Origin of the sequence: Providencia sp., assembly GCF_052096715.1 — a bacterium.
In the GTDB taxonomy this organism is placed as follows: domain Bacteria; phylum Pseudomonadota; class Gammaproteobacteria; order Enterobacterales; family Enterobacteriaceae; genus Providencia.
In genome coordinates this window covers 1-54,953 of sequence record NZ_JBQDNB010000024.1, presented here as the reverse complement: position 1 = coordinate 54,953, position 54,953 = coordinate 1, and the positions used below count along the sequence as shown (strand labels likewise).

Here is a 54,953-nt window from a genome sequence, read left to right as displayed (position 1 = left end):
AATGCCCTCAGGTGCGCCACCAGTACCATACATCATATCAATTGGATGCTCTGGTAAGATAGTTAGCAATGATGTCAGCACATCGCCGTCAGGAATAGTGATAACGTTCGCACCAAAATTTCGAATGGTTTTGATGATATGTTGATGGCGTGGTTTATCTAACACTGCAATCGATAAGCTTGAAATAGGTTTATTTAAAGCAGTAGAAAGAAATTCAAGATTTTTTTCTAACGGATTTGCCAGATGTACAGCACCTTTAGCTGCTGCACCGACTACTATTTTTTCCATATACATGTCGGGAGCTTGTAATAGTGTACCTGCAGGCGCAGCGGCCAGTACAGCAATCGCATTTTGCTCATTACAGGCAACCATACGGGTTCCATCAATGGGGTCTACGGCTATATCTAAATGCTGATTTCCGGATTGTTTTCCGACTTGTTCGCCAATATAGAGCATAGGTGCGTCATCAATCTCTCCTTCACCAATAACAATTTTTCCATGAAAATCAATTTCATTAAGGCGATTACGCATTGCCTCTACAGCTGCTTTATCAGCTGCATTTTTGTCTTGTTTTCCTATCCAATCAAAAGCTGCAATGGCAGCAACTTCGGTAACTGATGCGATAGCAGAAGCTAATTCATCGCTAATTTTCATTTTTAATTTATTTCCCAGATGTATAAAAAGTAAGAATTTGACACCATGATACTTTTTTTGTGATCTGTCTTGCAAATATTAGGTGGATTAATCAGCGTAAATAAGGGGAATAAAATAGAGCTGGAGGGGAAATAAAAAGAATAGGGCAGATTATCGTTAATCTGCCCTTAAAAAATTAAAGCATTTCGACGATCGTAATACCGCCAATAATAGAAATTAATGCGGCTAAGGTACTGAGTAATACAGTTCCTGCCGAGGTTTCTGTATAGGCTTTATTACTAATCGCCAATGCAGGAACTGCTGTTGCTGTGGGTAATACACCGATAATAAATGCCGCTTTTAATAAGTCATCTTGGAGTCCAAGGGCAAGACCTGTGCCAAGTATTAATGCGGCTTGCACAAAGTTTTTAATGAAGACGTTAAAAATAATTTCCGCATTAATTTTTAATTTAATACCTGATAGAAGTAACCCAAGGAAAAACAGTGCCACACCACCTGCGGTTTTACCTAATTCATTAACTGAATTTTGTAATATTTCAGGTAATTTAATGCCACAAATTGCGAGAATTGCGCCAAGAACAGGTAAAAAGACTAAGGGTTGAGCAATCGCTTTTCCGATAGATTTTATAATGCTATTTCCCTGTTGCGTACCACTTATCATCAACAAGGTGAATGGAATAATGATAACGGTATAAATAAGGTTACCTAACACCATGGCAATCAAACCAGATGATCCTACTGTTGCTAATAGCACGGGTGGCCCACAGTAAGCCATGTCGGGAAATGAAACGGATAACGCTTGCATGGCTGCATCTTTTTTATCGTGATGGAAAAAAACTTTCCCTACAATAAAACCAATCACATAAGAAACAATTAAACCTACAGCTAAAGCCAACAAGTAATCGATATTAAGTAATACATCCGGTGGCGCTTGAGCTGCCGCTAAAAATAAAGCAAAAGGTAATGCAATTTTGACAACAAAATCTGCGAATGCTTGAGAGTACTCTCTTTTAATAAAACCATACTTACCTGAAAGCCATCCTACAGCTAAACCCAGAACAATAGGGCCAAGTGCAGCTAGTATTATGTGTAGTAGCATAAGTCCTCTTTACGGCATAGTCTTTTTACGAGCTAGATTATATATTTGTATTTTTACGGCTGTTTTTTTCGCTTAAATACACTTTTGGTTCCATTAGAACTGAATATATAAATATCATAATCATGATAAAAAACACTAACTATCTCTCTATTTTTAAACAAAATTAATTATTATCTAAATGCGAGCATCGAAAAAATAGTATTAATAATATTTTATAAAAGGATATATAAATTTTAGCGGTGTTAAATAGCTATTAAGCTTTTTCTGAATTTTTTAATTTTTAAGGTAAGCGATGATACAAAGATATAAACTCATCTTTATTTGATACTCCTGTGGGGAGTTGAATTGGTGGGGCAATAATTATTTTGTAACAGTTTATTACATTGAGTTGGCAAGGGCATCAATGCTATCTACACTAGCGTTTACCACTGAGAGTGAGTGTTAGCCGTATTCTTAGTTACGAATTTCATTATGAGGAAGCCTATTTGTGGATATTTGGATACTAGTAGGATTCATATTAGTTATTTTGCTTGGTATAGCCCCCATTTTGGCTATCATGGCAATTAATCGAACAAGTCGGTTAAATCATCAGATTTCTGAGTTAAATCAACGTGTTTTTTCTCTTGAGACAGTAGTTTCACAATATAATCAAAAGCATGATATAGACATTGATACTCAAGAAAGCACCCAAACTGAAGGTCGTCCATCACAAATCAAAGTCAACAATAGCTGTGAGGAGCTGCCTGTTTTAGTGTCGGAATTTACCGACAAAACGTTATATTCGCAATCTAGTCAATCTGAAACGGTTAACTATACAGCAGTCATCCCACAAGAAACGCCTAGAGTAGCTAACTTAACCGCTGAAATACCTGTTGAAGGGATAAACCTAAATCGATTTGATAGTGTGAAAACTAGCACTTCAACAATGAGAAATAATGATAATAACCCATCAATTTTTGGTCATTTCTTTAACTGGTTGGTTAAAGGAAATCCTCTCGCTAAGGTCGGAATATTATTATTGTTTTTAGGCGTTGCCTATCTACTTAATTACACCGTGCAAAATGATATTATTTCGCCGCAAATTCGATTACTACTCAGCACCGTGGGCTGCTTAGCGTTACTCGGTACGGGGTGGTGGCTGCGTAATAAAAAAGAGTTATTTGGTTTAATATTACAAGGCGGCGCAATTGGCTGCTTGTACATTACCGTATTTGCAGCATTTAAGTTATATACGATGTTACCTTATGCAATGACATTTGTTTTCATGTTGCTCATTTGTGCGGCGAGTATCATGTTAGCATTACTTCAACGTACAATTAGCTTAGCTATTTTAGCATCGATTGGTGGTTATTTAGCACCTATATTATTATCAACGGGTGGTGGAAATCACATCATTCTGTTTTCTTATTATCTGATGCTATCAGGTGCTATTTTGATTATTAGTTTGTGGCAAGCATGGCGACCACTTAACTTAGTTGGCATGTTTATGACCTATGGTGTTGCCATTCTATGGGGATTAACTAATTATCAGGCGGAATACTACCTGTCTTGCCAACTGTTTATTATTGCTAATCTGATCATCTTTAATGCATTAACTCAATTATTTGCAATACGTTTTGACCATAGTCAGCAGTTAGTGGTGGATAATACGTTATTATTCGTTCCGCCATTTATCAGTATTGCATTACAGTATTTTATTTCAGAAGGTATTGGGTTATTACCTGCTTTTGTTACTTTATTATTGGGGTGCCTCTATCTCATTGCTGGCTTGCATATTCATAAGCGTTATAAAAATGCAGGTAAAAATATGGCATTGGGTAATATCATTATTGGTAGTGGCTTTATCACCCTCGCAATACCGCTTGCCTTAACTTTTGAGTGGACGTCGATTATTTGGTCGATGGAAGGTCTACTTATTCTTTGGTTCGGTTTGCAGCAAAATCAAAAGAAAATGACTCTTATTGGCTCATTACTTATTGTTGTCAGTGCGATTACACTGCTGAGTGATTATCCTTATCTTTATTGGACACGTAGTAGTACTTATATGGTGCCCGTATTATTGGTAGCTTGCTTTTGTGCTGGAGGGTTATTTCACTCGAGGCGTAAACAAGAAAGCCATTTTGATGTTTTAAGTTATGGTTTCTTAATTTTAGGATTAATTGTTTGGGCCTGTTGGGTGCCAATGATTACCGATATTCTGTCTTGGAGTGGTGAGTCAGAAGGTTTCATTATTATGGCACTTGTCGTTATTTCGGTTTGGATATGGCGTTCATATGCAATTAAGATAGATTGGGTTCCTTTACTGTTATGTCAGTCTTTTCTTTGGCTTGTTGGATATTATTATCTGGCACTCAATTTTATCTATGATGAAAATCCAATGGGGCTTGGTGAAGGCTCGTTAATATGGCCAGTTATTTTGGGAAGCTCCATATTATTTGTTATTCATGCATATAAAGTCCGTAATATCTGGATGCAACGCGTTTTACATGGTGCAAATTTTTGGTTGATACTCGCATTTATTGCAACACAGGTAAATTGGTTTGTGGAGATTTTACCTTGGGGTATGCATGAACTAGGGTATTTCTTCTATGTTATGGCAATCACCTTGACCACTTTAGTGCTTTATTGGTTACAGCAAAATAGATTATCTCCAATGAGACGTCATGGGCTTATTTATTGGTATAGCTTCTTACCTGTAATGGTCGTGCTTATTATCTTATCTTATTGTGCGAACTTGGAAGATGGCAAATTAATGTTCTGGAATTATATTCCATTAATTAATCCATTAGATGAAGCAGGCCTTTTTAGTATTGCTGCAATTTTGTTGATGCATCGAGGTTTTGCGCAAAAACTTAAAAAAGTTACCGAGTATGATATTTGGATTATGCGAGGACTTGTGGTGGCGACAGCTGCTCTTTCTGTATTATGGTTTAATGGCATTCTTATTCGTGCAACCGCAGACTTTGCAGATTTAAATTGGAATTTTTATGTGCTATATCATTCTCGCTTAGTTCAAACCGTGCTTTCAATTAGCTGGGCACTTGCTGCATTAGTATGCATGGTCATTGCTGCGGTGAAGAGAAATCGAATTTGGTGGTTCAGTGGCGCCAGCATTTTTGCGTGTGTTATTGTTAAATTGTTCCTTATTGATATATATGGGCAAGATGGCATATCACGAGCGATTTCATTTATTGTTGTTGCGCTATTGATATTAATTGTTGGTTATTTCTCACCACTACCACCTAAAGTTGATCATGACATTGCACAAGAGAAGGAGACGCAATCGTGAGCCTAATAAAAAAAAGAGGATTTAAAGGGCTACTTTCAGTCTTTTCCTTGGCATTATTATTTTCAAGCCATCTTTATGGTGAAGAGATTAAAGAGGCGACACCTTATAGTTATTATCAAGGCATAGAATTAGATATCCAAGATAGTAATAGTCCTTTTTTCTGGTTGGAGTTACCTCCAGAAGCTTATATTAACTCTGCGTATCCAAAAACATTGCAGGATGTACGCGTTTTTAACGGTACAGGTGATGAAGTACCTTCAGCTCTTTTCTATGATGCAGAAAAATCGATTTCGACTTCTAATATTTCTTTTGTGCCTCAACGCTTAATTGCACAAGTTGATAATGTAAAGTCACAGAATGAATATTTAGATGACCAACAATATTTATTAGTTGAAGCAATCCCTGGAAAAGTGACTCGAATTGAATTACCGAATATGCAAAGGAAGCAACAGACAAATTACCAGGCTTATTTATTGACGCGAGATCAAACTAAAAATAAGGAAATGTTAGCTCAAAGCTTGAATTTAGATTGGGCAAAAAGTGAAAAGGAATGGCAAGCGAAGGTTTTCATTTATGCAAGTAATGATAAAAAAGATTGGGTTAATATTTCTGCCAATCAGCCTATCATGAATTTGAAATTAGATTCAGGTACTATTGCAAGTAATACCATTGAGCTTTTGCGTGGAAATTCTGCGGTATTGAATGCGCCTTATTTGATGGCGATTGTTGTTAGCGCACCAGAAGTCCTCGTTCCTGATTTACAAAAAGTAAATGCGACCGCCAATATTTTAAATTCAACGCGTCGTCAGCAGGTATTTCATTTTGAAATGACCAATGATGGCGTATCGAGAGAACACATTATTTATCAACTCGCGTCTTCACAGCCTCTTTCTGAACTACAGGTCAAGTTACAGCAATCAAATAGGGTTATTCCTTTAAAAATCGAGTATTCATCTGAAAATATTGATGACTGGAAATTATTAAGAAATATAGTTGCCTACAACCAAGTGACTGATGGGGAAAGTGTTAGTAATCCGACTATTGCACTCAATGGTGAAATGATCAGAAAATTAAGGATCACTGCATTAAAGGGAAGTTGGGAAGAGAGTCCTCCTCGTATTGACGGACAAAGGGATGGCATTAATATTATTTTTAATATGCAAGGTGCCGCGCCTTATTTGTTAGTGTGGGGTAATAAGCAGGCTAATCTTGATAAAATGACGTATAGCGATCTCATTGGTAAACCATATGGTGTTGATGAGGTGATGTCGCATTATCCTGAACTTTATGCAACAGATAAAGTTATTGAACTTGGTGGCGTAGAACGACTGAGCTCAATTGAGTTAGTTGATGATGATGTGAATTGGATGACAATCGCATTGTGGGTATTGTTATTTATTGGAATAATTGTTTTGCTGTATTTTTGTTGGTATTTATTTAAAGAGATCAACGCGTCAGATAAAGATACTTCAAATGATTTATAGCTTATATTTTTAGGTGATTAAGGGAGCTAAGTGCTCCCTTTTTTTATATTGATGGTGACAAAGATGATTAATAACTTTGGTTAACTAAACACAACTCGACGTAATTTTATTCATTTACTTATCTACGTAAACAATTACCCAATCTTGGTGTTATTTGACGTAGATATGGGATAAAACTGAGACATAGAAATAGGAGATGTTTATGAAGCGAATGTTATTGGCTAATTTATTCATGGTGGTTGCGTTATTGACGAGTACATCCGTATTTGCACAGGTTACTGATAGTGCAATTTCCTACGACCTAGCACCCTATAGTACAACACAGTTAAAATATATATCAGAACAGGCAAGTGTCCATGAACATGAGGTTGGTGATCTTGAGTCTGAACGTGAGGTCATTGAGGTAAGTCGCCTTCGTTTAAGTGAAAATATTAATGATAAGCGATTTACAGGGCGTCAATTTAGGATCTATGATTAAAATAGGAATAAGGTTATCAAGTGAAAACGTGAGTATATAGATGATTTTTTATTAAGGAAAATATTATGCATCAAGGTCAATGTCTTTGCGGTTCAGTGAAAATTTTAACAAACAAGCCTGTTGATAAAGTGAGTGCTTGTCACTGTGGTATGTGTCAAAAATGGAATGGTGGTCCTGGAATTAGTATTGATTGCGGTAGTGATATTAAAATTGAAGGAGATAAGTCTATCACTCGTTTTATGTCTTCTTCATGGGCGGAGAGGGCATTTTGCAATAACTGTGGTACACATTTATTTTATCATTTGCATTCACCTTCCACTTATTATGTCTCAGCGGCCTTGTTTGATGAAAGCAAAGACGCCGAACTGAGTCTGCAAGTTTATATCGATAGCAAGCCAAAATATTATAATTTTGCTGAAAAAACACCAACGTTAACAGAACAAGACATCATGAATATGATGAGTTAATAATTATTTATAAAGCTGGTTTTCTTGCCAGCTTTTACTCTTTACAGTTTATCTAAAGTAAATTTAGCCCCTCTGTTGTAATGCTTGCGTCTTAAAATTGAATTACAATCAGGAAAACTTTATTGTAATGGCATTGATTGAACTTTAATTTAAGTAAGTAAAAGTACGCGCTTGGGTTAATATAAAAAGATAGCCAATGCGTGATTCTAGAGGAATGATGAATGAATAATATGAAGGGAATGCGTCACGCTAGCAATATAGCATGGGTTTTACAGTGGATATTGAATATTGGATTAATTGCGTTAGCAGCGGTACTTGTTTTCTTTTTAGTTAAAGAAACAGTAACTATGGCAGCACTGATGTTTGGTGATGTTAAGGGAGTGACGGCGTATGAACTTTTAGAAGGTATTGTTATTTACTTTCTTTACTTTGAGTTTATTGCATTGATAATTAAATATTTTATGTCTGGATATCACTTCCCGCTAAGATATTTTATTTATATCGGAATTACTGCAATAATTCGTTTGATTATTGTCGACCATAGTGACCCTATGACGACCTTATTACATGCAGGTGCTATTTTAGTGCTTGTTGTAGCTCTCTATATTGCGAATACTGAGAAACTTAGACGAGAATAATACTCATAAAGTTAACTTATATTTTGAATTGACAAGGAGAATAAAAAATTTTTTTTATTCTCTTTTTGTATTAAATACAACCGATTTAAGTGATATAACTAAAGCGATGTTTATAGTATCAAAAAATTTAGTAAATTAGCTTAATGAAAATAACTAATCCATTAAATTAATTTAATGTTAAGGTGAGTGGCTGATTTATCTTGTTAAAACAAATTACAAAAGTGTTTTACTTTTTCAAACGGGTTAACTACTGTAATAAAGTTTCTATTCTAATAACATAAGTAGCTTGTAAATATGACAACTAATACACTTCCAAAGAAAAAAGGTTTTTTAAATCGCGTTGAACGGATCGGTAATGTTATGCCTGATGTCACAATGCTATTTGTTTATGCCTTAATAATATGTTGGTTTTTATCTTATCTCCTTTCATTTGTAGATTTTAGTTATTATCATCCTATTTCAAAAGAGAAAATTGCTGTTGTAAATATGTTTCAGTACCAAGAAATAATACTATTTATTACAACAGCAGTGAAAAATTTCATTAATTTCCCACCGCTTGGAATTACAATTGTTGCAACTTTAGGGATTGGTATTGCTGAAAGTAGTGGTTTTATTAATACTGCTTTGAAAAAAATGCTTTCTTTTATTTCACCTAAAATGCTAACTCCTACTGTTGTATTTGTTGGTATCGTTTCTCATATTGCTTCTGATTCTGCATATGTCATTTTAATGCCAGTTGCCGCCATGATGTTTTATGCAAGTGGAAGGCATCCTTTAGCGGGTATTGCTGCTGCATTTGCAGGACTTGCAGGCGGATTTACTGCAAGTTATACACCATCAATTATTGATCCTATAATGCAGAGTTTCACGCAAGACGCAGCGCAAATGTTAGCGCCTGGTTATACCGTAAATGTCTTATGTAATTATTTTTTTAGTTTAGGCGGTACATTTGGTGTTATTTTTACTTGCTGGTTTATTACAGAAAAAATTGTTGAACCGTGGTTAAATAAAAATTGCCCTATTACAATAGCTGAAGTAGATACGGACTCAGAGCAAAAATTGGGTGAAATTAAGCCAATAGAGCACCGGGCTTTTCGTATTGCAGGTTTAGTTCTTATTGCACTAGGGGTAGGTTTATTTGCACTATTATGGCCTGAAAATTCGCCATTACGAGGTCCCGATGGTAGTTTAACTAGCCCGAAAGCACCAATTATGCAAATTGTGGTACCTCTTTTATTTATTTTCTTTGCTCTTCCTGGTGTTGTTTATGGCTATATGACTAAATCTTTTACCTCAACCAAAGATGTGGTTAAGGCGATGGAAAATATTACAAAGTCATTAATTCCTTTTATTGTTTTTGCATTCTTTGCTGCACAATTTTTGTATTCATTTCAACATTCAAACTTAGGTACATTACTTGCATTATCTGGTGCTGAATTATTGCGTACATTAGATATGCCATCCGGTATGACCGTATTTGGCGTTATTTTATTGACAGCTGTTTTGAATATTATGATCACTTCTGCCACTTCTAAGTGGGCTATTATGGCTCCGGTCTTGGTTCCAATGTTAATGGCGGTTGGTATTTCACCAGAATTAACGCAAGCAGCGTTCCGTGTGAGTGATTCGGCAATGAACGTCAGTACGCCAATGTTCCCGTTTTATCCATTAATCTTAATGTATTGCCAAAAATATTATAAGAATGCAGGGATTGGTACACTTTGTTCAATGATGATCCCATTCACAATAGGATTATTGATTACCTTAACTGCGACACTATATCTATTTTGGGCCTTTGATATTCCTATTGGTTTTGATAGTGGTTATACGTGGCAGCCAGCATAATAAACAAAAAAATTGAGTAGAAGGAATATGTAATGAATGAGTTAGGTAAACAGCTTGAACAACGTTTCTACCGCTATTTAACAATAGAAAGTCAAAGTGATGCTTCAGCAACAGTTGTGCCAAGTACTGAAGGGCAGCGTGAGTTAGCTAAATTATTGGCACAAGAGTTAGAAAGTTATGGTTTAAAAGATATTTATATTGATGATCATGCGATTTTATATGCGGTACGCCCGGGTAGTAATCCGTTAGCACCAAAAATTGGGTTTGTCACCCATTTGGATACGGTAGATGTTGGGTTATCTCCTGTAATTAAGCCTCAAACATTAAAGTATGAAGGCGAAGATTTATGTTTGAATACACAAGAAAATATATGGTTTAGATCTGTAGAACATCCTGAAGCATCGCCTTACATTGGTGAAGAGATTATTTTTAGCGATGGAACTAGTGTACTAGGTGCGGATAATAAAGCCGCAGTGACAGTAGTAATGGAGTTAATGAATAAACTACAACATGCAGATTTTGATTGTGGTGATATATATGTGGCTTTTGTTCCTGATGAAGAAATTGGACTTCGTGGGTCAAAAATAATGGATTTATCTCGTTTCAAGGTCGATTTTGCCTATACTATTGATTGCTGTGCATTAGGAGAGGTGGTATTCGAAACATTTAACGCTGCTTCTATTGAAGTTTCGATTAAAGGTATTACAGCTCATCCCATGTCTGCTAAGAATGTATTGTTAAATCCTATTCGTGTGGCTCATGATTTTATTGGATGTTTTGACCGTTTTGATACCCCAGAGCATACGGAGCATCGGGAAGGATATTTTTATTTTACCGATTTGATTGCAAATCCGGATAATGCAAAAATTAAAATGGCGATACGAGATTTTGATCGAAATAGTTTCGAAGCACGTAAACGCTTTATAAATGAAAGTGTTGAATTAATTAGATCTCGTCATCCTCGAGCAACAATTGAATTTAAAATTGATGATGTGTATAGCAATATCAGTGACTCAATTGGCGATGATAGAACGGCAATCAACTTAATATTTGAAGCTCTAGACGTTCAAGGTGTTGAAGCAAACGTTATTCCTATGCGTGGGGGTACTGATGGTTCAGCATTGTCTGCTCGTGGAGTTTTGACGCCTAACTATTTTACAGGGGCACTTAACTTTCATTCTCGTTTTGAGTTTTTACCTATTAGCTCATTTGAGAAAAGCTATTTAGTTTCAGAAACTATTTGTCGATTAGTAGGGCAAAAATAATTATTTATTTAAATATAAAAATAGCCGTTATTATGACGGCTATTTATTATAAGAAATAGGTCAATAATTATATAATTAGAATGATTATTAAGTTTAGAGTTATTATAAATTGTGATTGATTTTTTTTGTGAAATGAAAGCTAAAAAATTACATATAATTTTATTGAGCTTTCATTTATTATCCTGTCTATTAGTTTATATAAAGGATAGGAAGGGTAATTGATTAATATTATAATTATTGACGATAATAATATTACTATTCGTGGGTTTGAAACTATATTTAGTCGAATATCACGTTGTAAAATTGTCGCATCATTTCCGTTGCTAGAACACGCTATTGCTTGGAATCGACAACAAAGAGCGAATATTATTTTAATTAGTAGTGATAATTGCCAATTTGAGTCGCTAAGAACAATCCAAATACTTCGACGAACTCAACCTGAAGTTGGTATTATTATATATAATATCCGTAGTAATTATTCATTTGTGCTTAAAGCACTTGATATTGGTATTTTTGGTATTCTAAGTATTAATATTAATGAAGACGATTTAATTGAAGCTATTCAAGTGGTTAACGCACGTCGCCGAATTATTTCACCCGATATAGCTCAAGATATTGCCCTACAGAGGCTGCTTCATAGTCATGAACATGACTTATATGAGTTGTTATCTGCTAGAGAACTTGAAATTATGTTGATGATAACACAGGGAATTTCAATTAAAAAGGTTGCGCAGTCGCTTACGTTGAGCCCAAAAACAGTAAATACCTATCGATATAGAATGTTTGGTAAACTTAATATCTGTAGTGATGTAGAATTAACACACATAGCAATCAGTTATGGTTTAATTACGGCAAAACAGGGTTTATCAGGGTGGCAGAACAGTTCGAACCAAAAGCTTTCTTAAAAACAGTGACTAACCAGCCTGGCGTCTATCGAATGTATGACGCTGGCGGAACTGTTATTTATGTTGGAAAAGCAAAAGATCTTAAAAAACGATTATCGAGTTATTTTCGAGAAAATGTTGGTAGTCGTAAGACAGAACAACTCGTCAAGCATATCGCTTCAATAGATGTCACGGTGACTCACACCGAAACTGAAGCCTTATTGCTTGAACACAATTACATCAAATTGTATCAACCACGCTATAACGTATTGTTGCGAGACGATAAATCTTATCCTTATATCTTTTTAAGCAAAGAAACTCATCCTCGTTTGTCGATACATCGCGGCGCTAAACATGCAAAGGGTGAATATTTTGGGCCATTCCCAAATTCTTATGCTGTGAGAGAAACACTGGCTTTGATGCAAAAATTGTTTCCTATCCGTCAGTGTGAAGATAGCGTTTATAAGAATCGTTCTAGACCTTGTTTACAATACCAAATAGGGCGCTGTTTGGGGCCTTGTGTTAAAGGTTTAGTGACTGATGAAGAATATGACCAGCAAGTCAACTATGTTCGTCTATTTTTGACTGGGAAAGATAAGCAAGTTCTGACCGGTTTAATTGAACGCATGGAAAAGGCGAGCCAAGATCTCCGTTTCGAAGATGCGGCACGATTTCGTGATCAGATACAAGCGGTACGAGCGGTAACTGAAGAGCAATATGTTTCAGGCGGAAGCGACGATCTGGATGTTATCGGCGTGGCATTTGAATCAGGACTAGCTTGTGTCCATGTCTTATTTATTCGTCAAGGGAAAGTATTAGGAAGTCGTAGCTATTATCCTAAGATACCGTCGGGAACTTTATTAGATGAAGTTGTTCAAACTTTTTTAGGGCAGTTCTATCTGCAAGGTAGTGAGAATAGAACGTTACCTGGTGAGATACTGATTGATTTTGCTTTAGCTGAAAAAGAGTTACTTGCAAGCTCACTTTCTGAACTTGCTGGGCGAAAAATTAATATTCAAAGTCAACCTCGCGGTGTAAGAGCACGTTACTTAAAATTAGCACGTACTAATGCATTGATTGCGTTATCAACAAAAATTGCGCAACAGTCAACGATAATTCAACGAATAAAGTCATTGGCAGAAGTTGTTAAACTCGATTCGATTTCTCGCATGGAATGTTTTGATATATCCCATACCATGGGGGAGCAAACTGTTGCTTCTTGCGTTGTGTTTGATAAAACCGGTCCGGTTAAATCTGAATATAGGCGCTATAATATTACAGGGATCACCCCAGGCGATGACTATGCTGCCATGCATCAAGTGCTAACTCGTCGTTATGGTAAGCATATCGATGAAAATAAAATTCCTGACATTATTTTCATCGATGGGGGAAAAGGGCAACTTGGTCAAGCTAGAGACGTTTTTGACTCTTTAGAAGTGGACTGGAATAAAGACCATCCTTTATTAATTGGTGTGGCAAAAGGAAGTGATCGCCGTGCAGGGCTTGAAACGCTATTTTTAAAACCAGAAGGTGAAGGTTTCTCATTACCACCAGATTCGCCTGCGTTGCATGTTATTCAGCATATTCGAGATGAGTCTCACAATCATGCTATTACAGGACATAGACAACGCCGAGCAAAAGTTAAAAATACCAGTGCATTAGAATCAATAGAAGGAATTGGGCCTAAGCGCCGCCAAATGCTCTTGAAATACATGGGGGGATTACAGCCTTTACGCAATGCGAGTATAGAAGAGATCGCAAAAGTGCCCTCGATCTCATACGCACTGGCAGAAAAGATTTATAATGCATTGAAACAGTAAGTGTCTTAGGGCAACATACTTATAATATCCAACTTGGTCAAAAAGTTAGTGAGCGCGATGAAATTAAATATACCTACGTGGTTGACCTTATTTCGAGTCATCCTGATACCGTTTTTTGTATTGGCTTTCTACCTGCAAGTGAGCTGGGGGCCTTTTGCCTGTGCATTAATCTTTGTTATTGCGGCGGTGACTGATTGGTTTGATGGGTTTTTAGCCCGTCTTTGGAAGCAAACCACAAAGTTTGGGGCGTTTTTAGATCCAGTCGCAGATAAAGTGATGGTGGCGACTGCTTTGGTTCTTGTCACTGAGAGTTATGATGTTTGGTATATCACATTGCCTGCTGCAACGATGATTGCTCGTGAGATTATCATTTCCTCTCTAAGAGAGTGGATGGCAGAGATAGGTAAGCGTAGTAGTGTGGCGGTCTCTTGGATCGGGAAATTTAAAACAACAGCGCAAATGATGTCACTTGTTGGTTTGTTATGGCGTCCAAATCCATTGATTGAGAATCTTTCTATCGCATTAATGTATGTTGCTGCAATCTTAACTTTCTGGTCAATGTTCCAATATTTGATGGCTGCATGGAGTGATTTGAGCGAAGCTTGATCGAAATGATTGAAAAAACAGCGAACGATTCAATTATTTCAATAATTGTGTTGACTCGAAATGTGAAATCAGTAGAATGCATCGCATCGGACGGCAACTAGGTTTACGAAAAAAAATAAGTAAATCAGCCAGTTTGAAAAGCTAAATTAGAAGTGAAAACTTCATGCGGGAATAGCTCAGTTGGTAGAGCACGACCTTGCCAAGGTCGGGGTCGCGAGTTCGAGTCTCGTTTCCCGCTCCAATCTCTCTAAGAGATTAGTGGAAAAGGCGCGTTAGCAAAGCGGTTATGCACCGGATTGCAAATCCGTGTAGCTCGGTTCGACTCCGGGACGCGCCTCCAAAAATTTAGCCCAGGTGGTGAAATCGGTAGACACAAGGGATTTAAAATCCCTCGGCCTTTAGGCTGTGCGGGTTCAAGTCCCGCCCTGGGCACCAAATAAAACTTGATTGAGTAATCAACAAGTTAGAGTAACGAAGAAGCCACCTTTTAGGTGGCTTTTTTTGTGTCCTAAATCACACTTCATAATACTTTCAGAATATCCTTTCAGAATATCCTTTCAGAATATCCTTTCAGAATATAAAATTCACACTTGGAATTATTATTCATTATTTCTGATTACCTACCACTGGCACTATTTCAACCTTTCTATCATATCGAGCCGTTTGACCAATATTTTTATGCCCTGATATTTTTTGTTTCTCTTGCAGCGTTCCATCGAGATCAGAGATCCCTTTTGCTTTTAAATCATGAAAAGTGAAATCAAAAGAGAGTTCAGGGTGATTAATGACAGCTTGCTCTTTAGCTTTTCTCCATCGACTATTAAATCCATCACGCGTATATGCACGTCCGTTTTGCTGATGAACAATAAACAAACTTGATATGCTCTCATCAAGAGGCAGCTCACTCGCCATGGATATGATTTTATGAAGCCTATCAGACCAACCTTTAATTTGGCTTTTGCCCGTTTTGCCTTGCTTGATATAAATACCAACATCCATGATTTGGTCTTTCTTTAATGACAAAACGTCTTGTTGGCGAGCGCAGCACAAATAAGCGAGTTCCATTGCAACCTGAACGATGAGTGGAGCGGATTGAAACAGAGCTTCATATTCTCTATCTGTAATATAGCGTTCTCTTGCCTTTTCTTTGAATTGCTTCACACCTTGGCAAGGATTAAGTTTTACCATGCCGCGCTCATAACCCCATCTGAACACACGAGACATAAAAGTTTTTTCGCGGTTAGCTTGTGTTCGACTATTTAAACCTCGTTTATCCATATATTTACGGACGTGCTCTGGTTTAATGTTATTAGGATGCATCTTTCCAAATACGGGTAAAACTTTATTAGCGTATTTGTTATAATCCTTTTGGGTTTCACGGGATAATTCAATAAAGTCAGCAGACTTTAGAAACTGCTCAACGAGTGATTTATAATTTTCTGTATTTTTTTCATCAGTAATATACTTTTCGTAATGAATCCAAATTTCAGCAATACTACATTTTAGTGAGCACAGTCTAACGGTACCGCCATTGACTGGTTTAAATTCAAATGCGGATCTTCCTCGATATACTCGCACCGGCAAATGATTATCTTCAGGGTTTCTTCTAGTCCTCGCCATATCACATAGCTCCGAAATTAGGCTCTTCTTGAGCTGGAGTTTGGTGACGTTGAGATAATGGGTTTTGAAAATGGCCCCAAGTGGTTCTTGGACGTCCATCAGGTCGTCTGATGAAAAATATCCCTGCACGCTCTAACGCTTTACATTGCTTAGACGGAAGTTGATAGCCGGTCAGTTCTATCATTTCATCCTGAGTAATAATGTCATGATCGCTTCTCATTTTGGTCTTGCCTCATCATCAATAAAATAATTAGGTCGGCGGTATCGCAAGCGCGTTTTATTTCAGCATTAGTGCAAGGTTTATTTTTTACACTGGCTGCTAACCGGCCTAACTTAATATCAAAATCAGTTAATAGTTGTTCCCCTGGTACCCAAGGTTGTAATTGCATGGTGTTAACTCATTTGGTCGTTGAGAGAACACCATGCTAGTTAAATATGAAAAATAAAACTGATTACGCTTAATCAATTATTGGCTCGGATGATTTCTTCAACAGGATAGCACTCAGATAAAATACCTTGTTGAGTTAGCATTTCTTTATCCATCAAGCAATTTTGCTCATCGGGATACACATAGCCATAAGGTTTATATAAGCAGTCAGCACCACTGCAAATGATCAGAAATAAACCATAAATCATTGTCTACTCCTTTGTTGCTGTACAGCTGTAGGTTGAATTTCAATTTTGATATATGCAGGAAAGTCATAAGAAACATTGCAGCGCCTATCCGTTGAAATAAAACCGTACGATCCATCGGGTAGGGTAATTTTAACTTCTTGGTCTTTTTGGTGTTGGTGTCTTAGCATTGGTCTTGCCTCTGTTTTATACGATCGGTAATTGCGATTTTGATTCTGGCCAGTTGCAAAACAGTAGGTTTATGTTCAGCAGGAGCCCCTGAAAAGAATCGATTGATAACACCATGTTCTGACTTGGTAATCACCATTAGGTTATTGATATTGCAATTTAGTAGGTTGTCATCAATAAACTTAACGACATGATCTTTAGGTACAGGGCCGTTGTGTTGTTCCCAAACTAATATGTGCTTAAATTTCCATATTGTCGGGTGTGCTATTTTGACTTTTATATAACCCATCGTGGTAATAACCTCAGTGCCAATAGGTTGATAATTATGTGGTCTATGGTTTATTTTGAATGAGTTTGAGTTTGCACGGGTTAAGCCCTTTTTACCTTTATTGGCAGGTGTGTGACCTTTGCGAAAGGTACCCGATCTGCCTGTTTTTAGCTTTAGGCTTTTACGTAAACTGTTAATGGCTTCCTTTGAGCGTGCAATACCGAATTGCTTGTTAAATGCGAGAGTTAACTGGTCTAGTTGCATTAAGTAATTCTTACGCATCCACTCGCACATTTCGGTTGTATGAACAAAGCGTTTCATTCTTTAACCTCAAGATATTTAGGCGTGTCTCGAATACGACCTTCACTCGCCATGCGTTTTACTGTAATGGCCAACTTACCATTTTCAACAATTGATGAGGCCACTTCGGTAACAGCTTTGGCTCTACTGATTTCATGTTTTAGCTCATCACCTTTCAGATCTTCATCAGAGAGTCTTTCGAGTTGTGCAAATCTTCTAAGTTATTTTTCATAGTCAATATTCCGTGACATGTCACGCTAGTGAATAACAGGTGTTGACGTTGGGTAGCCTAATTGCAGTAAAACTGCCTTTTTCACCATAGACAACGTTTTTTCTTCTTGAGTAGTAGTGCGTTCCGTTGTGTCAACAGACCACTCAACGCTACATTTATTGTTGGTTTCATCATGTGTAATGATGACTTCTAATTTCATGGCCATAATTTTTATCTCCTGATAATGCGCCCATGGCTGGGCGCTATAGGTATTAACGAACCATCAAAGAACGATCGCCGATTTCAAGATGAGCACCAGGAATGTCGATGCCATTTTCAATAGCTTCCTTTATTCGTTTTTTATCCGGAGCAGTAATAGTTTGAACATCAACCAATTCATCAGGGAGAGCCGCTTCGTTATCAATAATGACTCGGACAATACCAACACGAGCAGTGAATGTATTTTTAGTTGTTTTCAGCTTATCCATGCCTGATGTAAGCAAACAATCTAGCGCGTATTTTTTTAGGTTTTTAACTTGGTTCTCAAAGGATTTTTTACGGTCAGCTAAGCGCTTAGACTCTTCATCTAGTGTTTTTGCCTGACCTTCTAAATTACGGGCATAAAGCATAATCGCATCAAGCTTATCACCTAACTCACATTCAATACCTTCAAGGGTGTCCGCGATATCTTCGGCAGTGAATTCACCCGTTTCGACGAGTTGTTGTAATTTGCTGTAGTCAGCAGCCATTGCGATAGCGGTAGTTTTGGTCATGATATTGCCTCTTCTTTTTGGTTAAGCTGGTCTAAACATTCGGTTTCAATTTCATTCAACCGGCGTAAACGGCCGTTTAAATATTTTTCGTATTCACTATCGCCACGTTCTTTTGCTAGCTTGGCATGAGTCGATATTTCACGGGTTAGGGTGGAGCAAATCCCACGTAATTCATTAGCGGTAACCGCACTGCGCATAGTCTCGGTATGGCGAGTAAATTTCTCGTCCAGCTCTTTACGAACACGGGTGATATCTTCTGCTTTTTCGCTGGCCGCTTTGATTTCAAATTCTAATTTATTGCTGACAATGTATTCAGGGTTATCGTGCATACCCATAAAGACATCAGAGCTAAAACCAAGCATGGATAAGGCTTTTTTGATTGCATCAGTGAGAGATTTTTTAATGGCTTCACCATCAACTTTCATGCCGTATTGAGTTTGGTACCGATAAGGAGTGGCGCCATAACTTTCAAATTCACCACGAGTTTCGCATTCAATGATGTACCAAAAGCGGATCTTGATTGAGTGGTTTTGTTCGCAGAATAAAGAGCCATCACCATCACGTAAAAAACGCGTTGCAACCTGCTTGTTACGCTCATCAAGAACGGGTTCTATAAGCGGTTTCCCATCGATAAGCTTTTCTTCAATGACTTCATATCCCCAACCTTCGCCAATGGGCCCGAATATTTCGGTGGCACGCATGAACATGTAATTGCTGTTTATGCTAGTACCAACGAATCCCATCCCCTCTAAAGGCTTAGTAAAACGTGCATCGGTACGCTGTACGCGCTTCCAAATGCCGAGGTTGTCATTATCACCTTTAAGAACTTCATCAAGGACTTCGGCGCGTTGCTCAAAATTATCTTGTTGTACGATGACTTCAACTGGCGCGATAGTGACTATCTCGGGCTCTTTGACCACTTCAACAGCGATTTCTTTACTTGGGACTTCTTCAGCCTTAGCCGGTGTTTCTTTTTTCTTGGTATTTCGTTTCGGTTTTTCGGGAGAAACTACGGGTTCCTCTTTTGCTGTTAGCTTAGTTGCGGTTATTTCATCATTAGCCGGTTTAGTCTCTAAGTTATCAATAGAGAAACGTCCATTACCTAACGACGTTACCTTAGGCTCCGTGTTACCTAATTTCCCGTTAATAAAGGCGATACGTGCATTAGCATCATCAAATAATTCAGGGTGGCTTTGTACCTCAGTCACAAGTGCGAATATGGTTTCGCGAGGAATATTGAGAACGCTTGGATAAGTGCGTAAATCCATAGATAAGCGTTTCCATACTTTATCATCAGCGCTAATGAGTTCTTTTGCTTTGCGAACATCCGAACCTTTAACGTTACTAATATCGACATTACCAGATAAGGCTAAAGCAATTTCCGTATCCAACATGGCGTAATCACGCTTTAGTACAGGCTCATCTTCAACAATCTCAATTTTAGGTTCATCTACTAACCAGCTTTCACCGAGGGCTTTGGCATCTTCGGTCGTGATATCAGCATCAGCATGCTCATAAATAGCCTGAGCGATTTCCATGGTTTCTTCTGCATTCATCAAAGAAACTTTGGTGATTTCAGCAAGGCCTATGGCTATATGACGAATTTTTGTTTCGGCTTCTTCACTATCACTGAGGTACTTCAACGTAGAAGTGTATTCTTTATCAGTAATTTGAGTTTTACCAAATAGCAGTAAAGCCGCTACACGAGGCTTAGTGGCAAGCTTTTTAAACTCTTTATATTTAATCGGCTGCCATTTTTCACCATCAAATTCGTTTTCAATTGCGAATTTTTCATCGAATTGATCGAGTGGGGGACGAGGTGAGCCTACGGCATCTTCACAGATAATAGGTTCATCAATATCAAAGTTGTCCATCGACTCGGGGTAGGCTTCGGAAAGCTTAATCATTGCCGTGGCAGCAGCAATTTTTATATTAGGTGCATTGAATGCAATTGTTAAAGGTACAGCTCCATTCGTCCGAGCCTCGGTTGTTGGCTCAAATACACAGATAAAAGTTGTCATTGGTCTTGCCTCTTAGTAAGGGATTTGTTCGTCTGATTTAGAAATAGGTTTACCTTCCAAGCAAAGTAGCATTTGGATCTGGTCTTCTAGTTGGCTTGATTTCACATGCGCATCAGCCAGTATTTTATTTTGCTCGGCTTTTAGTGAGTTAATCTCTAATTGAACTAGCTCTAAATTCGATGGTTCAGTAAAGGGGACCTCAGTGATATGTTCAGCAATAACGAAACCTAAACATGAATTAGCTTCTGCTTTAAATGGGTGGGCATTGTACCGATATGAGCCGTCAAATTGCTTCTGTGCGTGGATATATAGCGTAATGCTTAGGGTTTTAGGTTGTGCTTTCATAGCAGCTCCATTAAAATAGTGGTGATCAGTGATTTATCATTGGTCTTGCCTCTTCTAGCGTTTGGTCGCGCTAGTAGAACTCTCGGTTAGCTTTGGTCGGCGACCCGAGGTAAAGAAACCCACTTAGGTGGGTTTTTTTACGTCCTCATCAAATTCAAGCGTTGCTGATTTACTGTCACCACAACAGCTAAATACTGTTTCTGGAAAAAGATTGAAAAGGTTTAAAACATCATCCAACTTAATGTTTTTCATTTTGTTTTTGCCTATATACATAATTGTCTCCTGTCATTTATGGTATTTCCCAATTAATTTTGGTGATTGGTGGTAGGTACTGAACTCCTACAAGGTCTTACTGATTTTCTCGGTTCTGTCTTGCACGGCATGATAAAAAACATCTTCCGTGTGAGCATATGCCTTACTGATATGCCTACTTCACCTCGCCCCTACTGGTCGATTACCAACGCTCAATGCTGGCATCATTCTCCATCTACTCACAAGATTGCAACGCATCAGCCTGCGTATTCACCAATCCCAAAATTAACTGGTTGCCCGTCTTTCCGAGCTGTCAGGTCTTTCTTTGGTACTATCGCTAAGTTTTCGATAGCTTCTTGCCTCAAACAACTTTGGTCGGCTATTAATTAAATTCCCTGGTACTGCTAAAAATCTGCCGTTATGCCGTGGTAATCATGGTAGGTCGTAATGAGAGCTACGGTTCTCCTACGACATAACAGCAAAACTAAATTTGGTTTGAACACCTTTCAAAACACTTGCTGTGTTTGTTTCGATGAACATAATTTAAGATAACTTAAATTATAAGTCAACATTAATTTAAAAAAACTTAAAGTAATATTTGTTCTGTGCTTCAGGTGTCTGTTTTGTGTTATTTTTTGTAAAAGTAACACTGATATATTAAGACCTGAATTCAATTGGAGAGGTTATGAAAATAGTTACTGAAAAAGAGGAAAGAGAACATTACGAAAAGGTAATGGGATGGATAGGCAAGGTTGTGTGGTATATGTTACAGAGTGGGGATGTATTCCTTCGAGATGATTTGATTAATGAATTAAGACAACACAAAAGAGAAGCACCAACAAAAGAAATTAAAAACCTATTAGATGATGCGATTAAAAAAGTTCAAAGATAAGCTATTTTGTTGCCGAGCCACCTCATATGTGGGGTGGCTTTTTTTATGGTAGTTTTTTGATTTTTGCATCAACAACAACTCCAACAATTCGGCAGTTTCCATTGATTGGTATCATTCTGTATTGTGGATTTAATGGTTTTAAATAATGATTACCAGCATCGACAACGTATTGTTTGAATGTCGCTTCGTTTTCATTCACTAGTTTAGCAACAACTAATTTCCCATTTATAGGCTCTATAGAGGGATCTACTAAAATAATCATACCTTCAGGAATGCTTAGACCTGAGGATGATGTCATTGAATCACCTACAACATCTAACCAGAACGATCCTCCGGAACAAGCGACTGTTGTCTCGTATAATTCATCAATGTTACGTCTATCATAAGGCTCCAATGCTTCACTCCAAGCTCCGGCCATAACCCAACTAATAAGAGGGTATTCTCCTCTGGGGTTATTTATATTAGGTGATCCAATATTACCTGAATTTTCTTCTTTTCCTTTGAGTATAAATTCAGGTGTACAACCTAATGCGTCTGCTAGAGCAAACAAATTATTACCCGTAGGTTCGGTTTCTTCCTTTTCCCATTGAGAAATTGCAACATGAGAAACTCCCACCTTCGCCGAAAGTGCTTTTTGAGTTAGCCCTAATTCTTTTCTTCGCAACCTAATGCGCTCACCGATCGATGTTTTTATCATAATTAAGTTATCTTAAATCTTCTTGACTTAAGTTTCCTTTAAATTGATACTTAAATAAACTTAAAAAAGGAGACTTAAATGATCAAAGATGAAGTTATTAAATACTTTGGTTCACAACGAGCTGTAGCTGAAAAATTAAATGTTTCCGATGCAGCTGTTCACTATTGGAAAAATGTGATCCCAGAGAGAGCTGCGCTAAAGCTTTCTAGAATCACAGATGGAAAGCTTAAATATCAACCAGAGCTTTATAGCAAGGTTGAATGAGCTATTTTGCTTAAGATGAATATACCCAATAACAATTTAAAAAACTGATTCTTAATAATCAATTTTGCGACAGGAGACGCGAGTAGATGAATTTTGATATCGATATTGTCCGATCCGAAGTCGAGGACTGGGCTGCGGAACAAGGGCAGGAACATGTCGCGATTGAGATCAGCCGTGCCTATACCGGTTTAATCAAGAATGGGCGTCTGAATGTTATTGAAGACGACAAGGGTAGAGCTGATTGGAAGGCGATTAATAATAATCGGCAACAGATTTTCCGCTGGTTGCGTGGAGATTCACCTGCATCAATGCGAAAAATAGTTGAATTAATGCCGGCGATAGAAATTGCATTACCTGCATCGAGGTTAGCTCGAGTGCGTGGTGATACAAAAAATTATTTAGCTTCAATTGCAATACAGCGTTTTGCGGATGCGATTAGCGAAATCTTATTAGAGGGGCGTGACATGTCACACCATATTAATAACGTAGTGATTGCGTTAAATGCGATACCACGCCAGACCAGCGTACATTAAGAGGCAAGACCAATGCTAAGAACAACTGAAATGATCACATACTGCAATGGTTTTTTGTTGAATGGCCAACCTGCAGACAGGCAAAAAATTGAAGATATTTTCGAAGGTAGGCGAGTTGCCGCGCTCAGTGTGTGGGAGCAATACGAGCAGCAAAAACAAAAACTGATGTTAAAAAAACTCACGCCTGAGCAGTACAAAAATGCTTGCCGCGATATTGCACGCGCATTGGGGGTGTAGCGTGAGGCCATCAGACCTACTTCTAGATTTTGGGCGACCAGTGGCCTATTACCCTGGTTTAGTTAAACGCTTTGGTAGTGTGAATGCGGTGATATTTTTTAGTCAGATATTTTATTGGCAAGATAAAACTGAATCTGAGCTTGGGGTTTATAAGTCCGCCGAAGACATTACATCTGAAACCGGATTAAGTTACCGCGAACAACTCACAGCCAGAAAGCATTTGGTTAAACGGGGCGTGTTGATTGAGACGGATAAACGATTAGAACACAAAATATACTATCGTATAGATTGCGACCAACTTGACCAAATAATGTCACAACCTATTGATAATCTCCCAAATGCGCAAAGCGCAACTGGGGAAAGTCACAATGGGGATTTCGCGGAACAACAAAACGAACAGCCGCCACAAGACAAATTCGACAGTGGCGGTGAAACAAATCCGCAATCCGATCCTACAGAGATTACTACAGAGAATACTACAGATAGTAAAAACCCTTCTTGTCCAGTTGCTTCACAACCAGACGAAAGCTCAAATGATAATTCATTTGTGACTCGCCACCCAAACGCTGTTGTATTCAGTGCCAAGAAACGGCAATGGGGGACTGCTGATGATTTGCTATGTGCGCAGTGGATATCCAAGCGAGTAAAAGAGCTTTACGAAAATGCTTCCGAATCAGACGAAGATGTCGAGCCCCCGAAAGAACCTTGCTGGGCTTTATGGGCTAATGATGTTCGGTTGATGCGCACAATTGATGGCAGAACGCATAGGCAAATCTGTCGATTATTTGATAGGGCAAATAAACACCCATTTTGGTGTAAGAACATTCTCAGTCCCAGCTCGCTTAGGAAACAGTGGGATCAGCTTGTGCTAAAACTTGCAGATATCTCACATAGTGAAGATTGCTTGCCTAATCAAGCTCACTGGAATAGTGCTGAGGGATGGGAGAACACACTATGAAAAGCTTAATTTCAGCTATTGAAAACAGAGATAGCAACAAATTAGCCAGTTTGATCCCACTCACTAGTAAACCTACAGGTATTAACGATCACGCTGAAAAGTTGGTTGATATGTTATTTGATAATTTGGTGCAAATTTTCCCAGCCGCAAAGCATACCGTATTTTCAAATAAAGATGATATTTCGGCTACTAAGCGGCAATGGGTGCTTGCATTCATCGAAAATGGAATTACCTCTGTTGAGCAGCTGAAAGCAGGAATGAGTATCGCTAGACAACAAGAATCTGATTTCTGGCCATCTTGTGGGAAATTTATTGGATGGTGTCGAGAGGGCATGATGCAGGTGATGGGAATTCCTTCGGTTTGCGAGGTTATGGCTGAAATGAAACGCTATAGCAATATGGAATGGCGGTACCCTTCGGTTGAAGCATTCCCGTGGAAATCTCCCATTATGTATTGGATTGTGCCGGAAGCTAGACGCCGTATGAATCAATATAATTCATCAGATAAAGAAGTTCAGGAATCTATAAAGAAACAACTCGTAAATTACTACAACCGACTACAGGACGGGAAACCAATACCGCCAATAAAACAGTTAATTGGGCAAGTTAAAAGAGGTGTTTCTCCATCAGAATTAATCGATAAAGATGGCAAGTATCGCTTGATTGGGGAAGAAGTGTTAAAGGAAATTAGGGCTAAAAACACACCAAAAGATAAAGGTTAAAGAGTTTAAGTAGTTAACAAGGCTCGACCAAGCCATCGACCAATAAATTAGAGGCAGACCAAAATGATAATTAAAGACCCACTTACACACGAGTCACTCGTGCGTGATAACCCACCTATATTACCTGATGATGGATTGGACCATTCGCCATGTCATATCGATCGCTTGCATATAGCTGCGAGAGCTAGAACAAAAGCGCCACATCAGCCAGAACTGAAACCACAAAAGCCGAGGTAGCTATGTCAGGTAATTATTTACCAGATGGACTGCCTCATAATCGTGCTTTATGGCCAGAAGAATATCGCGAACTGGAGCAACTTGATTTATTAGCTAGCCGTCTCATTCGGAAACTGAAAAATCGAAAAATATACAGAGAGCGAGTGCTGGTGGAAATTGGAAAAGCACCTGCAGTACATCAGGAATTTTTTAGAGATAGATTGAATCACTGGCGTGGGGTGATGAAGGTATGAGTACAGTAACGGTAAATTCATATTTCTCAGGTGCAGGCTTAATGGATATTGGGTTGATTCAATCAGGCATTCATATTGGGCAAGCTTTTGAACTGGATAAATCAGCATGTAAAACATATCGCCACAATTTAGGTGATCATGTTAAAGAATGCGATATAGCTCAAGAGTTGGTTTTGGAACAAGATTCATGTGATGGAATGATATTCACTTATCCGTGCACTAAATACAGCACTATCGCTGATATCCACGGAATTCGTACTGGTGATGAGTTATTTCTACATGCACTACGTCATTTAGCGATTGCTAGACCTGAATTTTATGTGGTTGAGAACGTTCCGGGGATGCGTGCATTCCCTGTTGTGATGGAAGCTATGCAGAAAATGCCTGATTATTACGTTAATGTATTCTGCCCTATTAAGTCAGAAACTTGGCTACCCCAAAAACGTAGTAGATTAATAATCATTGGCACAAAAAGAAGCTTTATACCTCGCTCACCTGAAAACCATAAACCAATTAAGTTAGTGGATATTCTAGAAATTGAACCTGATATAAACATTCCGCGCTCAGTGTATTCAAGGATGAATGGTGAATATAGAGATTTACCCATAGTCAGCAATCCCGTTAGTGGTGATCTTGCTCCAACTTGCGTTGCTCACTATGCAAAAGATAAAAGCACACGCCTGATCGCTGATAAAACATTTCCTATGGGAGTTCGTCCATACACAGTGCGTGAATACGCGAGATTGCAAGGCGTTCCTGATTGGTTTGAATTCCCAGTTAGTCAAACTGATGCTTATCGTCAGATTGGTAATGGCGTTTCTGTTCCAGTTGGTGCATGGATTGGAGCTGAAATAAAACGGTATATGAGTAGCTCATTTTAGAGAGGCAAGACCAATGATAAAACCTTACTTAGTATTTATTGTGATCTGGTGTGTAGTTGTTACTGCAATAGGAGTTTTATTCAATGGCTAAATCATCGGCAGAACGTAAAGCAGAACAACGTAAACGACAAAAGCAATCAGGGCTCACTAAAATAGAGTTGTTTCTTGATGAGCAGGAATTAGAAATGCTCCAAAGAAATTGCGCATTACGTAGACCAGGGAGAGAGCCGTATGAGATAGCTGAATACCTCTCAATGTTGATTAGAATTGATGACCGTTCAGTTATATCATTAATTACAGAACTAAATAAAAAACGCTGTAAAAAATGTAATGAACAACTACCGGTAGCTGAATGTTGTCTCAATGGTAGTTTTGAATGTTGGAATACATTAGGCTGGCATGAATTGAAGTTAACTATTTAACATACTAATATAATAAGCAGGTAATGAATTGCATTCTGCTTATTATATATTTTATTTTCCGAGATGTATTTTGGGAATATTTATATTATTAGAGAATATCATTACTTCTCCCCCAGTCTTTTTCTCATGAGCTGTATATTGTAAATTGTATTCTTTAACTCTGAATTTATTATAAATGTTTTTTATTTCATCATGATTGTCATAAGATACAATCCAGTATGGGAAATTGGTATCATCTAATGCGTTCATTACTGCTACATGGTCGTCATGATCATAAAAATTACGGTATAACCCTTGGCCTTTAACATAGTATGGAGGATCAAGGTAAAGTAATGTTTTTTCAGGTGATTGTATAGGTAAAGATTTTAATAAAGCTATAGTATCTAGATTATATATATGAATCCTAGCTGAATAATTAGCTATTTTTTCGATTCTTTTTAGTAGTTCATTTTTATTAAACCTAACATCCAATTTCCATTTTCCTGACTGTGTCTTTCCACCTATCACGCCAGCTTTTAATATTCCTGAACGATTTGTTCTATTCAAAAAAAATGTAGCAAAACCAATCTCTAAGGTTGAATGGTTACCAGAGTTCAATAAAATATCTTTTTGTTTTTCCCAATTTTCAATATTAATTATTGTATCATGGACAAGTCTACTGAAATTTTCGGTATTATTAAGAATAGAATCCCAAAAACTATATATAGCAATATCAATATCATTTATGTGAACATGTCTAACATATTCTTGCAAAAGAAGCTCTAAAGCAACCCCTGCTCCACCAGCATATGGTTCAATATAAACGCCATCATTGAGTGAATTTTCATCAATTAATGATTTGATATAATAAGATAGTTTACCTTTTCCCCCAGGATAACGTAGCGGAGTATAGAACATTTAAACCATCCATTTTATAAAGTTAATGACCCGTATAATTGTATAGTAAAATCAACAAGATGTCTATTTTCTCACCTTGTTGATTTTGAGGGGGTTATTTCCAGATTTCTTCTAATAGTCGTTGAAAATTATCCCATTCAGTATTGACAGCCTCTTTTGTTGGCAAAAAACTGGGATTGTGAACGTATTGTTGCAGAGAGCCAGCTGATTTAGTTATTTGACTTGAAGCTGCCATAATAGCTTTGGATTCATAGCCCAATAATTTTTTATTTTTGTGTAAGAATTCAGTGCAAATTACTACTTTATCATGTAATCCGGGCTCTCTCCCTTTGTGAGTTTTCTTAAATTCGTCAGAAAGATTATTTTCTTCAGCGAAGACAGTTACAGATAAATCAATAAATATTCTAAGCATTATTGAAATAGATATTGTAGCCTCATCAAATCTAAGATTTTTTTTCAACTCAGTGAATATTCTTGAGCACTTCTTGTGCGATTTAAAATTCAAGCGGATATTGGCAGGAATTACATAGTTTCTATTTGATGTTGGGGGTCTAGTGAATTTTAAATCCTCAATGTCTGAGGTTGAATCAACATTCATGGGATTGTCTGATAATCCATCTGTATCAGATATGACATCAGAGCCATCAGTCATTGGTTTTGGAGAAAAAGATGTCGGAGATGGTTTTTCTGGTTCTGGCAGATCAGCATTATTTTCTTCTACTTTATTTGAATCATCCTTATTTATCCCATCGATGATCTTCCAAGGTTTAGATAATAAAGATGTACTAGCAGAAACACCTATCTCAATAATAAAGTGAGTTCTATCAGTTTTACTTCGAATACGATTGACTGTGAATAAAGTTTTTCCTTTATCATCTTTTTCAGTCATTGCATCTAAAATTTTACTAAGTTGTTCTAAGAATCTAGAATGAGCTTGATAGCAGTATAAATAACCGTCATTAACTTGAATATTCATACTTCTTCTAACATCGGGATCATCAAATAAACGGCTAATGTTTGTGATTCTTACATGCTTTTTAAATTCATCTATATTTTTTGCATCATAATTATATTGAATATTCTCAAACAATTGATGCCCGAAAGATAATTTCCCATTTCTCGCCATATGTCGAGCCTTTTCTGGTGATGTCCATTCAACTCTACCAACACCATTATTTTGACCAGTATGTTTCATATTCACCCAATGGGCGTAAGAGTCATCTTCAAATACAATACAATTTTCTACACTATCTATAATGGTATTTAGCGTAGGCTGTATTTTCTCAAAAATTTTTCTTATCTTTTCATTCGACGTTAGCTCTGGTGATAACAGTAGCTTTAGGGCTGTAACCCTACGATTTCCTTCATCAACAATATAAAATCCAGCTTCATCTTCGCTCTCGTGGACAAGAATATTTTCGGATGGATCTAAACCTTTTGATGCAATATCTTTTGCTAACTTAATAATTTTATCTGATTGAATTTCTAACATTTTAGAAATTGCATCTCTTTGATTATCGGCCGAATCAGGGAATCTAGGATTGTTAATATCTAATAATAACTTATTTACTTTTATTGTTTTTCTCATTGTCATCTCTATTTATTCCTTAAGTAGAGTATAAAGATATAAATTTGGCTTATGATACATGGTTTTTCAATTAGTATAAACATGCTATATTAGAGGTGGACTGAACACCCAATCTTAACACTTTCTGTGTCTACTGAGAGAAAAAGTATGGCACAGCATGGCTTTATCAAAATGTCTAATGATACTCTTGTACCGGCTAACCCCGCTGCGAGAGATTTTTTGCATTCAAAAATCAAATGTGGTGATGTGCTTTATGGCGATTTCAAGAAAGCACGTAATCCACGATTCCACCGTAAATACTTCGCACTACTCAATCTAGGGTATGAATACTGGGAACCAACCGGCGGCACAATTTCGCCTGAAGAAAAAGAGCTGGTTCGTGGTTATGTTAAATTCCTCTCCTATTACACTGATAATGATGACGCCCTTCAATCAGCAGCAGACGTTTATCTCGATGAGATAGCACAGAAACGCGCCCGTAACATTTCAGCGACCAAATCTTTTGATGCTTTTCGTTATTGGGTGGTTGAGCAATCTGGCCATTATGAAACTTTTGAAATGCCTGACGGCAGTCTACGCCGTGTCGCTAAATCAATCAGCTTTGCCAAAATGGATGACCTAACTTTTGGTGAGCTCTACAAAGCCACGCTCGATGTGCTTTGGAACTTCATTTTATACCGTAAATTTCCTACGCAACAAGCCGCTGAAAATGCAGCTGGCCAACTATTAGATTTTACCTAAGAGGCAAGACCAATGACCAAAAAATCAAAGACAAAAGAAGAGAAGCAATGGCTATCAGATGTAGCCGATCTCGGCTGTGTCTGTTGTCGCAATATGGGGTATGGACCATCACTGGCGGAAATTCATCATACACGAGCAGGGCAAGGTATGGCGCAACGAGCCAGCCATAAAGATGTACTGCCTTTGTGCCCACCTCATCACCGCGCTGGTTATGAAACAGGCTTTCATGCAGCCCCTAAATCATGGCAAGAAATTCACGGTACCGAAATTGAATTATTGGAACAAACCAAAAAAGAAGTGATGGAGTTGCGCGCATGTCGAGTATAAAAAGTATTTCTGATGGCTTGGTATTAGACAAAGAGCGCGAAGCATGGCTTCAAAATTGGTTATCTAAGTTTGGAGCTTGGGTTTATAGCGGACGGTTAGAGAAAAGACAAAGCAGTATTATTGCTGAGTTTATGGCAACGGTTGAACGGCGTGACTATCCTGAGCGAGAAATGTGTAGTGATGACGATGGCATGTTGATCACTAAAGTTGTCGATAAAATTTATCACATAGACCGAATAGCATTTACCCTCTTATTGTTACGTTATGCCTTTGGTAGCTCTGATCGCGCTATTGCTCGTTATTATTATGGCATAGCGAAACCAAGGCAAATGGTCCGTAGGAATAGAACGGTTGAATATAGGCAACCATCGATGTCCACTTGTAGGCGCGAAGCAAAAGAAATTATTAGTTATGCTGAGTATTTAATTTATCCACATCTCTATGATGCGTTTAAAAACCGCGATAATGAGTGGAAAATGAAAAATAATAGCAAGAACATGTTGACATCTTTGATCCAATGATCCATCATTTAAGTATAAGTTGCCGTTTTAGTAACAGTGACGAACTAACCCAGCCAATGCGCTGGGTTTTTTGTTTTTAAAATCAAGTAAAGCTTGCTGTTACCTTTGTTCAGAGTTACATGTGTATTCACGACCAATAAGCGACCAAAGGTATAAAATATCATGTTAAAACATAATGGTATGACAGAAGAGGCAAGGCTTGTTTTTAATGCAGTTACAGATGAACCTGCAACAGTTGGTGAAGTTTCGCAATTTACTGAACTCACAAATTCTTGTTGTCAGTTAATACTGACACAGCTTTCAATGGCTGGGCTTATCAAAGAGAACGTCAAAGAAAGAACATATCAAAACATCTAAAACTGTGAAAATGGGCGACTGTAAAAGTGTTGGTAGCACTCTTACAGTCATTCGCCCGTTCCGCTAGATCACGGACAAACTAAAGCCCACCGCTTATGTGCACAAAGCATGGTGAAGTTTATCAAAAAAGGTTTCCCTGATCTATGAAAAATACTGTAAATTTAAACAGTGTGACTTTAGTCAATGATGACTCACTCAGCTATATAAAAACACTTCCAGACAACTGTATTGATTTAATCGCAACTGACCCGCCATACTTTCAAGTAAAAGCGTGTAGTTGGGACAATCAGTGGGAAAATGTCACGGCTTACCTATCATGGCTTGATGAAATGCTTGCTGAATTTTGGCGCGTTCTAAAGCCAAACGGTAGCTTATATATGTTTTGTGGCTCAAAGCTGGCTGCTGATACGGAAATATTAGTTCGTGAGCGATTCGATGTACTTAATCACATCATTTGGGCTAAACCGTCAGGGCCATGGCGAAGAGCGTGTAAAGCTGATCTGCGTAGTTTCTTTCCAAGCACAGAGCGCATCATATTTGCAGGGCATTACCAAAGCCCTTACAAGGGGAAAAGCAGTGAATATCTGCAACAATGCCGTGAACTCAAAGAAAATGTTCTTAAGCCATTAATTGAATATTTCAAGCAAGCCCGTGATTCGTTAGGGATAACAGCAAAAGAGATCCACAAGGCAACAGGTAAGCAAATGGCCTCACATTGGTTTAGTTATAGCCAGTGGCAGCTACCAAGCGAAACGGATTATTTGAAGCTTCAGGATTTATTCAAGCGTGTTGCTGAGGAAAAATTAAGTAAAAACACGTTAGATCGTGAACACGCTGAACTGGCGATGGAGCAAGCCACATTAAGGCGTGAATATCATGAACTGGCTGAACAATATCAATTGTTACGTCGTCCTTTTACTGTGACCGTTGATATTCCTTATACAGATGTTTGGAATTATTCATCTGTGCAATATTACCCCGGCAAACATCCATGTGAAAAGCCTTCAGCGATGATGGAACACATTATCAATAGTAGTAGCCGCGAGGGGGATGTGGTGGCGGATTTCTTTATGGGTTCAGGCGCAACAATTAAAGCAGCATTAAGACTTAATCGTCGTGTTATTGGTGTTGAGTTGGAAACTGAACGGTTTGAACAAACGAAAGAGGAAATAAGCAACATGAAGTTATAAAGCGGACAGACCGTGTAGCCGAAAGGTAGCAATAGTTGGGTAATAACCAACTCCCGAGTCTCCAAGTAGAGAGCCAGCTTTGCATCTGGTTAGGGTTAATAAGCAAAGAAGCACCGGTGACGAAGCATGACCGCCAATTATGCACTGGTTAGATCCAACGGGGAGTAGAGACGAACTGGGGTGACGAACTCAAGGGCATGAGCGAGGGCACTGCGAGAGTGTGTCTTTTCTATAATGACAAGGTAACTTCAAGTGGTAGGCCTGCCGCTCTTGAAATCCACCCGCAAAGCTGGGAGTTACCTTTTCATTGTAGTGAATGCCAAGGCTGATTACTTATTTATTTTTTTATTATTTTCTCTGCTTTAGATCTATGCGTTGATACGAGACGGTCTATTTGCTAGGTTAAAACAATGTATAAAAAATACGGCAGGGGCATTATGGATTATTATTTAACGAAAAGTGGTCGCGATGGAGTGGTCATACTGCACAAAAAAACATGCCCTCAACTTACTCAGTATGGTAGCACTACTTATGTAGGTTACTATTTTGGTGAATATGGTGCGTTACAGAAAGTTAAAAGCATGACTACAAACACTGTTATTATTTGCTCTGCATGTATGACAGATACCGAAGTGGGAAATGCCGCTAAGAATATAATGGACTGTAAATAATTCTATAATGTAGCAAACAATCAAATATAAGAGGTCGCCTAGTGCGGCCTTTTTCGTATATAGCCACCGCAAATCACTATCAACATGTTTAATTACTGCAATGACGTTGCTGGTGGTCGTTTTGTAAAACTGTGAATTTGGCTTAAGTATTATTTATCTATCCCATGTATTATCTCCTTGCGTACGCAACAATAGGAGATATGCATGAATTACTATGTTCACACATCTAAAGATGCACAAGGTGATTACGAAGTTCATAGAGAAGGGTGTAATCATATGCCTGCAATCTTGAATAGAAAGCCTCTTGGTAATTTTTATACTTGTGCAGCAGCAGTTCAGATGGCGAGAAGCTTAGGGTATATTCCGGCAAATGGGTGTTATTGGTGCAGCAAGGAATGTCATACATCTTAAGCTATCAAGTGTGAATTAACTAAAGGTCACTTCGGTGGCCTTTTTTATTGTCTAAAATAAGGAACGTAACTATGTATGCACTTAAATTAATGACAGAACGTGACGGTCGCAAAGTTGAAGAGTCACATTATTTGGGAAATATGTTTAGACTGGAGTTTTATCCAGTAGTTGATAACCCTGATATTGCTGCTCGATTGGAATACACAACGAAAGAAGGTGTCCCTGCGTTTGATATCAAGCGAACTGATCATGCTTACGTTACTACGGTAACGGGTGATACGGTTCGGGTTATCTGCAGAGGTAAAACGCCTTCTCATTAACTGTTAAGAGAATAAATAATTTATGAGCACATCATTAGGGATAACCCTAGGTGCTGCTGGCGGCGGTGCTATGGGTGGGTTCCTTATTGGTGCCGATTATGGTGTCGTGCTGGGAGCTATTATTGGCGCGTCTGCTTCCGTCATTGCATCTAAAGATAATAACCGGCGAAAGATACTGCATTTTATTCTCGCACTTGGTGCGGGGATCCTCATTGCTAAAGAGGCATCTGAGTTTATTGCTCAAGTATGGGGATGGGATATTAGCTCAAAAATAACAGCGATTGTGATATCTGCTTTATTAATACCCGTGCTAGTGCTGGCGGCAAATAAAGACAACCTCAGAAAGTTGTTTAGCCGTATCGCTGCATCCATAGACAAAAACTTTAGCGGTATCGTACAAGCCATTAAAGATTGGCGAAAAGGGGGTAGCTAATGGATATCTTCTTTAGGTTCTACAGTGAAGCTATCGCGTGGATAGACCTTTATTTTTGGGACGCGGCAGATATTACCTTGATGTCTTCGTCAGCGGTTATTTTATTTTTATGTCGATACCCGAGAATAAGAGACGCCCTCGTTGGAACCGCTTTGTTAATCGGTATGGTTTATCAAATCTACGAGACATTAACGGGATTGAGAATATCAGCCCCATCGGATGTGTATACCGATTTAATTTTGTTCCTGGTTATCTTTGCATCGGGTGGCAACATTATGACGGTCATTGTTATCAGTAAATTAATCGCACGACTCAAATCAATCTGGTTGCAGATAAAGCGGCCTTTTACTTTTATGGTGAAGAAATGAGCAACTTCAAATTCAGTCAGCGAAGCGAAAACAATCTTAAAGGCGTTAACCCTGATTTAGTGAAAGTAACGCGCCGTGCTATTGAGTTAACTGGCATTGACTTCATGGTGATTGAAGGTAAGCGTAACGAAGCTCGGCAGCGTCAATTGGTCGCAAGTGGCAAAAGCCAAACGATGAATAGCCGACATTTAACCGGTCATGCAGTTGATTGCGCCCCATTGGTTAATCGTGAAATACCATGGAATGATTGGTCTAAGTTTAAATTGGTTGCTGATGCCATGCTGCAAGCGGGTAAAGAGTTTGGTATCGATGTTGAATGGGGTGGTAATTGGAAAAATTTTAAAGATGGCCCTCATTTCCAGCTGTCACATAAGTCATATCCGGCATGAATACGCTAACCAAAGTATTAGGGAGTGCTTGCTTGATCCTCATTGCTTGGCTTGGTTGGGTAATACATGATTACGGCAACTTAAAGGATGATTATATTTCACTGAAAAAAGATAATGTTCAATTGGAAAGTGATAATGCCAAGCAATCCGAAGCCATAGCCAAGCAATCATTTGAATTCAACCGCTTCAATCAAATATCCACCACAGCCTATCGTTATGGAATTACTACTGATGCGAATTCAGAAAATAGAGTTATCGAGTATCGAAAGATACTCCAAAAAGAGCCTACCTGTGATTTGTATATTCCTGACTATATTGGTGACAGGTTGTACAACTACGCAAAAGGTTTACGTTCCAGCGCAATGCACACCGATACCGGAGGCGCTAACCGAGCCGATGATAGTACCATTACCTCCAGCAAGATAACGTATTGCCAAGCTGCTTTATGGATAGACCCTTTGATATCAACGATTGATGGCGGTAATGCACGATTTAAGGCTATACGAAAAATAGAGGCTGAACGACATGAAAGTCCCAGTGCAACAAACTCCCCTAAAAGAGATTGATATCGAAATAGCCAGAGAAGTATACAAGGCTTATGAACGTAAATATGGTAGCAGTCAGTCATTTGAGCAAATCATTAAAAGAAGCGGTTTTTGCTGGGCTGAAATAGCGTATCACTTATATGAGCAGGTTCAGCACTTAGAGCAAGCAATACGGGAAATTGAAGCCGAAAGGGCAAAAAAAAGCCCCCTGTAAGCAGAGGGAATTATTAAATAATATTAATTTTTGTTTATGAATAACCCAAATGTCATATGGGTGTGTGGATATTATCAATATAAGTTAAATAATCTAGGTGTAAATTGTTACTAAATACGGAATAGATAATCGATAAGCGCGTAAATGGCTATATAGGTAAAAAATAGCCCCATAAAGGGGCTGAGAAAACAACAAAATAATCCCCAAAATAAACGAGGGTAAAGCAAGCTGTGTGTCGTCTTGCTATCTATAAATATACACATTTAAAGTTAAATATATTACGTAAAACGTTAAATATTAGATTTTAATATTGTAGTTATGTATTGAAATTATTTCATAATGTAACTAGTAAGACGGAATATGAATAAGATAATCAAAAAGCGATTAATAGCCATCAGCTAATCACTGGTGGCTTTTTCATTTATGGAGACAGTCATGTCAGATAAAAAAGAAATAGCCACCCTATCTATAAAGATATCAGTCGATAGCACTGACTTAGATAAGTTAGAAGCGCGGTTAAAACGTATTGCTGGGCTAATGGTCAGAACAGGACTGAAGGAGCCAGCGAAAGGTGGGTTTGTTATTGATCCATACTTTGGCGTTAATGACGGACAGGTGTTTATTAATAGCGCATTCATAACATCGACAACCATTAGCGATGCCATGCAAAAAGCTGCAAAAGAAGGCGCTAGAAGAGGTGCTGAGCAAGCGCGGTTTGAAATAACCACAGGTATTAATGATAACCACGAGCAATCATCCGCTATGGCTAAGCTTGATGTTAGTGAAGGTGGCGGCGTTGTCTATGTTGATAAGTTAGAAGCTGTACCACTAAGCAAAGCGGCTAAAGCTACTATTGCAAGTGTTAGTGAATCAATATCTCATGAAGAGTCTGAGTTCGATAAGTATAAGCAACAGGTTGAGTCTGAGTTCAAGCAACTACAATCTTTAATTATAGCAATGCAGCATACGCAAGCTAGCTCTGATATGGCTAATGCTGGTGCTATTGAACAAGCTCGCGCTGAGATTAAAAATAGGTCTATAGCACTTTAATTCTAAAGGTGAAGTATGTGGGTATTAATATTTGCTATGTATGCCGCGCCGTTTTCAGATAATGATTTCGCATCAATTAGATCACAGGAGTTTGAAAGTGAATCGACTTGTAACGTAGCAAAGCAAGTTATTGAACGTGAATTCAAAACAGCAAAGTCAATAAAGAGCATTGCAGCATGCGTTAAAAAATAGCTAATCACAAAGCCTACTTTCGAGCGGGCTTTATAATAGGCTAAGGAGATAAACACGATGGCTAAACCGGACTGGGGGACGCTACAGCAACAGTTCCTCACCGAACATGCTATATCAGGAATATCCCCTAAAGATTGGTGTGAAGACCAGGGACTCAATTACGCAACAGCAAGGCGATATATTAAAAGACCAGCTGTGCAATCTGCGCAAAAAACTGCGCACAAGAAATTGCGCACTGCGCAGACTGAAGATAGCGCAAAGTCATTATCAAAAGACAAAGAGCTTACCCCACAGCAAAAGCGGTTTGTTGCTGAATACCTGATAGATGGCAATGCAACACAAGCAGCAATAAGAGCGGGCTATAGTGAGAAAAGCGCTAGAAATATTGGGCAACAGCTACTAGCCAAAACTAGCCTTGCAAATGAAATTGCGCACCAGCAACAACAGTCTTTATCTCGTACATTAATTAAAGCTGATGAAGTACTCGCTAAAGCATGGAACCTCGCGACATTTGATGCTAATGAGCTCTCGCAATATCGTAGAGGCTGCTGCCGTCATTGTTGGGGGTTCGGTTATCAGTACCAATGGCGTGATGCTGTCGAGTTTGAAGAAAAGCAACTGGAAGCAGTTGAAAGAAAAAAGCGAGAGCCGTTAGATGTCGGTGGTTATGGTTACAATCACACAAAAGAGCCTAATTCAGAATGCCCTCGCTGTCACGGTGAAGGCATTGGCCAGCCTTTTTTCCCTGATACACGAAAACTTAATCCTGATGCTGCGCTAGCCTATTCTGGCGTGAAGCTAGGTAAGAATGGCGTAGAAATACTCTCAATAAACCGAGAGCGCATGTTTGAAGCTGTTATGAAGCGCTTAGGATTAGCAGACAGTGAAGCCGCTCAACGTATTCTCGAAATAGAGCTGGAGCGTAGGAAATTAGAGGTCGATAAGCTGCGCAAAGAGCTCGCTAGTAATACTGATGATGAGAAACCTACCCCAGTCGCTATTAATATTAACGTTATCGATGCAAGGGTAGATGATGATAGCTCCGACGCTTAATATTCCTCAGGCGAGATTCTTGGTAATGCCTCACAAGTTTAAAGCTTACGTCGCGGGTTTTGGCTCGGGGAAAACTTGGGTTGGATGTGGCGGCATCTGCAAAGGTATGTGGGAGTTTCCTTTAATCAATCAGGGATACTTTGCGCCAACCTACCCACAGATACGCGATATTTTTTACCCCACTATCGAAGAGGTTGCTTTTGACTGGGGATTAAAAGTAAAAGTTATTGAAAGTAATAAAGAGGTTCATTTTTACGAGGGCAGAAAATACCGAGGCACGGTGATTTGCCGTTCTATGGAAAAACCCGAAACAATTGTCGGCTTCAAAATTGGTAATGCCCTGATAGATGAATTAGACGTCATGAAAGCTGATAAAGCCCAAAAGGCGTGGCGTAAAATTATTGCTCGTATGCGTTATAACGTGACTGGCTTACGAAATGGTATCGATGTAACAACAACCCCAGAGGGATTTAAGTTTGTTTATCAGCAATTCGTAAAAGAGGTTAGAGACAAGCCTGAGTTAAGTGCGTTATATGGGCTTGTTCAAGCATCTACGTTCGACAATGAAAAGAACCTACCGCCTGACTATATTCCCTCACTGATGAGCTCTTACCCGCCTGAGCTAATTAAGGCTTATTTGAGGGGGCAATTCACTAACTTAACAAGCGGTACCATTTATCACACCTTCGATAGAAAGCTGAATAATTCAGAGGAAGAAGAGCAGCCCGGAGAAACGCTTTATATCGGCATGGATTTCAACGTCGGTAAAATGGCAGGTGTTATTCACGTTCTTCGATTGGGGTTACCCCACGCTGTTACCGAAATTATCAACGCATATGACACACCGGATATTATTAGGATCATTAAAGAGCGATTTTGGTTTTATGACGGCTCTGACTATAAAAAGGTGCGTGAAATTTATATTTATCCTGATGCCTCAGGCGATTCGCGCAAATCAAGCAATGCCAGTTCAACCGATATTGCACAACTAAGACAAGCCGGCTTTCACGTCATTGTTAACGATTCAAATCCACCGGTTAAAGATAGGATCAACTCCATGAATGCAATGTTCTGTAATGCTAATGGAGAACGCCGGTACAAGGTTAATGTTAAACGTTGTCCTATCTATACCGAATCGTTAGAGCAACAGGTATGGGCAGATAATGGCGAGCCGGATAAGAAATCGAATAAGGACCATCCTAATGATGCGGGTGGTTATTACATCATTAAGCAATTCCCAATTGTGAAGCCAGCCTTCGATATAACTTTAGGAACAACCTTTTAATGAGTACAAACAACGTCGATTTTACTCGCCCTGAATACAAAACGGCTGCGCCTCAATGGAAGTTAGTTCGTGATGTGTGTCGCGGTGGCGAGGATATAAACACTTATTTGCCTGAGCTTATCGAGCAGGATGATGCCCGTAAAAAGAAACGTAACAAGGACTATCAAGACAGAGCGGTGTTCTATCCTATAACGGGTAATACGCGTAACGGCATGATAGGCATGGCGTTTAAAAAGGATCCTCTGGTTGCTGTTATCGAAAAGCTTTCCTGTCTAAAAGAGGATGCGGATGGTGCAGGTTCAAGTATTTACCAGTTGGCTCAATCCTCTCTTGAGTCGGTGTTAGAGGTGGGGCGACATGGATTATATGTTGATTACAACAGTGATTCTAAATTGCCTTACATTTTTCAGTATCAAGCTGAAGATATCATTAACTGGCGTACAACACGTATTAATGGGCGCACCATGTTAACCCTGGTGGTATTGCGTGAAACTGTTGAGGAAGAGGACGGGTTTGGTTTTAAGGATGCCATTCAATACAGAGTATTAGCCATTGAAGAGGGGCATTTCGTTTGTCGGGTTTATCGTAAGGCTGATGGGCAAAGCGTATTTCAAATAGACTCTGAATACATCCCAGAACGTGCAGGCAATGGCGTGTGGGATGAAATCCCGTTTACGTTTATTGGGGCTCAAAATAATGACCACACGATAGATGAGGCACCTTTGCTAGGACTGGCAAAGATTAACTTAGGGCATTATCGGAACTCAGCCGATTATGAAGACTCTGTTTTCTTTTGTGGTCAAGTTCAGCCATATCTCGGTGGATTAGATACAGAGTGGCGAGATCATTTGGAAAAAAAAGGAATGCTAGTGGGTTCTCGTTCCCCCATTATGCTGCCTAAAGAAGGTTTTTTTGGTTACGCTCAAGCACAACCTAATATGTTAGCTAAAGAGGCGATGGACAGTAAGCGCGATTACATGGTTGCGTTAGGCGCTCAATTAGTTTCTACGGATAGCAAGGTAAAAACTGTTATTCAGTCCGTAGGGGAACAGAACGCTCAAACTTCCATCCTCAGTATTTGCTGTTCAAATGTGTCTGAAGCATTGAGTAATGCCTTAACATGGTGTGCTGAATATTTAGGTCTCGATACGAGTGATATTTCGTTTGAGATTAACAAAGACCTTGTTAACCACATTGTAGATAGTACGATGATCCGCGAGATAGTTTCAGCATGGCAATCGGGTGCGACTCGTCGGTCTGATCTGGTTCGTAGTTTACAAAAATATGATGTTATCAATCCTGCGGATGATGTTGACGTTGTTGTCGATGAGCTTAATAACCAACAGCCAGTAATGACGGGTGAGCAATGAGTACGGTTAATGCGTTACTGACTGATGAACTCATTGCACACGCATTATTTTCAGGGCGGTATTCAACCGGTGTTGCCAAGCGAATGTTAAAGGCACTGAATGATTTTGACGCAGAGCTAACAGCAGCGGTGATCATTTCACTTGATGATGCCAATATTGAGACAAATAGTTTTACGGCTAGGCGGTTAGAGTCATTATTATCCAGTGTTAGAAACATCAATAAAAAGGCGGTTGAAGGTGCTCAATTGTTGTTATTGGATGAACTTAAAACCCATGCGGTCTATGAGCTCGGTTATTACTCATCACTCTTTGAAGCATTACTTCCCGATGCGGTGTTACGTCACTATCCTTTAATGAGTATTACTGAAGAAATGCTATATACGTCAGTTTTCGCAAGACCATTTCAAGGTAAGTTACTGGCTGAATGGTTTGATGGTTTAGAAAAGGATCGCATGACTCGCATTAACAATGCCGTTCGAACGGGATACTTAAACGGGGATAGTGCGGTTGATATTGGTCGTAAAATTCGCGGACATGCAAAGCAAGGTTATAAAGATGGTGCTTTGCAAATGAGCCGTGCTAACGCTACGAGTATTGCTAAAACAGCGGTGAATCATTTGCAAGTTACCGCCAGAGACCAATTTGTTGATGTGAATAAGGATTTAATTGACTGTCGGCAATGGCTATCGACGCTCGATAGTAAAACGTCGAATGATTGCATTATTCGTGACCGATTGAAGTATACCCTTGAGGGGAAGCCTATTGGCCACAAAATTCCATACAAACAAGGCCCCGGTAAAATACATTGGGGATGTCGTTCAACCGAAACGTTGATCCTTAAATCGTGGCGTGATTTAGGCATTAATGCTGATGAAATGGACGAAGGCACTCGCGCGTCAATGGATGGGCAAGTTTCTGCTAAGACGACGTATTTAGAATGGATTCAAAGGCAACCCGAATGGCGACAGCGCCAAGTGTTTGGTGAAGTGCGGTTCAGGTTGATGAAAGAGGGCGGCATGGCCCCTTCTGAGTTTTATACCGATAAAGGCGAATTTATTCTGTTATCTGAATTAAAAGCGCTGGATGAACGCGCATTTAAAGAGGCGGGTTATAGCTAATCAATACACTATTTAACAAGGTCACTTCGGTGGCCTTTTTTTATACCTAAATTCAGCTAAGGGCTGAACTAACTCAACGCGCTAGGCGCATTCAATCCCAAGGGGAATCACATGTTATTTATGAATATCGAACGCAAATACTACACACAGGCTGGTGGTGAGGATAAAGGGGGCGGCGCTGGTGGTGCACCCGAAATCACGCCTGAAATTCAAACCCTTATCGATCAGCAAGTTTCTCAGCAAGTGTCCGGGTTAAAAACCAAAAATACGGAGTTGCTCGGCAAAATTAAAGAGCAGGGCGATAACTTAAAACGCTTTGACGGTATTGACCCCGACACGGTGAAAGGGATGCTTAAACGCTTTGAAAATGATGAAGAAGCCAAGTTAATTGCGGATGGCAAAATCGATGATGTGATCAATAAGCGCACTGAGCGTCTGCGTGGCGATGTTGATAATCAATTGAAAGAAGCTAACACCCGAGTGGAAAAAGCGGAAGCCTTTGCAAATAAATTCCGCGCGCGTGTTCTGGGTGATGAGATTCGTTCAGCGGCGGGCAAGGCAGGCGCATTAAGCAGTGCGCAAGAAGATTTAATTTTACGTGCCAAAGGCATTTTCCAAATCAACGATGAAGGTCAGGCCATCGCTGTTGATGATGGAGGCAATTCTATTATGGGGAAAGATGGGCGAACGCCGCTATCACCGGTTGAATGGATTGAATCCTTAAAAGAAAGCGCACCCCACTTGTTCCCAGCAGCTTCGGGTACGGATGCAGGTAAACATAAGCAAGGTGGTGCACATCTTAAACGTTCTCAAATGTCCGCCAGCGATAAGGCCGAATATATTCGCCGGTATGGTCGTGACACCTATTTAAAACTTCCAAAAGAGTAAGGGAAAGCAACAATGACAACGACAGTGAATAACGATTTAGTGATTTATAACGACTTGGCACAAACCGCGTTCTTAGAGCGTCGCCAAGATAATTTAGCGGTATTTAACCAAGCCTCTAACGGTGCAATTATACTCGATAACATCTTCATTGAAGGTGATTTCCGCAAACGTGCTTTCTATCAAATTGGTGGTTCCATTGAGCATCGTGATGTTAATTCCACTGACACTGTTGAGAATAAGAAAATTGGTGCAGGTGAATCAGTTGATGTGAAAGCGCCGTGGAAATATGGACCATATGCAACAACGGAAGAAGCGTTTAAGCGTCGTGGCCGTGATGTTTCTGAATTCTCTGAGCTGGTGGGTACAGATGCGGCAGATGCCTCATTAGAGGGATACATTAAATACTCGTTAGCAGCATTAGGCGCTGCGATTGGCAATAATAAAGCCATGGTTGTCACGGCGGATATTGCGACAGATGGTAAGAAAACCCTCACTAAAGGTTTACGCAAATACGGTGATAAGTTTAACCGTGTGAACCTATTTGTAATGCACTCAACTACTTATTTCGACATTGTTGACCAAGCGATTGAGAACAAAGTCTATGAAGAAGCGGGGGTGGTGATTTACGGTGGTCAGCCGGGCACACTAGGCAAACCTGTGCTAGTCACAGATACTGCGCCAGTGGATGCTATCTTTGGTCTTGTACCAGGAGCTGTCACTATCACCGAATCTCAAGAACCCACTTTCCGCTCATTTAATATCAATGATAAAGAGAACTTGGAAATTGGTTATCGCGGTGAAGGGGTGGTTAACGTTGGTGTGCTGGGTTATAGCTGGGATGAATCGAAAGGTAAGAACCCTGATTTAACTGAGTTGGGTACAGCAGGTAACTGGAAGAAGCACTTTAAGAGCGATAAATTAACCGCAGGTGTCATGATCAAGCTGACTGCTGAAGCGGGAAAGTAGTCCTGTCAGCGGATAAAGCGTCCGCTACCGCTGACAGTACCGATGTTGTAACAGTAACGCTCAATTATACCGAGGGGAGCTCGCCAGTTGAGGGAGCTACCGTTAATTGGTCAACAACCGGTGGTAATTTGAGTGTGACATCCTCTAAGACGGGCAAAGCGGGTGGCGCGACAGTGAAATTGACCTCTGATACTGAGGGTAAATTTGTTGTTACTGCGACAGTCGATGAATTAATTCAGGCAACTGATGAAATCACATTTACTGCTAAACCACCTGAAAGTGGTGAATAACTCAAAGGGGCGTGATGCCCCTTTTTTATTTTGGGGGGCGCATGATTGATCCAGATAAAACCTCACTTACCTTTAACAGCTATGCCAGCGTGGCTGATTTAAAGACCTATGCTTCAGAAAGGCAGTTAACGCTTCCTAATGACGGATTAGAGCGATTATTAATTGTGGCCATGGATTATCTTGAATCCCAACAGTGGCTCGGTAAGCGAACGGATATTCACCAGCCGTTATCTTTTCCACGTATTGGCCTGATTCGTGATGGCATTGATATTGCGAGTGATGCTATTCCACTGCAATTAATTAAAGCTCAGTGCCGCTTAGCGGTTGAATCCCAAGAGAATGACCTGCAACCCACCTTAGGGGGCGAAATCATTGCTGAACGTATTGAGGGCGCAATTGATGTGAAATATGCAGAAGGTACGAATACCGGCGCACCGAATTTTGCTTGGTTGAAAGGCTTGCTATCTGGCTTGATTGATATCTCTGAGGGTTTTGCCATTAATACGTTTGCGATGAGGTAGCCATGAATATTTATCAGCGTGGTCATCACACTGCATTAAGAATGCTGAAGAAATATGGTGCTTCGTATCAAGTTAAGCGCGAGGGTAAACATTGGGTTGATGATGAGACGGGAAAAGAGCATCACGAGGCTGAAACCGAGTTTCTGGCCATTGGCGTTAAAGTACAATATAAACCCCGTGATATTGACGGAACGCTTATTCTCGCGACGGATATCAAAATGGTCTTTTCCCCTGACACAGTTATTCAAAAAGGGGATCGGGTATTGGTTGATTGTGTCTGGTTGCGCGTTCAAGAGCCTAACCCAATTAAACCCGCTGACCTTGTTATTTGTTATCAATCTCAATTGAGGGCGTGACATGTCACAATCGTTTATGCGGTCAATTAACCTGTTTGTTGATAATGCTCAAGCGGATATGGAAGCCGTGGTAAAAAAAACAGGGTTTAAAATTCTGGCTCAGTTAGTTCAAATGTCACCGGTAGGTAATCCTGAATTATGGGAAATCAACCAGACGGCAGTGAGTTATAACCAAGCGGTATTTGAACATAATGAGGAACTTCGAAAAGATCCTAATAACCTGACACCTAAGAAACGTCAGTTAAAAAAGCGCGTACGTGTCAATGACTCCATGGATATCAAAGCCCCTTCGGGTTATACCGGTGGACGTTTTCGGGGTAACTGGCAAGTCACGTTTGATTCACCTGCAGAAGGTGAGACTGGGCGAATTGATAAATCAGGCAGAATGACCGTCTCGATGGGAAATTACGTGCTTGAGCACTTCAAGGTAGGGATGAGAGCCATCTATTTTACCAACAATGTGCCTTATGCCTACCCGTTAGAAATGGGGCATTCAAAGCAAGCCCCTAATGGCATGGTGGCTATCACAGCAGAGAATGTGAGTCAGTTCTTTAGAGAGTCCGTTGCTGAGGTGAAATCATGAAGCAATCCGAAATCAATCAGTCAATACGTGTGCTGGTGGCTCAAATTGCTAAGCAAGAAGGACTCAAGGTTGCATGGCCCAATATGGCTTTTGACGAAATTAATTCCCCTTACCTGCAACTGCACATCATGCCCGCAGCAACGGATAATATAGGTTTAGCGCTTGATATGCCAATTTTAAAAGGGGTCATTCAAATAAACATCGTTGGTAAAGCTGGGAGCGGTGATGAACAATTAAGCCTGATGGCAGATAACATCAAAGCTCAGCTAGAAAACGGGCTAGCACTGACTGAAACACTTTATCTCAACAGTGAGCCCAATCAATTACCCCCTCTCACGGGTGACACCAGCTATACGATCCCCATACGTACATCCTATCGATGTGATTCAGTTCGATAACACACCGCCAGTTGGCGGTTTTTTATGCATAAATAAAGAGGTTTATTATGGCGGAATATAGCATTCCTAATGGTTCTACTGTTTCTGTTTCCAGTGGATTTGGTGAAGCAATAGCGATTACAGCGGCATCGAATGCCAATGAAGTCGTTCTCACTGCCGCAAATGCTGGAGATATTAAAGTCGGTGATATTGTGCTCATCAGCGATAGCTGGAGCAATCTAAATGGCCCTAAACTGGTTAAAGCGGTTTCTGCCAGTAATATCACGATTGAAGGCTTTGATAGTACGGATAAATCAAAATATCCGGCAGAAGAAGCAATGGGTACCCTCAAGAAGATTACGGGCTGGACACAAATTAAGCGAGTGACCACCGTGGGCATTGAAGGTGGGGATCAGCAGTCCACCAGCATCCAGTTCCTTGAAGATGATCAGGCTATCAGCATTGATACTTTTAAGAACCCGTACATCATTACTTACACATTAGCCTATAACGCTGATGCAAAACATCATGCTTTATTGTTGGGTTATGATGATAGTAAAGCGCTGGTGGCCGTGCGCTTTTATAACAAACGTGCCGAGCAAGATCGCTACTACTTGGCATCAACCTCGTATAAAGAAATCCCCGACACCGCAGTAAACGAAATTGAAACAACGACCGTTCGATTCTCTTTGCGCTCTAAACAGTCTGTGTACGCACACGCAAAGTAATTTCGGTATCTGGGCTAACAATTGATAAACCAATTTTCACAGGTGTTGTGGGAGACGTGATTTCACTTAATCTCACCATAACACCTGCTAATGCATCGCATCAGAGTGTTGCATGGAATAGCGCTGATACCGCAAAAGCTACCGTGAATACCGCAGGTAAAGTCACACTGAAAGCAGTTGGAAAAGTGACCATCACTGCCACTGTTGATGGTGTGACAGTAAATTCAATTATTACGATTAATGAAAAGGCAAATAATGGCTAAGCTAACCTATAACCCAACACCGACATTTGAGCATACAGTAAAAATCACTACACCGGATGGTAAGCAAGGGGATTTGCCGTTTGTCTTTGTTCACAAGAAAATGAGTGAACTGGATGAAATGGGGAAGGCTGACGATTTAACGGATACGGCTTTCTTACTTCAAATTGCTAAAGGGTGGGGATTTAAAGATCGTGAGTTTAATCACGATAATGTAGCGGAATTTTTTGATAATTATCCGGGAGCGGCTTTCGAAATTTTCACCGCATATCGCCAAGCACTCTTAGGTATCCGTGAAAAAAACTCCTAACGGTTGCACAGGCACTTTACAGTAAGCCACTTTCAGCGATTGAGTTAGATTTGCTGGGGGATCTTGATGACGATGATATTGAGGTCACCCCAGATATAGAAGACTCAGTAATCCTATTTCAAGCGCTATCAACACAATGGCGGGTAAGCATGGATGGTCCTACTGGGATTGATTATACAGTTATCCCCATGCTGGCCAGTGCTTACGGTATTAATGATCTGGCAACCGTGATTAGAGATATTCAACTGATGGAATCAAAGGCTTTAGAATTGATCCATAAAAAATAGGACGAAATGCCGAACCGCTATGCTTAAGACGCTTATAGACTCTTATAAACGCTTATAAAAGTCTACATGGCATACAACTGGGGTTGTTAAGTTAGCTTAAACACTTTAATATGATCGCAGTTATCTTAAGCAGATTGCTTAATTACCAATCAAAATGTCATTAATTTAAACTAACAAGGGGGCTATATGAGAACTGAACATACCAGATCTGTACAAACAATTAGCCATGCAACAGAACTTGTTAATACATTTTTTGATGATAATACTGAAAAGTTTTTCTCTGTTCGTCGCCTTAGTATAAGAAAGGATCCGAATAGACAGTTATTTATTGTTACTATCGAAAATGACAACAAAAGCGATGAATATGAAATTGTTCCTTTTGCTGAGTTATCATATCGTCAAAAAAAGGTTAATGTAGTCGTTGACCCTAGCACGCAATATCCAGAACTAAATCAAAGCATAACTAATGTGATTGAAAAAATTAAATCTTCAATTCTTGGTTACATGTCAAATTATCAGAAGTTGTCTGTCCATTAATAAGATAGTGAGAATGGAATGGCTCCAAACTTTACCAGTAGTTACTCAAAGGATCTGAATAGAAAGCCAGAATGTGAAAGAGAAGATGAGATAGAGTCTTTCCATTATCTTACTGTTGAGGGCGATTTACTAAAAATCACTGAATACGCTCTTACTGGCAGCGAGTTTCATTATTACTCTAAAGTTGTAGCATTAGGTTGTACTACTGAAGGTTTTTATGCAGACCATGCTGAGTTTTTGAGAAGTCACCGATTTTCTGATGAACATATCATTGGTGAGTTGCTTGAGTTAAGAATGCACGCGGAAGAAGATGATACTTTGATTGGGCGTGTTGCTTATAATGACTTCACTTTTTTTGATGGTTCAGCGATAAAGACAGGTAAGCAAATTAGGGGTGTGGCTATTCTTGATGATTATCAGGCTGGTGGTGTAGCTCGTAATGTTTATAAGTGCTTGTTGCTGAAGCATGAATATATAGTGTGTGATAATTTACAAACTATAGGTGGTGGTTCGTTGTGGGTTTCTGGAATTACCAGTATTGGTGAAGTCAGGATCTATGACACCATCCAAAAGAAATTCATTGATGTGTTATCAAAAGCTGGCTGCGGGTATTATAACGGTATAATCCCGTGGAGTGCGGAAGGCTTATCTCAAGCGGATATAGCTAAATGGGAACCTAGGAAGTTATCAATGGACTCTTGCCACCATATAGTGAACATTATCAGCAAAGATAGAATTTACAATAATGACTGATGTAATGTATTAACAGCTAACCCACTTCGGTGGGTTTTTTATTGCCTCTATATTAACATTGACATAACATTGGTTTGCTTATGTCAAATATTGGAGGCGTTATGAATAGGTTACTGATATTTGCAGCTCTTTTATGTTGTGTTTTTACCGTAAATTCTAAGTTGGCTTATACGGCTGATGAGCTGGAAGAAATGATTATTTCCCAAGCTTACCCTGAAACTTTGCGCTCACGCCTAATTAGTGACTCCACTGGAGCGGGGTCATTTGATGAGTGCGTATCAACGATGAAAAACATTATTGATAAGTCTGAGAATTACCCCTCACTGGTAGAACGAAATAGTTTTGGCGTATTTCGCGCTAAGCTCTGGGCTAGTGATGGGTTGTATGAGCTTAACTGCGTAGAGGCAAATGGCAAAGTTTTAGCTGAGCAATATAAATCTGAGTATAAGTAGCATTGTATTTTAGCGTGGTGCCTATCTTATTTTTATTTCACTTCCACCCGCTGGTGGGGTGTAATTTAGATCACATAACAAGTCTCCTAATCGAAGATTTTTGTATTTATTTGATAACATCCGTTAATAAAAATAAAGCTTAGCGGAGAGCACTATGAAATCTAAATCATTAGGCTTAGATCCACTGTATTGGCAAGTTGTTGATTTTGTCATTAATGAGGATTCAGTATCTGAACTGGTATTACAAAGAATGTTTAGCATCACACCTGAAAGGGTTGAACGATTGATGTTAGAGCTTGAAAAGACAGGGGTTGTTTCTAATGGAACGCCTAGAGTTGTTTATGGGTTTCCTTATAGGCTTGAATGGAGAGAGGTCAGTGCTGACCCTCATAATTGCAATATAAGCACGGATAAATATACAAATGTATTGAAATTAGATAAAGGAAAATCAGTAATTTATCAAGATTCGTACAACAGAGGATTTTCAGGTAAGCCTGAGTTTATTATTGATATTCATAGTGATATAGGCTCATATGACAGTATAGAAACAGGATCGGTAGATGAGCGATTGAAACATGTGTATTTATCAACATATTGGTCAAGAGAGACTATTGTCGCATTTCACTATGACTCTGAACTCAGAACCTTATTTATAGATGTGGACTTACCAGAAATTGAAGATACACCAGTATCTAACGGCGAACGGCTAAAAACAGCCGAAGAATATTACTATGATTATGCAAGGCATGTACATTCTGTAGCTCTAAGGGTTGCAGGGGTAGCATTTAGAGTGTGTAATGAAATTGATTTTGTTATTGTTGCCGGTTATTCTCAGATATTTAATCATGATACAGGTGAAGAAGAAGATAGGTATCTGATTAATGTAAAATTAAACCGATATAGGTTTGAATGGTTGCCAATAAAAAATATATCACAATGCGATCCTATACAATTTTTATCTGGATTTGATGCAATAGTAAGCATGGCAAATAATTATAAAATGAATATGATTAATTTGAGGTGGTAACTGGATGAAAAAACTACTATTAGGATTTTTACTTTGCTCTGTTGGGTTCGGGGCTACAGCTGATTGGAAGTACTCTGAGAAAGTTGATGAAATGCGAGGTACTACTCAGTATTTAGCCAGTTTAGTCCCAGAGAAAGAAGATGAAGGTGTAGCAATGACTTTAATAGCAGAGGGTTATAAGAATAAAGAGGCATATAACTTTCATTTTTCACTAAATGGCGCTGAATTTGATTGCAAAGTAGGAGAAATCTGTTCTGGCTTTATGAAAGCTGACAATGGTCAAATTAAAGAGTTATTATTTGAAATTGATAAAAAAAATCAGTTATTGGGGTTCGTCATCGGAATGGGTAGTTTTGCAAAAGAATTATCTGGCGCAAAAACTCTATATGTGGAGCTCCCTATTTTAGATAAAGGCATGATGCAATTTAAGTATGAGCCCAATAAACTAAAATGGTCGATGTAAGTAAACCATCAACAGCCACACTTCAACCACCTTCGGGTGGTTTTTTTGTACCCGAGGAAAGTTATGACACAAGAAATAGCCAGTATTTCATTTAAGGTCAGCACTAGTGAACTCGAAAAAGGTTCTAAAGCGCTAAATGATTTACAACAAGCCGCCAGCAGGACAGATCAATCCGTTGATGAATTAAATAGTACGTTTAAACAGTCTGATCCAGCACATAAAGCGGTAGCACATTCTATTTCTGAGTTAACCAAGGTACAAAGAGAAACGGTTATCTCTGTTGATAGGATGAACGCAAAGTTTAGGGACAATACGGAGTCGCTAAAAGAGCAAATCCAGTCGGTTAAAAAAGCGGGTGATGCTAGCAATCAGTTTGCGGGCATACTAAAAAAAGTCAATCAGTACTATGAAAATTACAAAATTGACGGTTCAAACTTTGTTGCTCTAGAGTCTCAAATTAAAAGCGCGATTAGAGCAACTGAATCAGGTAACACGAAGGTAGCAGACTCATTCGCTAGGCAAATAGAGAGTATTGAGAAGGTCACTGGTTCTACTGCTAAATTAACAGCGATACGTGAAAATCTAAACAAAGTCTATCAAAACGGCAATATAGATACTGAGCGTTATCAAGCGCTACTTGAAGAAATAACCAATCGTACAAATGGGCTTGGTGCCGCTGAAAAAGAGTTATCAGGTTTAAAAGACTCCTTTCTACATAAAATGCATGAGCAAGTGTTTTTGTATGGTGCGAGCAAAACAGAAATGTTGTCGTATAAAGCGGCTCAAATGGGTATTTCTAAAGAAGCAGCCCCCATTATTACCCAGATGAAAAAGCAGGAAGAGCGCACTGCAAGGTTAGCTTCTGAGCAAAAACAAGCGGCTCAAGCGGCTAGAGAGCTTGCCAGAGAACAACAAATCGCTGCGACAGTAGAAGCGAGAGAGGCTCAAGCCAAAGAAAGCTTTATTCAAGCGTTAAAAAATGAAGCGGAAGCAATAGGTAAAACAAAATCTGAATTGTTGCAAATGAAGGCGGCTCAATTAGGCGTGAGCCAACAGGCAGAACCTTATTTAAACAAGTTAAAGCAACAAGAGCAAGCCTATCGCAATGGCTCAATTACTATTGGTCAATATCGCAATGCGATGCGTCAATTACCGATGCAAATGACCGATATAGTGACTTCATTAGCTTCAGGAATGCCTATTTGGTTGGTGATGGTTCAGCAGGGCGGGCAAATTAAAGATTCCTTTGGTGGAGTTGGTAATTCATTCAAAGCGGTACTGTCATTAATCACACCAATGCGAATTGCGATGGTTGGGCTGGTGGGCACTGCAGGCGCACTGGCGATTGCAGCCTATAAAGGGTCCCAAGAATTCACCGAATACAATAAGCAGCTTCTTTTGACGGGGAACTATGCAGGAAAAACAGCTTCACAACTTGACTCATTAGCTAAGCAGCTTTCAGGTAATGGCATTACACAATATCGCATGGCCGACGCATTAGCGAAAGTAGTTGGCTCAGGCGCATTTTCAGGTAATCAAGTTGGTATTGTTGCTGATATTTCTGCGAAGATGGAAAAAGCGGTAGGGCAGGATATCGATAAAACGATTGAACACTTTAAACGCCTTAAAGATGATCCTGTAAAAGCGGTAACGGAGTTAAATAACGCTTTGCATTTTTTAACAGCTAAGCAGTATGAGCAAATTACTGCAGCAGAAGCTCAAGGCCGCACGGAAAAAGCGGCTGAACTTGCAACGAAAGCGTATGCCGAGGCAATGAATCAGCGTTCTATGTCTATTGTGGATAACCTTGGCACTTTAGAGCGTGCGTGGAATTGGATTGAAAATGCAGCAACTAAAGGCTGGGATGCCATGTTAGGCGTAGGGCGAAATCCTGGTCTTGCATTGGATAGACAGACAGCATTTACTGAATTGCAACAATCCCAAAAACAGTATAACCAATTACAGAAAACCCTCGGTTATTCTAAAGGGTATGAAGGCAACAATGTAAATACAAAGCAAGATGCTGAACGCTTAGCTAATGCCGAGCGTGATGTTGAACTAAAAAAACAAGCCTACGAACTTGCAGACAAAGCTGCGGCAGCAGAAGGGCTAAAAGGTGAGCGAGATCGGTTAGCCAAAGCAGATCAAGAACGGGCTATTAAAAATCAAGAGACTTTTAATAAGCTTGTCGAAAGCGGATTAACCCCAGCAGAAAAGCGAGCTAAAATAGAGAAGGAGCTTAATAAATTAATACAGCAGAATAAACAACTAGCTAAAGAAGGTGTTGCAACACTCTGGAAGCAAGGTGACATAGATACTGCAAGGAAAGGTATTGAAGAGCAGTTCAAAGATAAAAGAGTTCCGAAAGGTAAAGAGTACCGCCCAGATTATGGTACCCGCCACGATGAAGATCTCCAAAAGCAGCTTTTAGCTCTTGAGGCACAAACCAAAGTGGCTCGTGATTTCTCACAAACTGGTGACCGTATTGTCAGTAATGAACGTAAGCAACTTATGCTTACTGAAGCTCAATTCACAATCTTGGATAGAATTGTTAAGAGTGGTGAGCGTCAATTAACCGCCGATGAAAAATCGCTGCTAATGCGACGTGAATCTATTTTATCAGGTCAGCGCGAACTTGCGGTTAAAGCTGATGCATTAGAAAAGCAAAATCGAGAGAATAAGCTTTTAGAGGAGCGAGCTAAACGCATTGCGGATATTGAGAATCGAATTAGGGCTTTAAAAGGTAGTGCAGGTCTGACGGATAGGCAATATCAGCGCAATATTGCCATGGAAAAAGCAGATTCCCCCGATCAAAAAGCTAAGCTAGGGGAATACTATCGTGAAGAGGATGAGTTGCGAGGCAATTGGCGAGATGGCATTAAAAAGGGATTTGCGGAGTTTGAAGAAGATGCCACCAATACTTATGGCAAAGTAGCTCAAGCCTCACAATTCGCATTTACCGGAATGACTAACACACTTACAGATTGGGTTATGTCTGGAAAGGCTAACTTTGGTGATTTTGGTCGTTCATTTGCTCGTATGATAGCGGATATGCTGATAAAAGCCGCAGCATTAAAGGCTATGACAGCCATGTTTGGTGGTACTGCTACGACAAGTGTATTTGGTGCGGGATTGAAAGGTTTAGGAATAGGTGGTTTTGATGCTGGTGGTTATACCGGTGCTGGAGATAAGTATGAGCCAGCAGGTGTTGTCCATAAAGGTGAATTTGTTTTCACAAAAGAAGCTACAAATCGCTTGGGTATTAATTCTCTAATGTCATTAATGAAAAGTGCAGAGAATGGCTATGCCTCCGGTGGGTACGTTGGAAACAATCACCCTATGGCGAATGTCCCTATCCAACGCATGTATGGCGCTCAACCAGCTGGTGGTATAATGGTTAATGTTGATCTCGGCGGTATCCACGTTGAAGGTAGCCAGCAACAACAAAATAGCTTGCCCAATATAGATGCAAAAGCAGCTGAGCAGTCGTTAATCAACAAAATGAAGCAAATGATGATTAATGAAAGTCGTGATGGCGGCGATTTAGATTTGATAATCAAAAGGGCAGTACGGCGCTAATTAAACAAGAGGTAATTATGCAATTAAAACTTGGTACGGTAGTTATTCATCCAGAGGATGAGCAAATTAGTATACCTGTAGATATTTATAAAGGTGAAGAATTTGACAATGGGTCACCCTTAGCAAATATCTTCTACGAGACAACATTTAACTCAAGTAGACCTATGATTGAATATTTTGATGAAGCTAAAGAGTACGCTCGACAAACGATTAAACAGCTAAATCAATAAGCTAATTCAACCAGCAATACACATAACCACCCTCGGGTGGTTTTTTTTATAGGTAAAATCATGATTGAAGAATTTAAGTGGCGAACTCAGATCCAAGATTCACCGAGTGG

Annotated in this window: 71 protein-coding genes and 3 tRNA genes (1 of these 74 running past the window's edge); 58 read left to right on the top strand and 16 right to left on the bottom strand. The window is 39.3% G+C overall.

Annotated features, from left to right (window positions below; translation table 11 throughout):
- Together glpX and ACTH6U_RS16365 are read right to left on the bottom strand one after the other, a co-directional pair.
- Positions 1 to 648, bottom strand: the 5' portion of a protein-coding gene (gene glpX / locus ACTH6U_RS16370; RefSeq protein WP_441832664.1) for a class II fructose-bisphosphatase. Its footprint begins 330 nt before the window's first position; only the first 648 of its 978 coding nucleotides appear in the window; its start codon is at positions 646 to 648; its stop codon lies off the left edge, out of view.
- A 181-nt stretch (positions 649 to 829) separates the two neighbouring features.
- Positions 830 to 1,753 carry an AEC family transporter gene (locus tag ACTH6U_RS16365; protein WP_294107665.1) on the bottom strand — a complete coding sequence of 308 codons (924 nt, stop codon included), beginning with the start codon at positions 1,751 to 1,753 and terminating at the stop codon, positions 830 to 832.
- Between the two features lie 487 nt (positions 1,754 to 2,240).
- Between ACTH6U_RS16365 and ACTH6U_RS16360 the strand changes: the two genes are divergently transcribed.
- The 13 genes from ACTH6U_RS16360 (at position 2,241) to ACTH6U_RS16300 (ending at position 14,964) form a co-directional block, all read left to right on the top strand.
- Positions 2,241 to 5,042 carry a DUF2339 domain-containing protein gene (locus ACTH6U_RS16360; RefSeq protein WP_441832659.1) on the top strand — a complete coding sequence of 934 codons (2,802 nt, stop codon included), beginning with the start codon at positions 2,241 to 2,243 and terminating at the stop codon, positions 5,040 to 5,042.
- Entirely contained in the window at positions 5,039 to 6,526 is a 1,488-nt protein-coding gene (locus tag ACTH6U_RS16355) for a DUF3999 family protein (RefSeq protein ID WP_441832658.1), read from the top strand. The genes ACTH6U_RS16360 and ACTH6U_RS16355 overlap by 4 nt, the downstream gene beginning before the upstream one ends.
- 202 nt (positions 6,527 to 6,728) lie before the next feature.
- On the top strand, positions 6,729 to 7,004 hold the full coding sequence (locus tag ACTH6U_RS16350) for a hypothetical protein (protein ID WP_434718698.1): 276 nt from the start codon (positions 6,729 to 6,731) through the stop codon (positions 7,002 to 7,004).
- 65 nt (positions 7,005 to 7,069) lie between these two features.
- On the top strand, positions 7,070 to 7,471 hold the full coding sequence (locus ACTH6U_RS16345; RefSeq protein WP_294107657.1) for a GFA family protein: 402 nt from the start codon (positions 7,070 to 7,072) through the stop codon (positions 7,469 to 7,471).
- 230 nt (positions 7,472 to 7,701) lie between these two features.
- Entirely contained in the window at positions 7,702 to 8,109 is a 408-nt protein-coding gene (psiE, locus tag ACTH6U_RS16340; RefSeq protein ID WP_434719611.1) for a phosphate-starvation-inducible protein PsiE, read from the top strand.
- Between the two features lie 294 nt (positions 8,110 to 8,403).
- Entirely contained in the window at positions 8,404 to 9,954 is a 1,551-nt protein-coding gene (locus ACTH6U_RS16335) for an AbgT family transporter (protein WP_441829474.1), read from the top strand.
- Positions 9,955 to 9,986: 32 nt separating this feature from the next.
- Complete coding sequence (gene pepT, locus ACTH6U_RS16330) at positions 9,987 to 11,219, top strand: peptidase T (RefSeq protein ID WP_294107651.1); 1,233 nt, start codon at positions 9,987 to 9,989, stop codon at positions 11,217 to 11,219.
- Between the two features lie 218 nt (positions 11,220 to 11,437).
- On the top strand, positions 11,438 to 12,124 hold the full coding sequence (locus tag ACTH6U_RS16325) for a LuxR C-terminal-related transcriptional regulator (RefSeq protein WP_441832657.1): 687 nt from the start codon (positions 11,438 to 11,440) through the stop codon (positions 12,122 to 12,124).
- Positions 12,091 to 13,923 (top strand): excinuclease ABC subunit UvrC, encoded by a 1,833-nt coding sequence (gene uvrC / locus ACTH6U_RS16320; protein WP_294107647.1) that lies wholly within the window; start codon positions 12,091 to 12,093, stop codon positions 13,921 to 13,923. Before ACTH6U_RS16325 ends, uvrC begins: the two co-directional genes overlap by 34 nt.
- A gap of 57 nt (positions 13,924 to 13,980) precedes the next feature.
- Complete coding sequence (gene pgsA / locus ACTH6U_RS16315; protein ID WP_336430837.1) at positions 13,981 to 14,529, top strand: CDP-diacylglycerol--glycerol-3-phosphate 3-phosphatidyltransferase; 549 nt, start codon at positions 13,981 to 13,983, stop codon at positions 14,527 to 14,529.
- A gap of 165 nt (positions 14,530 to 14,694) precedes the next feature.
- Positions 14,695 to 14,770, top strand: a tRNA-Gly gene (locus tag ACTH6U_RS16310).
- 25 nt (positions 14,771 to 14,795) lie between these two features.
- Positions 14,796 to 14,869: transfer RNA gene (locus ACTH6U_RS16305), tRNA-Cys, on the top strand.
- Positions 14,870 to 14,877: 8 nt separating this feature from the next.
- Positions 14,878 to 14,964: transfer RNA gene (locus ACTH6U_RS16300), tRNA-Leu, on the top strand.
- Between the two features lie 171 nt (positions 14,965 to 15,135).
- Here ACTH6U_RS16300 and ACTH6U_RS16295 read toward each other — a convergent pair.
- From ACTH6U_RS16295 to ACTH6U_RS16245, 11 genes are all read right to left on the bottom strand, one after another.
- Positions 15,136 to 16,149 carry a tyrosine-type recombinase/integrase gene (locus ACTH6U_RS16295; protein ID WP_441832656.1) on the bottom strand — a complete coding sequence of 338 codons (1,014 nt, stop codon included), beginning with the start codon at positions 16,147 to 16,149 and terminating at the stop codon, positions 15,136 to 15,138.
- Between the two features lies 1 nt (position 16,150).
- The gene (locus ACTH6U_RS16290; RefSeq protein WP_441832655.1) at positions 16,151 to 16,369 is read right to left on the bottom strand and encodes a DUF4224 domain-containing protein; all 219 of its coding nucleotides are present in this window, start codon (positions 16,367 to 16,369) and stop codon (positions 16,151 to 16,153) included.
- Positions 16,353 to 16,538: a hypothetical protein gene (locus ACTH6U_RS16285; RefSeq protein ID WP_441832654.1), complete on the bottom strand. Its 186-nt coding sequence runs from the start codon at positions 16,536 to 16,538 to the stop codon at positions 16,353 to 16,355. The genes ACTH6U_RS16290 and ACTH6U_RS16285 overlap by 17 nt, the downstream gene beginning before the upstream one ends.
- Before the next feature lie 73 nt (positions 16,539 to 16,611).
- Positions 16,612 to 16,785, bottom strand: a complete 174-nt coding sequence (locus tag ACTH6U_RS16280) for a hypothetical protein (RefSeq protein WP_441832653.1) — start codon at positions 16,783 to 16,785, stop codon at positions 16,612 to 16,614.
- Positions 16,782 to 16,952 (bottom strand): hypothetical protein, encoded by a 171-nt coding sequence (locus ACTH6U_RS16275; protein ID WP_441832652.1) that lies wholly within the window; start codon positions 16,950 to 16,952, stop codon positions 16,782 to 16,784. The genes ACTH6U_RS16280 and ACTH6U_RS16275 overlap by 4 nt, the downstream gene beginning before the upstream one ends.
- Positions 16,946 to 17,539, bottom strand: coding sequence for an HNH endonuclease signature motif containing protein (locus ACTH6U_RS16270; protein ID WP_441832651.1), 594 nt, complete (start codon positions 17,537 to 17,539; stop codon positions 16,946 to 16,948). Before ACTH6U_RS16270 ends, ACTH6U_RS16275 begins: the two co-directional genes overlap by 7 nt.
- A 236-nt stretch (positions 17,540 to 17,775) precedes the next feature.
- A complete protein-coding gene (locus ACTH6U_RS16265; RefSeq protein ID WP_441829790.1) occupies positions 17,776 to 17,955 on the bottom strand; it encodes a hypothetical protein in 180 nt (59 codons plus the stop codon).
- Between the two features lie 46 nt (positions 17,956 to 18,001).
- On the bottom strand, positions 18,002 to 18,502 hold the full coding sequence (locus ACTH6U_RS16260; protein ID WP_441832650.1) for a siphovirus Gp157 family protein: 501 nt from the start codon (positions 18,500 to 18,502) through the stop codon (positions 18,002 to 18,004).
- On the bottom strand, positions 18,499 to 20,523 hold the full coding sequence (locus ACTH6U_RS16255) for a hypothetical protein (protein ID WP_441832649.1): 2,025 nt from the start codon (positions 20,521 to 20,523) through the stop codon (positions 18,499 to 18,501). The genes ACTH6U_RS16260 and ACTH6U_RS16255 overlap by 4 nt, the downstream gene beginning before the upstream one ends.
- A 12-nt stretch (positions 20,524 to 20,535) precedes the next feature.
- Positions 20,536 to 20,868, bottom strand: coding sequence for a hypothetical protein (locus ACTH6U_RS16250; RefSeq protein WP_441832648.1), 333 nt, complete (start codon positions 20,866 to 20,868; stop codon positions 20,536 to 20,538).
- 123 nt (positions 20,869 to 20,991) lie between these two features.
- Positions 20,992 to 21,141 (bottom strand): hypothetical protein, encoded by a 150-nt coding sequence (locus ACTH6U_RS16245; protein ID WP_441832647.1) that lies wholly within the window; start codon positions 21,139 to 21,141, stop codon positions 20,992 to 20,994.
- Between the two features lie 664 nt (positions 21,142 to 21,805).
- Here ACTH6U_RS16245 and ACTH6U_RS16240 point away from each other — a divergent pair.
- Positions 21,806 to 22,012, top strand: a complete 207-nt coding sequence (locus ACTH6U_RS16240; protein WP_441832646.1) for a hypothetical protein — start codon at positions 21,806 to 21,808, stop codon at positions 22,010 to 22,012.
- A gap of 43 nt (positions 22,013 to 22,055) precedes the next feature.
- Here ACTH6U_RS16240 and ACTH6U_RS16235 read toward each other — a convergent pair whose 3' ends face one another.
- Positions 22,056 to 22,709, bottom strand: coding sequence for a LexA family protein (locus ACTH6U_RS16235; RefSeq protein ID WP_441832645.1), 654 nt, complete (start codon positions 22,707 to 22,709; stop codon positions 22,056 to 22,058).
- Between the two features lie 78 nt (positions 22,710 to 22,787).
- Between ACTH6U_RS16235 and ACTH6U_RS16230 the strand changes: the two genes are divergently transcribed.
- The 9 genes from ACTH6U_RS16230 (at position 22,788) to ACTH6U_RS16190 (ending at position 27,196) form a co-directional block, all read left to right on the top strand.
- On the top strand, positions 22,788 to 22,973 hold the full coding sequence (locus ACTH6U_RS16230; protein WP_441832644.1) for a Cro/CI family transcriptional regulator: 186 nt from the start codon (positions 22,788 to 22,790) through the stop codon (positions 22,971 to 22,973).
- An 86-nt stretch (positions 22,974 to 23,059) separates the two neighbouring features.
- Positions 23,060 to 23,506 carry a toxin YdaT family protein gene (locus ACTH6U_RS16225; protein ID WP_441832643.1) on the top strand — a complete coding sequence of 149 codons (447 nt, stop codon included), beginning with the start codon at positions 23,060 to 23,062 and terminating at the stop codon, positions 23,504 to 23,506.
- A 12-nt stretch (positions 23,507 to 23,518) separates the two neighbouring features.
- Complete coding sequence (locus tag ACTH6U_RS16220) at positions 23,519 to 23,743, top strand: hypothetical protein (protein ID WP_441832642.1); 225 nt, start codon at positions 23,519 to 23,521, stop codon at positions 23,741 to 23,743.
- A gap of 1 nt (position 23,744) precedes the next feature.
- Positions 23,745 to 24,701: a hypothetical protein gene (locus ACTH6U_RS16215; protein ID WP_441832641.1), complete on the top strand. Its 957-nt coding sequence runs from the start codon at positions 23,745 to 23,747 to the stop codon at positions 24,699 to 24,701.
- Positions 24,698 to 25,423: a replication protein P gene (locus ACTH6U_RS16210; protein ID WP_441832640.1), complete on the top strand. Its 726-nt coding sequence runs from the start codon at positions 24,698 to 24,700 to the stop codon at positions 25,421 to 25,423. Before ACTH6U_RS16215 ends, ACTH6U_RS16210 begins: the two co-directional genes overlap by 4 nt.
- A gap of 63 nt (positions 25,424 to 25,486) precedes the next feature.
- Entirely contained in the window at positions 25,487 to 25,660 is a 174-nt protein-coding gene (locus ACTH6U_RS16205; protein ID WP_441832639.1) for a palmdelphin, read from the top strand.
- 2 nt (positions 25,661 to 25,662) lie between these two features.
- A complete protein-coding gene (locus ACTH6U_RS16200) occupies positions 25,663 to 25,893 on the top strand; it encodes a hypothetical protein (RefSeq protein ID WP_441832638.1) in 231 nt (76 codons plus the stop codon).
- A complete protein-coding gene (locus ACTH6U_RS16195) occupies positions 25,890 to 26,774 on the top strand; it encodes a DNA cytosine methyltransferase (RefSeq protein ID WP_441832637.1) in 885 nt (294 codons plus the stop codon). Before ACTH6U_RS16200 ends, ACTH6U_RS16195 begins: the two co-directional genes overlap by 4 nt.
- Positions 26,775 to 26,857: 83 nt before the next feature.
- Positions 26,858 to 27,196 (top strand): hypothetical protein, encoded by a 339-nt coding sequence (locus ACTH6U_RS16190; protein ID WP_441832636.1) that lies wholly within the window; start codon positions 26,858 to 26,860, stop codon positions 27,194 to 27,196.
- A gap of 51 nt (positions 27,197 to 27,247) precedes the next feature.
- Here the strand turns inward: ACTH6U_RS16190 and ACTH6U_RS16185 are convergent, their stop codons facing one another.
- Entirely contained in the window at positions 27,248 to 28,093 is an 846-nt protein-coding gene (locus ACTH6U_RS16185) for a DNA adenine methylase (RefSeq protein WP_441832635.1), read from the bottom strand.
- Between the two features lie 94 nt (positions 28,094 to 28,187).
- A complete protein-coding gene (locus tag ACTH6U_RS16180) occupies positions 28,188 to 29,687 on the bottom strand; it encodes a hypothetical protein (RefSeq protein WP_441832634.1) in 1,500 nt (499 codons plus the stop codon).
- Between the two features lie 141 nt (positions 29,688 to 29,828).
- Here ACTH6U_RS16180 and ACTH6U_RS16175 point away from each other — a divergent pair, with 141 nt between their 5' ends.
- The 35 genes from ACTH6U_RS16175 to ACTH6U_RS16005 all read left to right on the top strand — a co-directional run bounded on the left by ACTH6U_RS16175 (position 29,829) and on the right by ACTH6U_RS16005 (position 54,843).
- The gene (locus ACTH6U_RS16175; RefSeq protein ID WP_441832633.1) at positions 29,829 to 30,422 is read left to right on the top strand and encodes a DUF1367 family protein; all 594 of its coding nucleotides are present in this window, start codon (positions 29,829 to 29,831) and stop codon (positions 30,420 to 30,422) included.
- A gap of 12 nt (positions 30,423 to 30,434) precedes the next feature.
- Positions 30,435 to 30,749, top strand: a complete 315-nt coding sequence (locus tag ACTH6U_RS16170; RefSeq protein ID WP_441832632.1) for a Ref family recombination enhancement nuclease — start codon at positions 30,435 to 30,437, stop codon at positions 30,747 to 30,749.
- Positions 30,737 to 31,270, top strand: a complete 534-nt coding sequence (locus tag ACTH6U_RS16165; protein WP_441832631.1) for an antiterminator Q family protein — start codon at positions 30,737 to 30,739, stop codon at positions 31,268 to 31,270. The genes ACTH6U_RS16170 and ACTH6U_RS16165 overlap by 13 nt, the downstream gene beginning before the upstream one ends.
- 162 nt (positions 31,271 to 31,432) lie before the next feature.
- The gene (locus ACTH6U_RS16160) at positions 31,433 to 31,627 is read left to right on the top strand and encodes a TrmB family transcriptional regulator (protein WP_265495188.1); all 195 of its coding nucleotides are present in this window, start codon (positions 31,433 to 31,435) and stop codon (positions 31,625 to 31,627) included.
- Positions 31,628 to 31,770: 143 nt separating this feature from the next.
- Positions 31,771 to 32,817, top strand: coding sequence for a DNA-methyltransferase (locus tag ACTH6U_RS16155; RefSeq protein WP_441832630.1), 1,047 nt, complete (start codon positions 31,771 to 31,773; stop codon positions 32,815 to 32,817).
- A 410-nt stretch (positions 32,818 to 33,227) separates the two neighbouring features.
- Entirely contained in the window at positions 33,228 to 33,488 is a 261-nt protein-coding gene (locus tag ACTH6U_RS16150; RefSeq protein ID WP_137021741.1) for a hypothetical protein, read from the top strand.
- A gap of 482 nt (positions 33,489 to 33,970) precedes the next feature.
- Positions 33,971 to 34,219, top strand: coding sequence for a hypothetical protein (locus ACTH6U_RS16145; protein ID WP_441832629.1), 249 nt, complete (start codon positions 33,971 to 33,973; stop codon positions 34,217 to 34,219).
- A 22-nt stretch (positions 34,220 to 34,241) separates the two neighbouring features.
- Entirely contained in the window at positions 34,242 to 34,652 is a 411-nt protein-coding gene (locus ACTH6U_RS16140; protein WP_441832628.1) for a putative holin, read from the top strand.
- Positions 34,652 to 35,020: a hypothetical protein gene (locus ACTH6U_RS16135; RefSeq protein ID WP_441832627.1), complete on the top strand. Its 369-nt coding sequence runs from the start codon at positions 34,652 to 34,654 to the stop codon at positions 35,018 to 35,020. The genes ACTH6U_RS16140 and ACTH6U_RS16135 overlap by 1 nt, the downstream gene beginning before the upstream one ends.
- Positions 35,017 to 35,409 carry a M15 family metallopeptidase gene (locus tag ACTH6U_RS16130; protein WP_441832626.1) on the top strand — a complete coding sequence of 131 codons (393 nt, stop codon included), beginning with the start codon at positions 35,017 to 35,019 and terminating at the stop codon, positions 35,407 to 35,409. The genes ACTH6U_RS16135 and ACTH6U_RS16130 overlap by 4 nt, the downstream gene beginning before the upstream one ends.
- Positions 35,406 to 35,975, top strand: a complete 570-nt coding sequence (locus ACTH6U_RS16125; RefSeq protein ID WP_441832625.1) for a hypothetical protein — start codon at positions 35,406 to 35,408, stop codon at positions 35,973 to 35,975. The genes ACTH6U_RS16130 and ACTH6U_RS16125 overlap by 4 nt, the downstream gene beginning before the upstream one ends.
- Positions 35,935 to 36,168, top strand: coding sequence for a hypothetical protein (locus tag ACTH6U_RS16120; RefSeq protein ID WP_441832624.1), 234 nt, complete (start codon positions 35,935 to 35,937; stop codon positions 36,166 to 36,168). Before ACTH6U_RS16125 ends, ACTH6U_RS16120 begins: the two co-directional genes overlap by 41 nt.
- Before the next feature lie 435 nt (positions 36,169 to 36,603).
- Positions 36,604 to 37,218 (top strand): hypothetical protein, encoded by a 615-nt coding sequence (locus tag ACTH6U_RS16115; protein WP_441832623.1) that lies wholly within the window; start codon positions 36,604 to 36,606, stop codon positions 37,216 to 37,218.
- Between the two features lie 249 nt (positions 37,219 to 37,467).
- The gene (locus tag ACTH6U_RS16110) at positions 37,468 to 38,463 is read left to right on the top strand and encodes a terminase small subunit (protein WP_441832622.1); all 996 of its coding nucleotides are present in this window, start codon (positions 37,468 to 37,470) and stop codon (positions 38,461 to 38,463) included.
- Positions 38,441 to 39,748, top strand: coding sequence for a terminase large subunit domain-containing protein (locus tag ACTH6U_RS16105; protein ID WP_441832621.1), 1,308 nt, complete (start codon positions 38,441 to 38,443; stop codon positions 39,746 to 39,748). Before ACTH6U_RS16110 ends, ACTH6U_RS16105 begins: the two co-directional genes overlap by 23 nt.
- The gene (locus tag ACTH6U_RS16100; protein WP_441832620.1) at positions 39,748 to 41,118 is read left to right on the top strand and encodes a DUF4055 domain-containing protein; all 1,371 of its coding nucleotides are present in this window, start codon (positions 39,748 to 39,750) and stop codon (positions 41,116 to 41,118) included. The genes ACTH6U_RS16105 and ACTH6U_RS16100 overlap by 1 nt, the downstream gene beginning before the upstream one ends.
- Positions 41,115 to 42,236: a hypothetical protein gene (locus tag ACTH6U_RS16095; protein WP_441832619.1), complete on the top strand. Its 1,122-nt coding sequence runs from the start codon at positions 41,115 to 41,117 to the stop codon at positions 42,234 to 42,236. The genes ACTH6U_RS16100 and ACTH6U_RS16095 overlap by 4 nt, the downstream gene beginning before the upstream one ends.
- Before the next feature lie 111 nt (positions 42,237 to 42,347).
- Positions 42,348 to 43,124 (top strand): hypothetical protein, encoded by a 777-nt coding sequence (locus ACTH6U_RS16090; protein WP_441832618.1) that lies wholly within the window; start codon positions 42,348 to 42,350, stop codon positions 43,122 to 43,124.
- Positions 43,125 to 43,136: 12 nt separating this feature from the next.
- Positions 43,137 to 44,090, top strand: coding sequence for a major capsid protein (locus tag ACTH6U_RS16085; protein WP_441832617.1), 954 nt, complete (start codon positions 43,137 to 43,139; stop codon positions 44,088 to 44,090).
- 2 nt (positions 44,091 to 44,092) lie between these two features.
- A complete protein-coding gene (locus ACTH6U_RS16080) occupies positions 44,093 to 44,380 on the top strand; it encodes an Ig-like domain-containing protein (RefSeq protein WP_441832663.1) in 288 nt (95 codons plus the stop codon).
- A gap of 41 nt (positions 44,381 to 44,421) precedes the next feature.
- The gene (locus ACTH6U_RS16075; RefSeq protein ID WP_441832616.1) at positions 44,422 to 44,901 is read left to right on the top strand and encodes a DnaT-like ssDNA-binding protein; all 480 of its coding nucleotides are present in this window, start codon (positions 44,422 to 44,424) and stop codon (positions 44,899 to 44,901) included.
- A gap of 2 nt (positions 44,902 to 44,903) precedes the next feature.
- Complete coding sequence (locus ACTH6U_RS16070; protein WP_441832615.1) at positions 44,904 to 45,257, top strand: hypothetical protein; 354 nt, start codon at positions 44,904 to 44,906, stop codon at positions 45,255 to 45,257.
- 1 nt (position 45,258) lies between these two features.
- Positions 45,259 to 45,840 carry a hypothetical protein gene (locus tag ACTH6U_RS16065; RefSeq protein ID WP_441832614.1) on the top strand — a complete coding sequence of 194 codons (582 nt, stop codon included), beginning with the start codon at positions 45,259 to 45,261 and terminating at the stop codon, positions 45,838 to 45,840.
- Positions 45,837 to 46,238, top strand: coding sequence for a phage tail terminator-like protein (locus ACTH6U_RS16060; RefSeq protein WP_441832613.1), 402 nt, complete (start codon positions 45,837 to 45,839; stop codon positions 46,236 to 46,238). The genes ACTH6U_RS16065 and ACTH6U_RS16060 overlap by 4 nt, the downstream gene beginning before the upstream one ends.
- Before the next feature lie 47 nt (positions 46,239 to 46,285).
- The gene (locus ACTH6U_RS16055) at positions 46,286 to 46,945 is read left to right on the top strand and encodes a phage tail tube protein (RefSeq protein ID WP_441832612.1); all 660 of its coding nucleotides are present in this window, start codon (positions 46,286 to 46,288) and stop codon (positions 46,943 to 46,945) included.
- Positions 46,945 to 47,208: an Ig-like domain-containing protein gene (locus tag ACTH6U_RS16050; RefSeq protein ID WP_441832662.1), complete on the top strand. Its 264-nt coding sequence runs from the start codon at positions 46,945 to 46,947 to the stop codon at positions 47,206 to 47,208. Before ACTH6U_RS16055 ends, ACTH6U_RS16050 begins: the two co-directional genes overlap by 1 nt.
- On the top strand, positions 47,201 to 47,515 hold the full coding sequence (locus ACTH6U_RS16045) for a phage tail assembly chaperone (RefSeq protein WP_441832611.1): 315 nt from the start codon (positions 47,201 to 47,203) through the stop codon (positions 47,513 to 47,515). The genes ACTH6U_RS16050 and ACTH6U_RS16045 overlap by 8 nt, the downstream gene beginning before the upstream one ends.
- A gap of 50 nt (positions 47,516 to 47,565) precedes the next feature.
- Positions 47,566 to 47,802, top strand: coding sequence for a DUF1799 domain-containing protein (locus ACTH6U_RS16040; protein ID WP_441832610.1), 237 nt, complete (start codon positions 47,566 to 47,568; stop codon positions 47,800 to 47,802).
- 186 nt (positions 47,803 to 47,988) lie between these two features.
- Positions 47,989 to 48,339, top strand: coding sequence for a hypothetical protein (locus tag ACTH6U_RS16035; RefSeq protein WP_441832609.1), 351 nt, complete (start codon positions 47,989 to 47,991; stop codon positions 48,337 to 48,339).
- An 18-nt stretch (positions 48,340 to 48,357) separates the two neighbouring features.
- Positions 48,358 to 49,092, top strand: coding sequence for a hypothetical protein (locus tag ACTH6U_RS16030; protein WP_441832608.1), 735 nt, complete (start codon positions 48,358 to 48,360; stop codon positions 49,090 to 49,092).
- A 101-nt stretch (positions 49,093 to 49,193) separates the two neighbouring features.
- Positions 49,194 to 49,544: a hypothetical protein gene (locus ACTH6U_RS16025; RefSeq protein ID WP_441832607.1), complete on the top strand. Its 351-nt coding sequence runs from the start codon at positions 49,194 to 49,196 to the stop codon at positions 49,542 to 49,544.
- 154 nt (positions 49,545 to 49,698) lie between these two features.
- Positions 49,699 to 50,571 (top strand): DNA translocase FtsK, encoded by an 873-nt coding sequence (locus ACTH6U_RS16020; protein ID WP_441832606.1) that lies wholly within the window; start codon positions 49,699 to 49,701, stop codon positions 50,569 to 50,571.
- 4 nt (positions 50,572 to 50,575) lie between these two features.
- On the top strand, positions 50,576 to 51,034 hold the full coding sequence (locus ACTH6U_RS16015) for a hypothetical protein (RefSeq protein ID WP_441832605.1): 459 nt from the start codon (positions 50,576 to 50,578) through the stop codon (positions 51,032 to 51,034).
- A gap of 63 nt (positions 51,035 to 51,097) precedes the next feature.
- Entirely contained in the window at positions 51,098 to 54,613 is a 3,516-nt protein-coding gene (locus ACTH6U_RS16010; protein WP_441832604.1) for a phage tail tape measure protein, read from the top strand.
- 17 nt (positions 54,614 to 54,630) lie between these two features.
- Positions 54,631 to 54,843 carry a hypothetical protein gene (locus ACTH6U_RS16005; protein ID WP_441832603.1) on the top strand — a complete coding sequence of 71 codons (213 nt, stop codon included), beginning with the start codon at positions 54,631 to 54,633 and terminating at the stop codon, positions 54,841 to 54,843.
- The last annotated feature ends 110 nt before the right edge of the window (positions 54,844 to 54,953 follow it).

Bases quoted from the DNA above. Each gene is read 5' to 3' on its own strand.
- ACTH6U_RS16365 (WP_294107665.1), bottom strand. From the start codon at position 1,753: ATGCTACTACACATAATACTAGCTGCACTTGGCCCTATTGTTCTGGGT.
- ACTH6U_RS16350 (WP_434718698.1), top strand. From the start codon at position 6,729: ATGAAGCGAATGTTATTGGCTAATTTATTCATGGTGGTTGCGTTATTG.
- ACTH6U_RS16345 (WP_294107657.1), top strand. From the start codon at position 7,070: ATGCATCAAGGTCAATGTCTTTGCGGTTCAGTGAAAATTTTAACAAAC.
- psiE (WP_434719611.1), top strand. From the start codon at position 7,702: ATGAAGGGAATGCGTCACGCTAGCAATATAGCATGGGTTTTACAGTGG.
- ACTH6U_RS16335 (WP_441829474.1), top strand. From the start codon at position 8,404: ATGACAACTAATACACTTCCAAAGAAAAAAGGTTTTTTAAATCGCGTT.
- pepT (WP_294107651.1), top strand. From the start codon at position 9,987: ATGAATGAGTTAGGTAAACAGCTTGAACAACGTTTCTACCGCTATTTA.
- pgsA (WP_336430837.1), top strand. From the start codon at position 13,981: ATGAAATTAAATATACCTACGTGGTTGACCTTATTTCGAGTCATCCTG.
- ACTH6U_RS16295 (WP_441832656.1), bottom strand. From the start codon at position 16,149: ATGGCGAGGACTAGAAGAAACCCTGAAGATAATCATTTGCCGGTGCGA.
- ACTH6U_RS16290 (WP_441832655.1), bottom strand. From the start codon at position 16,369: ATGAGAAGCGATCATGACATTATTACTCAGGATGAAATGATAGAACTG.
- ACTH6U_RS16285 (WP_441832654.1), bottom strand. From the start codon at position 16,538: ATGCAATTACAACCTTGGGTACCAGGGGAACAACTATTAACTGATTTT.
- ACTH6U_RS16280 (WP_441832653.1), bottom strand. From the start codon at position 16,785: ATGATTTATGGTTTATTTCTGATCATTTGCAGTGGTGCTGACTGCTTA.
- ACTH6U_RS16275 (WP_441832652.1), bottom strand. From the start codon at position 16,952: ATGCTAAGACACCAACACCAAAAAGACCAAGAAGTTAAAATTACCCTA.
- ACTH6U_RS16270 (WP_441832651.1), bottom strand. From the start codon at position 17,539: ATGAAACGCTTTGTTCATACAACCGAAATGTGCGAGTGGATGCGTAAG.
- ACTH6U_RS16265 (WP_441829790.1), bottom strand. From the start codon at position 17,955: ATGGCCATGAAATTAGAAGTCATCATTACACATGATGAAACCAACAAT.
- ACTH6U_RS16260 (WP_441832650.1), bottom strand. From the start codon at position 18,502: ATGACCAAAACTACCGCTATCGCAATGGCTGCTGACTACAGCAAATTA.
- ACTH6U_RS16255 (WP_441832649.1), bottom strand. From the start codon at position 20,523: ATGACAACTTTTATCTGTGTATTTGAGCCAACAACCGAGGCTCGGACG.
- ACTH6U_RS16250 (WP_441832648.1), bottom strand. From the start codon at position 20,868: ATGAAAGCACAACCTAAAACCCTAAGCATTACGCTATATATCCACGCA.
- ACTH6U_RS16245 (WP_441832647.1), bottom strand. From the start codon at position 21,141: ATGTATATAGGCAAAAACAAAATGAAAAACATTAAGTTGGATGATGTT.
- ACTH6U_RS16240 (WP_441832646.1), top strand. From the start codon at position 21,806: ATGAAAATAGTTACTGAAAAAGAGGAAAGAGAACATTACGAAAAGGTA.
- ACTH6U_RS16235 (WP_441832645.1), bottom strand. From the start codon at position 22,709: ATGATAAAAACATCGATCGGTGAGCGCATTAGGTTGCGAAGAAAAGAA.
- ACTH6U_RS16230 (WP_441832644.1), top strand. From the start codon at position 22,788: ATGATCAAAGATGAAGTTATTAAATACTTTGGTTCACAACGAGCTGTA.
- ACTH6U_RS16225 (WP_441832643.1), top strand. From the start codon at position 23,060: ATGAATTTTGATATCGATATTGTCCGATCCGAAGTCGAGGACTGGGCT.
- ACTH6U_RS16220 (WP_441832642.1), top strand. From the start codon at position 23,519: ATGCTAAGAACAACTGAAATGATCACATACTGCAATGGTTTTTTGTTG.
- ACTH6U_RS16210 (WP_441832640.1), top strand. From the start codon at position 24,698: ATGAAAAGCTTAATTTCAGCTATTGAAAACAGAGATAGCAACAAATTA.
- ACTH6U_RS16205 (WP_441832639.1), top strand. From the start codon at position 25,487: ATGATAATTAAAGACCCACTTACACACGAGTCACTCGTGCGTGATAAC.
- ACTH6U_RS16200 (WP_441832638.1), top strand. From the start codon at position 25,663: ATGTCAGGTAATTATTTACCAGATGGACTGCCTCATAATCGTGCTTTA.
- ACTH6U_RS16195 (WP_441832637.1), top strand. From the start codon at position 25,890: ATGAGTACAGTAACGGTAAATTCATATTTCTCAGGTGCAGGCTTAATG.
- ACTH6U_RS16190 (WP_441832636.1), top strand. From the start codon at position 26,858: ATGGCTAAATCATCGGCAGAACGTAAAGCAGAACAACGTAAACGACAA.
- ACTH6U_RS16185 (WP_441832635.1), bottom strand. From the start codon at position 28,093: ATGTTCTATACTCCGCTACGTTATCCTGGGGGAAAAGGTAAACTATCT.
- ACTH6U_RS16180 (WP_441832634.1), bottom strand. From the start codon at position 29,687: ATGACAATGAGAAAAACAATAAAAGTAAATAAGTTATTATTAGATATT.
- ACTH6U_RS16175 (WP_441832633.1), top strand. From the start codon at position 29,829: ATGGCACAGCATGGCTTTATCAAAATGTCTAATGATACTCTTGTACCG.
- ACTH6U_RS16170 (WP_441832632.1), top strand. From the start codon at position 30,435: ATGACCAAAAAATCAAAGACAAAAGAAGAGAAGCAATGGCTATCAGAT.
- ACTH6U_RS16165 (WP_441832631.1), top strand. From the start codon at position 30,737: ATGTCGAGTATAAAAAGTATTTCTGATGGCTTGGTATTAGACAAAGAG.
- ACTH6U_RS16160 (WP_265495188.1), top strand. From the start codon at position 31,433: ATGTTAAAACATAATGGTATGACAGAAGAGGCAAGGCTTGTTTTTAAT.
- ACTH6U_RS16155 (WP_441832630.1), top strand. From the start codon at position 31,771: ATGAAAAATACTGTAAATTTAAACAGTGTGACTTTAGTCAATGATGAC.
- ACTH6U_RS16150 (WP_137021741.1), top strand. From the start codon at position 33,228: ATGTATAAAAAATACGGCAGGGGCATTATGGATTATTATTTAACGAAA.
- ACTH6U_RS16145 (WP_441832629.1), top strand. From the start codon at position 33,971: ATGTATGCACTTAAATTAATGACAGAACGTGACGGTCGCAAAGTTGAA.
- ACTH6U_RS16140 (WP_441832628.1), top strand. From the start codon at position 34,242: ATGAGCACATCATTAGGGATAACCCTAGGTGCTGCTGGCGGCGGTGCT.
- ACTH6U_RS16135 (WP_441832627.1), top strand. From the start codon at position 34,652: ATGGATATCTTCTTTAGGTTCTACAGTGAAGCTATCGCGTGGATAGAC.
- ACTH6U_RS16130 (WP_441832626.1), top strand. From the start codon at position 35,017: ATGAGCAACTTCAAATTCAGTCAGCGAAGCGAAAACAATCTTAAAGGC.
- ACTH6U_RS16125 (WP_441832625.1), top strand. From the start codon at position 35,406: ATGAATACGCTAACCAAAGTATTAGGGAGTGCTTGCTTGATCCTCATT.
- ACTH6U_RS16120 (WP_441832624.1), top strand. From the start codon at position 35,935: ATGAAAGTCCCAGTGCAACAAACTCCCCTAAAAGAGATTGATATCGAA.
- ACTH6U_RS16115 (WP_441832623.1), top strand. From the start codon at position 36,604: ATGTCAGATAAAAAAGAAATAGCCACCCTATCTATAAAGATATCAGTC.
- ACTH6U_RS16110 (WP_441832622.1), top strand. From the start codon at position 37,468: ATGGCTAAACCGGACTGGGGGACGCTACAGCAACAGTTCCTCACCGAA.
- ACTH6U_RS16105 (WP_441832621.1), top strand. From the start codon at position 38,441: ATGATGATAGCTCCGACGCTTAATATTCCTCAGGCGAGATTCTTGGTA.
- ACTH6U_RS16100 (WP_441832620.1), top strand. From the start codon at position 39,748: ATGAGTACAAACAACGTCGATTTTACTCGCCCTGAATACAAAACGGCT.
- ACTH6U_RS16095 (WP_441832619.1), top strand. From the start codon at position 41,115: ATGAGTACGGTTAATGCGTTACTGACTGATGAACTCATTGCACACGCA.
- ACTH6U_RS16090 (WP_441832618.1), top strand. From the start codon at position 42,348: ATGTTATTTATGAATATCGAACGCAAATACTACACACAGGCTGGTGGT.
- ACTH6U_RS16085 (WP_441832617.1), top strand. From the start codon at position 43,137: ATGACAACGACAGTGAATAACGATTTAGTGATTTATAACGACTTGGCA.
- ACTH6U_RS16075 (WP_441832616.1), top strand. From the start codon at position 44,422: ATGATTGATCCAGATAAAACCTCACTTACCTTTAACAGCTATGCCAGC.
- ACTH6U_RS16070 (WP_441832615.1), top strand. From the start codon at position 44,904: ATGAATATTTATCAGCGTGGTCATCACACTGCATTAAGAATGCTGAAG.
- ACTH6U_RS16065 (WP_441832614.1), top strand. From the start codon at position 45,259: ATGTCACAATCGTTTATGCGGTCAATTAACCTGTTTGTTGATAATGCT.
- ACTH6U_RS16060 (WP_441832613.1), top strand. From the start codon at position 45,837: ATGAAGCAATCCGAAATCAATCAGTCAATACGTGTGCTGGTGGCTCAA.
- ACTH6U_RS16055 (WP_441832612.1), top strand. From the start codon at position 46,286: ATGGCGGAATATAGCATTCCTAATGGTTCTACTGTTTCTGTTTCCAGT.
- ACTH6U_RS16045 (WP_441832611.1), top strand. From the start codon at position 47,201: ATGGCTAAGCTAACCTATAACCCAACACCGACATTTGAGCATACAGTA.
- ACTH6U_RS16035 (WP_441832609.1), top strand. From the start codon at position 47,989: ATGAGAACTGAACATACCAGATCTGTACAAACAATTAGCCATGCAACA.
- ACTH6U_RS16030 (WP_441832608.1), top strand. From the start codon at position 48,358: ATGGCTCCAAACTTTACCAGTAGTTACTCAAAGGATCTGAATAGAAAG.
- ACTH6U_RS16025 (WP_441832607.1), top strand. From the start codon at position 49,194: ATGAATAGGTTACTGATATTTGCAGCTCTTTTATGTTGTGTTTTTACC.
- ACTH6U_RS16020 (WP_441832606.1), top strand. From the start codon at position 49,699: ATGAAATCTAAATCATTAGGCTTAGATCCACTGTATTGGCAAGTTGTT.
- ACTH6U_RS16015 (WP_441832605.1), top strand. From the start codon at position 50,576: ATGAAAAAACTACTATTAGGATTTTTACTTTGCTCTGTTGGGTTCGGG.
- ACTH6U_RS16010 (WP_441832604.1), top strand. From the start codon at position 51,098: ATGACACAAGAAATAGCCAGTATTTCATTTAAGGTCAGCACTAGTGAA.
- ACTH6U_RS16005 (WP_441832603.1), top strand. From the start codon at position 54,631: ATGCAATTAAAACTTGGTACGGTAGTTATTCATCCAGAGGATGAGCAA.